Here is a 57,671-nt window from a genome sequence, read left to right as displayed (position 1 = left end):
CATGGGAATCTGCTGATCCAGCAACATTCCGACGAGCAACGCGAAAGGATTGTCAGCAAGCAGCCGGTCGGCGTCTTCGTCACCGGCGAGATGAAGTATATGTGGCATGTGTCTTATCGTCTCAGAACCGCACGGATGGGTCGATATCTGGATACGATCACACTATGGGCTTCAGCCGCACTGAACTTGAGTCGTTCCGAGACCAGGAGGTGCCGGATCTCCTGCCCGAAGACCTGCGCCTGCTGTTCATCGGTATTAATCCAGGATTGTGGACAGCAGCAACGGGAGCGCACTTCGCCCGGCCAGGCAACCGGTTCTACTCCGCCTTGTACCGGGCGGGCATCACTGACTTCCAAATCAATCCCTCTGCCGGCTACACCCGCGCGGACATCGCACAGCTGGTGGACCAGGGGATTGGCATCAGCAATATCTGCCCCCGTGCCACAGCCCGCGCCGATGAATTGACCAAAGACGAGCTCCGCAATGGCGCCGCCCGGCTTCATGCGCTGGTCGAGAATCGCCGGCCTCCGGTGGTGGCAGTATTGGGTATCACCGCCTTCCGGGTTGCCTTCGAACAGCCGAGGGCATCACAGGGGCGACAGAAGAGTCCCTGGAAGGGCGTGGAACTCCATGTGGCGCCTAACCCGAGCGGACTGAACGCCCATTCAAGCCTCGATGACCTGGCTTGCGCTTACCGCTCTATAGCCGAGGCAGCGGCGATACTGACAGCCGATTCCTGAGCAATTTCGAGCGGAATCCGATAACGGACACGGTGCCTGACAGGCATCTTAGGTTGCATCTCGATAACAACCACGCGGGGAGTGAGCATTACAAACCTGCGGACGACGATTTTGGTTTAGGCTCGTTGAATGTGAGACAGGCCACTTGCCGTACGGTAGGGGCTGTCGGTCCAGCGCGGAATAGCGTTGGGCTACATCCACACCAATAAATAGGAGGCGGAATGCGTTTCGGACGTACTTCCAAAGCAGTGGGGGCAGCGGCTATCGCGGCACTCGCACTGAGCGCCTGCGCCAGCACCGACGGTGGCGGCGAAGGTGACGGCACTGGTGGCTCGACCCAGGCATCAGGGGGCGGCGCAGTAACTGTCGCCGAGGTTAACGGCTTTTCATCGTTCAATGCCAACAGCGCCACAGGTAACGTCGATATCAACGGCAAAATCTGGTATATGACGCACGGTAGCTTCAACTACATCACTAATGACCTGAAAGTGGTGCCGCGAGAAGGATTTGGCAGCTACGAAAAGGTTTCTGACGATCCTTTGACCGTCAAGTACACGATTAATGAAGGGGTCAAATGGTCCGATGGGAATGCCATTGACGCCGGCGACCTAATGCTCGCCTGGGCTGTCCAGTCCGGACATTTTGATGATGCCACCACGGACGACGCTGGTGAAGTTACGTCGGGCAACACTTACTTCGCCTATGCCGGCACGACTACCGGACTAGGGCTGACGGATGTGCCGGAAATCAGCGACGATGGTCGTTCCATCACCATGACTTACTCCGAGCCATACGCTGACTGGGAGATTGCTTACGACGTCGGACTCCCGGCCCATGTTGTAGCCGAAGGCGCTGGTCTCGCTGATGAGCAGGCGCTGACGGACCTCATCATGAGTTCACCCGAAGGCGATCCTGAAAATCCACAGGAGCGGCCGGAGCTAAAAAAGGTCGCCGATTACTGGAATACAGCTTTCGACACCACGTCACTACCTTCTAATCCCGGCCTGTATCTCTCCAGCGGCCCCTTTGTCACTGACAGTATGGTGGCCGATCAGTCGATGACGCTGGTCCGAAATGAGGAATACAACTGGGGCCCTGAGCCGAAGTTGGACGAAATCACGGTCCGTTACATTCCGGAGGCGCCTGCACAGGTGCAGGCCTTGCAAAACGGAGAAGTCGACATCATTGCACCGCAACCCGCTGCGGATACGCTGGAGTCGCTTGAGGGAATAAACGGCATCCAGCTATTGACTGGTAACCAGCTCTCCTTCGACCACCTCGATCTGAACTACTCAGGGGTATTCAAGGATGTCGACGTACGCAAGGCATTCATGAACACGATCCCGCGTGATGCGATCGTTAATTCAACCGTGAAGCAGATCAATCCCGACGCTGTACCGCGTGACTCGCACATCTTTGACATAGGAACCGATGGCTATGAAGCTGCCGTCCCTGTCAATGGTTCAGAGGACTGGCAGAAGGTCGACATTGAGAAGGCCAAGGAACTGCTGGACGGTGCAACCCCCGAGGTGCGCATCATGTACAACGCTGACAACCCTAACCGTGTTGATGCCTACACCTTGATCGCTGAAAGTGCCGAACAGGCCGGATTCAAGGTAGTCGACGGAGGTCTCCCGAACGCAGAGTGGGGCGCTGCCCTTGGTAACGGAACCTATGACGCCACCATCTTCGGCTGGATCAGCGAAGGGGTAGGCGTCAGCGGAGTTCCGCAGCTTTATGGTTGTGACTCAGCTTCCAACTTCAGCGGCTTCTGCAATGAGGAAGCACAGAAGGCCATGGACGAGCTCATATTGACACTGGATCCTCAGCGCCAGCAGGAGCTGCAGATCATCGTTGATACGAAACTCTTCGAAACCGGCTATGGCCTTCCGCTCTTCCAAGGCCCTGGAATCCAGGCGGCCGACGAGCGGGTCGAAGGCTTCAAGTACATGTCGAACCAGACCGGTGTGTTCTGGAATTTCTGGGAGTGGTCCATCGCGGAGTAATCCGCAGTAAGGCAAATCCTGTGACGTTCTAGTCCTGGTCAGTTGGAGGCGCTGGGACCGCGGTACGTGGTCCCAGCGCTTTCTAGTGTCCGGATACTAATTCTATTTCTTTGCATGAATTCAGTGATTGGGAGATCCCAAATTTCCACTGAACGTTAGGTGCATTACACTTTTTGCGACAACGCCGGGTGATATCCCGGAACCTTAACATTGAGGTTTTTAACACTATGGTGACCTACATTGTCCGGCGCTTAGTAACCGCCGTACTCATCCTGTTGGCAGCATCGTTCATTGTGTATCTTCTGACAGCGGCGTCAGGCGATCCTTTGGCGCAATTCCGACAGAGCAACCTTCCTAACAAGGAACAACTCATACAGCAGCGCATCCAGCTGCTGAACCTTAACGTCCCGGCCCCCCTTCGCTACTTTGAGTGGCTCGGTGGAGCGGCGGGGTGCCTCGTGCCGTTCGCCGCCACCTGTGACCTGGGCCAGAGCGTCGAGGGTATTGAAGTTACAACCCTCCTGGTGCGGGCAATGGGCCAAACCATCCTGCTGGTAACCGCAGCAACGGTTCTTGCGGTCCTCATCGGTATTGCTCTTGGCATTATCACCGCACTTCGGCAGTACAGCGGTCTTGACTACGGCGTTACCTTTATGGCGTTTCTGTTTTTCTCCTTGCCGATTTTCTGGGTCGCCGTGTTGCTGAAGGAATACGGCGCAATCGGCTTTAATAACTTCCTGAATGAACCGAATATCACCCTTTCATCGGTCATAATTATTGGTCTAATCGGCGCTTTCGCGTGCTATCTCATCGCCAATGGAAATGTGAAGCGGAAGTTTATTGGAGCTGGCATCGGATTTGTTATCGCCGCCGGTCTAATCTGGTTCTTGGATGCGACAGGTTGGTTCCTGATACCCGGATTCGGTGCCGTGGGTATCGCTCTTATCGGTGTAGCCATTGCTTATGGCGTCACGATGTTGACGTCGGGCCTGAGGAACCGCAAGGCGCTGTACGCAGCTTTGATCACAGTCGGACTCGGACTGGTGGCGTATTTCGCCATTCAACCGCTGCTGGATCTGGCAACGCCGTTGATGATATTCCTGCTGGCCATTGCTGCCGTGCTCGTTGGCGCCGTCGTCGGGTTCCTCATGGGGGGCTACGACCGCCGGCAGAGCATGAATGCCGCCGGTCTGACAGCCTTCCTGATGGGTTTTGTCATACTTCTCGACCGGTTCATGCAGGCTTGGCCGGAGTATTTCAACAACAGCCGCATCAGGGGGCGTCCGATTGCCACCATCGGCTCCTCCACGCCTAATCTGGAAGGCAACTTCTGGATCTCGGGGTTGGATACCTACACCCACCTGCTGTTGCCAACAATTGCCCTCATGCTGATTTCGCTGGCGAGCTATAGCCGGTATTCCAGGGCTTCCATGCTGGAAATCATGAATCAGGATTACATCCGGACAGCCAGGGCAAAGGGTCTGACCGAACGCACCGTCGTCATGCGCCACGCCTTCCGAAACGCATTGATTCCATTGGCGACTCTGGTTGCCTTTGACATTGGGGCACTCATTGGTGGAGCAATTATCACCGAGGCCGTCTTCGCCTTCAGCGGTATGGGCCAGCTGTTTATCCAGGCCTTGCTGGCGAGCGACCCCAACCCCGTAATGGGTGTCTTCCTGATCACCGGAATCTTGGCACTGGTCTTCAACCTGGTGGCTGACCTCGTCTATTCCGTGTTGGATCCACGAGTAAGGGTGAAAGCATGAGCACGTCAACAGAGAATACAAATCCCGGAACATCGGATCCCGGAGCCCAAGGCCTAAGCCAGGGCCAGCTGGTCCGAAAGCGCTTCTTCGGACATACCGCCGCCGTCATCAGCATGATCGCTTTCGCGGGCATCGTCATTCTGGCATTCACATCCATTGGCTATGCCGGAATACCCGGCTGGTGGCACTACAGCTACGTTGAGACGCCACCCCTGCAAGGACGAGGGGAGCCTACCTGGGAACTTCCATTCAATTTCGGCGACCATCCCTTTGGCCAGGACCGGATTGGCCGCGACATGTTCGCCATGACGATGCGTGGTGCGCAGCTGTCGTTGATCATCATGTTCATCATCGGCGCTTTGGGTGGAATCCTCGGCGTCATCGTCGGCGGAGTTTCCGGCTACTTCCGTGGCTGGATCGAGGCTGTCCTCATGCGCCTCACCGACACTATTATCGTTATTCCGCTGGTTATCCTCGCGGCCGTGTTGGGAAGCGTCGGCAATGAGCTAATAGTTCAGGGAGGCATCCTGCGGGCATTCCTCGGTGGAAGCGCCGGCGTGATCCTCCTTGGCGTGTTCGTTGGGCTGATTATCTGGACAGGTCTCGCCCGACTTGTCAGAGGTGAATTCCTGACCTTGCGGGAGCGGGAGTTCGTGGACGCAGCCCGCATCGCCGGTGCGTCCGACAACCGGATCATCTTCAAGCACATTCTGCCCAACGCAGTTGGTGTCATCATCGTCAATACGACCCTCGTCATGGCTTCGGCCATCCTGCTCGAGACCGCACTGTCCTATCTCGGGCTGGGAGTTCAGGCTCCGGATATCTCACTCGGAAGCCTTATCAGTGACAACCAGCAGGCGTTTACAACGCGCCCGTGGTTGTTCTGGTGGCCCGGGCTTTTTATCGTCGCGATCTGCTTGACCATCAACTTCATCGGGGATGGGCTGCGGGATGCGTTCGATCCCCGCCAGAAGAAATTCAATGCCAAGAAGGCCAAGGATACGACCGATACGTTGGCCGCGCACCGTGGCGGTGGAGCCTAAAGTGCAGCCTTTAGACGGATGCGAATGCCAGGAAGCAGCTGGCGATGAGCAGGGACGCGCAGCCGATATGGACCCAATGAATCGACTTGACCACCGGGATCGTTTCCGTGGCATCGACGTCGAGTCGCCCGGCTTCGGCGAGCATTGCCCACCTGCTGCGAACATAAAACGCGGCGGTGCCCGAGTCGGTGTTCCTCAAATCTCCCGGTCGTATCGACTCTGCGGCGCCATAAGTGGTCAGCGGCAGTCCGCGGACATGTTCAGGTTTGCCTCTGTGGGTTCCCCAGACGCCCGGTGCTGGGGCAGCCCAGGCGGTGTAGCTTCCGCGGGTCGTCACGAGGGTCAAGGCAAATTTTGTGTCCACGTTGATCAAGGCGCTCCACGGCACAGTGATACTGCGCATCAGGTTATGGACAGTGACGGCGTCGTCGTCGATCTCCACGGAGGGGTACCAGAAGACCCACCAACCGAAGTACGCCAGGGCGAGCAAGGGCCAGGCAGTCAGGAGTCCGGCCATGCCGTGGACCACAATGGCGGCGACGATGCCTATGGCCAGCAGTGCCCAGGTGATGCCCGCGAACCACTTCGCGGTGCGTGGTTTGAACACGATAGCGTCACTTGCACTTTTCGAAGACTCCATACACAGATAGTTTCAGGATTCCGGACCAGTTCACTAATCAACAAGGTCCGGATGTCCGGTCGGAAGGAAAAAAAATCATGACCGATGGCATCATCGAAATTTCGGATTCAGAAGAACCAGGCCGGGACGACGACAGAACTCCGGTTCTGGAAGTAACGAACCTGAGTGTCGACTATGGCGTTGACAAAGAGTGGGTGCCTGCGGCCATTGACCTGAATTACAACGTCAGGGCCGGTGAGGTACTGGCAATTGTCGGCGAATCCGGCTCGGGCAAGAGTGCCAGCTCCATGGCACTGTTGGGTCTCCTGCCGGACAACAGCCGGACAACGGGCAGCGTTAAGCTGAACGGCAGGGAGATCCTGGGGCTCAGCGGAAGTAAACTCCGGCAGATCCGCGGCAGCGATGTTGCCGTGATTTTCCAGGAACCGATGACCGCGATGAATCCGGTTTACACGGTCGGCTTCCAGATTGTGGAAACACTCCGACTGCATAACGCCATTTCACCGGACCAGGCCAAAGAACGCGCGTTGAAGATGTTGGAGCTGGTGGAACTTCCTGATCCGGAAAAGGCCTTCAAGTCCTATCCGCACCAGCTCTCCGGCGGTCAGCGCCAACGTGCCATGATCGCCCAATCATTGTCATGTGATCCGAAACTGCTGATCGCGGACGAGCCGACTACGGCATTGGATGTCACCGTTCAGGCGGAAATTCTGGACCTGATGCGAAACCTGCGGAACAAGCTGGACAGCGCCATCGTGCTGATTACGCACGACATGGGAGTGGTGGCTGACCTCTCGGACAAGATTGCCGTCATGCGCAAGGGCAGGATTGTTGAGGCCGGGCCGGCTGAAAGGATCTTCCATAATCCCCAGCACGAATACACGCAGCAGCTCCTGGCCGCGGTTCCGCACCTGGGTCAAACGGCCGAAGGCGGGGAAATCGACGTTACGGCGGCACTGGCCGCGGCTACCCATGCGGAGCTGAAAGGCGTCGACCATGAGGAGCTGGAACGCCGCGAACGCGAGAACCAGAAGCAACTGGAGGAATGGCAGGCCCATACCACTCAGGGGCAGGGCGATCCGGTACTGGAACTGAAAGATGTTGCCATCGAGTATCCGAAGCAGGGCCGGGTTCCCGCCTTCCGTGCTGTGGAGGGCGCCAACCTGTCCATTTATCCGGGCGAAGTGCTCGGACTGGTCGGTGAGTCCGGGTCGGGCAAGACGACTATCGGCCGCGCCGCCGTCGGGCTCCTGCCGGTTGCGGAAGGCTCGCTCAAGGTAACCGGGCAGGAAATTTCCCACGCCAAGCGTAAGCAGCTGTTCGCATTGCGCCGGAACGTGGGCATGGTCTTCCAGGACCCGTCATCGTCTCTGAACCCGCGGCTTCCATTGGGGGAGAGTATTGGTGAACCGATGTACCTGGCCAAGGTGGCCAAGGGCGCTGAGCTGCAGAAGAAGATCGAGACGCTGCTGGACCAAGTGGAGCTTCCGCGGTCCTACCGGAACCGGTACCCACATGAGCTCTCGGGCGGGCAGAAGCAGCGCGTTGGTATCGCGAGGGCGCTGTCACTGGAGCCGAAGCTGCTGGTGGCGGATGAGCCGACGTCGGCCCTGGATGTTTCGGTGCAGGCGACCGTTCTCGACTTGTTGAAGGGCCTGCAGCAGGAACTCGGCTTCGCCTGCCTGTTCGTCACCCACGACCTTGCCGTCGTCGACCTGATGTCCGACCGCATCTGCGTCATGCGCCGTGGCCGGATCGTTGAACAGGGAACACGCGACCAGATCCTGCGCAACCCGCAGGATCCCTACACGCAGCGCCTGTTGGCGGCGGTTCCGCTGCCGAACCCGGAGAAACAGCGTGAGCGGCGCGAACTGCGTGCCCAGCTGCTCGCGGCGGGAGACTAACGCTGATAGACGAACCGCGGGGGCTTTAACGAATGCCGGCTTGTTGCCAGAACGCCTTGTCCGGACCAAACAGTCCGGACAAGGCGTTCTGATTTAATGGGTGTACTGACGACGAAGGAGCCCGAACATGGTCCGAACGATGAATGTTGAAGCGTTGGAGAACGGCACCGGCCGGAATTGGACCGAAATCGAGGACTACCTCGCCACGATTGGAGCGGACCAGCTTTCGCACAAGGAAATTGCGCGGAAACTGAACGACGACGGCATTGTGACGGGCTGGTGGGCGCAGTCCGTAACAGTGGCGTATGAGCAGATGACTGGCCGGCGGGTTCCAGGTCAGGACTGCAACGGTGAATTCAGCGTCTCCGTCAGCAAGACCTTAAACGGCACCATGGATGAGGCCCTGCAGAAGTGGCAGGAACGGGTGGGCGGCGCGGAGTCGTTTTCGGCCATAGATATCAGCCGCGGACCGGAAGTGAACTCCACGGAGAAATGGCGTTACTGGCGGTGCGGACTGACCGATGGATCGCGCGTGAACGTGAATATTTACCAAAAATCCGAGAGCAAAGCGGCGCTCGGCATCCAACATGAGCGGCTTGAATCGACAGAACAGATCGAACACTGGCGGACGTTTTGGAAGGCATACATCAAGGATATTCAGTCACCTTAGTTAGGTGATAGACCTGCTGGCGGCTAAAATGGAATGTCTGCCCGGAAACTGGGCACGCCCCACCACATTGAATTGAGTCTTTTACGCATGTCTGAAACTTCAGTCGACAACTCCGCAATGACGGCGCTGCGCAGCGATCTTCGCAACGTTGCCATCGTTGCACACGTTGACCACGGTAAGACCACTCTGGTCGATGCCATGTTAAAGCAAACGCACTCCTTCGCTGAACATGGGGAAGTTGCGGACCGCGTGATGGACTCCGGGGACCTTGAACGTGAAAAAGGCATCACCATTCTGGCGAAGAACACTACCGTCAGTTACAAGGGACCTGCCTCCGATGAAGAGACGGTCACGATAAACGTGATCGACACTCCCGGCCACGCCGATTTTGGTGGCGAGGTCGAGCGTGGATTGTCCATGGTCGACGGCGTTGTACTGCTGGTCGACGCGTCCGAGGGCCCGTTGCCGCAGACCCGCTTCGTGCTGCGCAAGGCGCTCGCCGCCAAGCTCCCTGTCATTCTCGTGGTCAACAAGACCGACCGCCCGGACTCCCGCATTGAGGAAGTCGTCAGCGAGTCCATGGACCTGCTGTTGGGTCTGGCCAGTGACCTCTCCGAGGACTACCCGGAACTGGACCTGGACTCCGTCCTCGATGTACCCGTCGTTTACGCCGCCGCCAAGGTCGGCGCAGCATCCCTGGAGCAGCCCGCCGATGGAACTGCTCCTGAGAACAAAGACCTCGAGCCGCTGTTCAAGACGATCATTGACCACATTCCGGCACCCCGCTACGACCCCAACGGCGTGTTGCAGGCCCATGTGACGAACCTCGACGCTTCACCGTTCCTCGGCCGGCTGGCTCTGTTGCGCGTCCGCAATGGCACATTGAAGAAGGGCCAGACCGTCGCCTGGGCACGTCAGGACGGCCAGCTCAAGAACGTCCGTATCACCGAGCTGCTGGCCACCAAGGCGCTGGACCGCGTTCCCGCCGAATCGGCCGGACCGGGCGACATCGTCGCAGTCGCCGGAATCCCCGACATCACCATCGGTGAGACCCTGACCGACGTCGACAACCCGCAGCCACTGCCGCTGATCACCGTGGACGACCCGGCCATCTCGATGACGATCGGTATCAACACTTCGCCGTTGGCCGGCAAGGTCAAGGGTGCAAAGGTCACTGCCCGCCAGGTGAAGGACCGTCTGGATAAGGAACTGGTCGGCAACGTCTCATTGAAAGTTCTGCCGACCGAACGTCCCGACGCCTGGGAGGTGCAGGGCCGCGGCGAGCTGGCGTTGGCCATCTTGGTCGAGCAGATGCGGCGCGAAGGCTTCGAACTGACCGTCGGCAAGCCGCAGGTGGTCACCCGCACCATCGACGGCAAGGTTCACGAGCCGATGGAGCACATGACCATCGACACGCCCGAAGAGTACCTCGGCGCGATCACTCAGCTGCTGGCCGCCCGCAAGGGCCGGATGACCAGCATGGCCAATCACGGCACCGGCTGGGTCCGGATGGAGTTCATCGTTCCCGCTCGTGGCCTGATTGGGTTCCGTACTCAGTTCATGACTGACACCCGCGGCGCTGGTATCGCCTTCTCGTACTCCGAAGGATTCGAGCCGTGGGCCGGTCCGATCGAGTTCCGCACCAATGGTTCGCTCGTAGCCGACCGGGTAGGTGTGGTCACGCCATTTGCGATGATCAACCTGCAGGAACGCGGCAGCTTCTTCGTCGAACCGACCTCCGAGGTCTACGAAGGCCAGATCGTCGGCGAGAACTCGCGTGCGGATGATATGGACATCAACATCACCAAGGAAAAGAAGCTCACCAATATGCGTGCCGCTTCCTCGGATTCCTTCGAGAATCTGACCCCGCCGCGCAAACTCACGCTGGAGGAATCGCTCGAATTCGCCCGCGAGGACGAGTGCGTCGAGGTCACACCGGAGTCGATCCGTATCCGCAAGGTCACGCTCAACGCCAACGAGCGCCTGCGCGTGGCACGCGGCCGCGCCAAGGCATAATGACCGTATGAGCAGACACCCGGGAGCCGGCCAGACCGACGCACAAACCGGGTTGCTGCCTTCGTTCGCCCGGCATTTCCCGGGCGAACGGCCGCGGATGCTGTTCGTCCACGCCCATCCCGACGACGAATCGATCGCCACCGGGGCGACGATGGCGGGCTACGCGGCTGCCGGGGCCGACGTCGTCCTCTTGACCTGCACGCGCGGGGAAGTGGGCGAGGTCATTCCGGAAGAGCTCCGGCATCTCGAGGCGGGTAATCCCGCCTGCAGCGATAACGGTGAGGCTCTCGCAGAACTCCGCACCGCGGAACTGGCCGAGGCGGTGGCGGCCCTCGGTATATCGCGCCAAGTGTTCCTCGGCGACGGCGATGCGTTGGCACCTGGCCGGTCTCCGGTGCGGTACCGCGACTCGGGCATGGTCTGGGGCGAATCCGGCCGGGCTGAAGCAGGAGAAAGCATCGATCCGGGCGCCTTCGTTGCGGCCGACCTGGATTCCGCCGCGCCCAACGCAGCTCAGTTGATCAGCACTTTCCAACCGCACGCAGTTATTGCCTACGACAATGACGGCGGCTACGGCCATCCCGACCACATCCGCGCCCACGAACTAACGCATACTGCGTTGACGGCCGCAGCGGACCGCTGGAGCGTCCCGTGGGTTTATTCAATCCACAGCGATTGGGAAGGCGCGACACCGGCCGGCCGGCGCCCACAGGTGACAATCAGCGGGGATCTTGAGCGCAAGCGGGCCGCCATGCGTGCGCATCAGACGCAGATCACCATTGATGATGGTCAGTTCGCGCTCTCCAACGGGATCTGGCAACCGCTGCTGGCCGCAGAAGTTTTCCTGCTCGAAGACAGGTCATTGATCCGGCGCGGAACCGGACCGGCGGATGGGCAGTCCGTGGTACCAACGAACGTGCCGTCGTCGAAATCACAGACTGCGGACGGGAAACCGGCGAAACGGGGCCTGAACGATAAACCGTCGACTCTTGCCGGCATCGGCGGTTCGCTGTTTGCGGCCCTGATCGCCACTGTTTTCGGAACCGCTCTGCACGGACAGATCCTGTATCTTCCCTGGTTCGCGGTACCGTGGGGCGCCTTGGCGGCTCTGGTTTTGGTCGGCTGCGTTGCTACCGTCGCCGGACTCTGGGCCAGGAACGTCTGGATGAGCGTTTTGACTGGCGTCGTCACCTACGTCCTTGTAGGCCTTGTCGCCACCGGCTCCAGGGTCATCATTGCCGACTTCGCCGAAGGAATGGTGCTGCCTGTCGCGGTGGCTGGAATCGTCTGGATTGTTGGCATTGCAGTGGCGACCATCGTGGCCGCGGTTGTCTGCCTCCGCTCATTGAAGGCCTCAGGCTTCCGGACGCCATCCTGACTCATCCTGGATCCAGGTTTCCACCCACGTACTTCCGGCAGAGTCGGTGAAACGGATCTGACCCCTTGCCGCCGTGATCGAAACTATTGAAACACCGCAGTCCTGCCTGCGTGCCCGGGCGGCGTTCCTCAAGCCGGCGGCGAGGTGTGCCTGAAGTTCCAGGCGGTAGCGGACGCCGCTGGTGTCGCCCTCGGTACCCGGAATAACCCTGGGGGAGGGGTCGGGCGGAACATCTGTCCAGCCGTCGTCGCCGCCCTTAGGGACGTCGTTCATGGACCGGGCCCCTTATTCGGTGGACCGGTCGCGGTGGTGCGCGAGCATGATCGAAGTGGGAATACCGTCTGCGTCGGCGGGCATTTGCGCGTATTCCTGAAGCAGCGCCTGGATCCGGTCCATCATTTCCCGGCGGTGCCCGTCGTTCAGTTTCAGGCCGAGCCGCGCGACCTCGATTTCCGAGGGGGCCAGTCCGTCAATCTCCTGCAGGAATGTTTCGACCAGCACTGGAGCAACGTTCTCGACCGGTGTTCCCCAGGAAAGACCGGTGGCCCGGTACGGCACTTCCTTGGCGCCTCGGTTGCCTTTGCGTTGTTCCTCGGCCTCGAGGAAGCCGGTACCGAGCAGGGTCCGTACATGGTGCAGGGCAGTTGCGGGATTCAGTTCCAGCTTCTCGGCGATTTCCTTGTTCGTGCGCGATTGGTGCAGGCAGAGCCTCAGGATTCTCAACCGGACGGGGGAACTGAGCGCGCGGCCCTTGGCCAGAAGATCCTCATCGGTAGGCATACCGAAATTGTACGTCACCAGCGCGTTGTGATTGACAGAAGCCAATCGGTCGGTGAGACTAACCCGCATGACTACCGATGCGGCGAAGGTGCCGCCCTCGCTGCTGCGGGACCGGAACTTCCTCAACTTCTGGTCGGCACAGACAATCAGCCAGCTCGGCACGCAACTGGGCCAGCTGGCGTTCCCGGTGCTGGCCGTGAGCCTGCTCGGGGCATCCGCGTTCCAGGTCGGTGCCTTGAATGCGAGTGCGACGGCGGCGTTCTTGTTGGTGGGGTTGCCTGCTGGGGCTTGGGTGGACCGCTGGATCAAGCGCCGGGTGATGATCACAGCCGACCTGTTGCGGGTGGTGGCGATGAGCGTCGTTCCGCTGCTGTGGTGGGCCGACGTGCTGGCGATCTGGCACCTCTACATTGTGGCCGGCGTCGTCGGTATCGCCACGGTGTTCTTCGACGTCTCCTACCAAAGCATCGTTCCTATCCTGGTCCGGCGCGAGCAGGTACCGGACGCAAACTCCAAGCTGGAATCGACCGCCCAGCTTGCCCGGATGGGCGGACCGGCGCTTGGCGGCGGCCTGTTGCAGATCATCAGCGTGCCGTTGCTGTTCGTGTTTGAGTCCTTCGGCTACCTCTGGTCGGCCATCTTCCTGTGGCGGACGCGGGACCATGAAGAGCCGCACCGCGTCGAAGACCGGAAGCCGCTAACGAAGGAGATCGCTGAAGGGCTGAGCTTCGTCTGGAAGCATCCGTTGATCAACAGGAACGTCGCCTGCACGGCAGCCACCAATTTCTTCTCGATCCTGACCTTCACGCTCCTGCCCATTCTGGTGCTTCGGGAACTGGACCTTGGAGCTGCCGGGTTGGGAATTGCCATGTCGGTCGGCTCCGCCGGCGGGCTGCTCGGGGCAGTGGCGACGCCGTGGATCGCGCGGCGAATCGGAGAGGGGACGGTGATCCCGCTTGCCGCCCTGGTTGGTGCGTCCTTCGGCGTTCTGATCCCATTGAGCGCGCTTGCGGGCAGCGACTGGCTGGCGCTGACCATCTTGATCGCCGCCGAGTTCGGGTTCTCCTTCAGCGTCCTGGCATACAACATCATGCAGGTGAGCATGCGTCAGCGCGTCTGTCCGCCACGCTTGCTGGGGCGGATGAACGCGTCCATCCGGTTCCTGGTCTGGGGCATTATGCCGATTGGAGCGCTGCTGGCTGGCTACCTCGGCGGGGCGATTGGCATTGTTCCCACCATGTGGATCAGCGTCGCCGGCGGTTTCCTGGCCGCGGCGCCCGTGTTCTTCTCGCCCCTGCTGGGTATGAAGACCCTGCCGGACACTTACGAAGGGGAAGCAGGACCGCCGTCGTCCGGGCCGTCGTCGTCAGATCCGGGGGACTGCGAACCGCCGTCGTCAGATCCGGCAGAGTCCGAACTGGAACAGGCTTCCTCCGAATCGGCATCGGACACTACGGGACGATGATCGCGTCGATGGCCTGTTTCCGCGGCCGGGCTATTGCGCCTGGAAACAGCAGCTCGCAGAATGGGGCCATGACCTTCACTCCACGCACCGCAATTGTCACCGGATCCGACTCAGGCATAGGCCGCGCCACCGCCGTCGCACTGGCCAAAGCCGGAATGGACGTCGGCATTACCTGGCATGAGGACGAGGCCGGCGCTGAACAGACGGCGGAGGAGGTCCGTTCGCATGGCCACCGGGCCGTCGTCGAACACCTCGATGCGACCGACGTGCCGGGCTGCGGCGACGTCGTCGACAAGCTCATCGGCCAGCTGGACGGGCTGGACGTGTTCGTCAACAACGCCGGTACGGGGATCAACAGCCTCGTGCTCGAGACATCCTATGAGGACTGGCGTCGGACCGTGTTGACCGACCTCGACGGCGCGTTCGTCTGCCTGCAACGGGCGGCACGGCACATGGTCGACGTCGGTAATGGCGGGCGGATTATCGCCGTCACCAGCGTGCACGAGCACCAGCCGCGCGTGGGGGCCGGCGCGTATGACGCGGCAAAGCATGGGCTGGGTGGACTGATCAAGACGATGGCGATCGAGCTGGGCCAGTATGGCATCACTGCCAATGCCGTGGCTCCCGGGGAGATTGCGACGCCGATGACCGGCCAGACGGATGAGGACCCGCGCGAAAAGCACCGCCCGGGCGTACCGCTGGGCCGTCCCGGCGACGCCCACGAGATCGCCTCCGTCATCGCTTTTCTGGCCTCGGAAGCATCCAGCTATGTGACCGGAGCGTCATGGGCAGTCGACGGCGGAATGTTGCAGATGGGCCCGCAAGGCGGCTCACACATTACCGGTGACGACTGGCGCCAAGGCTGAGCGCTGAAGGCGCCGCCGACAGCACGCACAGCCCTCCAGTGTAACGATCGGAAAACGATCGTTCCCGCCAAATGTTTCAAACCGCCCGCTCCCTGGAACCAGGTCGCGCCTTCTCCACAGCTCTGATTCAGCCCGGAAAGACGGTCCACACGATGCTCTCAGCGAGTTCCCTGTGGTGAGAAAATGTGACTTCGACTGATCGAAAATGTTGTTATTCGCGTTTTGGCCCTTCAGTTGTGACTCGGCTAACGTCGGGGGCCGATGCAACAAATGTTTCAAGTCATACAAAAGAGACTTGTAAACCACCGTGCCCGCCAAGACATGTTCGCCCGGCGGAATCCGCTCAATTGAGATGGGCCGGTACTGCATCACAAAGTGCCACCATTCACGACACACACCATAGACCGATGCACTGGCTGGAGCCTGACAAGGCACCATCACGGTCTATACGATCAGGAGGACTTATGAAGAGCATCCGTCAAAGGGCGTTGCTCAAAGGCGTGGGCCTGGCTGTCGTTGCCGGTCTTGCATTAACCGGCTGCGGCGGCGACGCTGAATCCCAAGCCGACGGCGACGGCGCCGTCATTATTACGGCCAATACGACTGAGCCGCAGAATCCGCTTGTGCCCACGTCGACGAATGAAGTCGGTGGCGGCCGCGTCATCACTCAGCTGTTTGCCGGGCTCGTCAGTTACGACGTCGACGGCACCATGCAGAATGAAGTAGCCAAGTCCATTGAGACTGAAGATTCTCAAACATACGACATCACCTTGGAAAAGGGCTGGACCTTCACCAATGGCGAAAAGGTCACGGCACATTCGTTTGTTGACGCCTGGAACTACGGTGCACTGGCCACCAATGCCCAGCTTTCGGCGAATTTTTTCGCACCAATCGAGGGTTACGAAGACGTTAACCCGAGCAAGGAGGGTGCCGAGCCGACGGCCAAAACTATGTCCGGGCTCAAAGTCGTTGACGACTATCACTTCACTGTGACCCTTAATCAGCCGGAGTCGGATTTCCCGCTTCGACTGGGATACTCCGCCTATTCCCCACTTCCGCAGGTGGCATTCGAGGACATGGATGCCTTTGGCGAGAATCCAATCGGCAACGGTCCGTACATGATGGATGGGGAAGGCGCCTGGGAGCACAATCGGCAAATCCGGCTTGTCAAAAATCCCGATTACGAGGGAAACCGCACGGTCAAGAACGACGGTCTAACGCTGCGGGTCTATACAGACAATGAGGCCGCTTACGCTGACGTGCAGGACGGTGCGCTTGATCTTATCGACGCCGTGCCCGCCTCGGCGCTGAAGACTTACACAGAAAACGAAAGCATCAAATCGTACAGCCAACCTGGTTCCGTATTCCAGAGCTTCACGATTCCGGAGCGGTTGAAGCATTTCGGGGGCGAGGAGGGCCAACTACGCCGCCACGCCCTGTCTATGTCGATAAACCGGCCTCAGATTGCTGAAGCAATCTTCCAAGGCTCTGTTACGCCGGCCACCGACTTCACCGCTCCCACGCTTGATGGCTACAGCGACAGCCTCGAAGGCTCTGATGTGCTGGAGTACAACCCGGAACAAGCCAAAAAGCTGTGGGCAGAGGCCAACAAGATCAATGAATGGACCGGCACGTTCAAGCTCGGTTACAACGGTGACGACTCACATAAGCAGTGGGTCGACGCTGTCACCAACCAGATTTCGAACACTCTCGAAATCGAAGCCATCGGTGCTCCCACTGCCACCTTCGGACAGTTCCGGAGCCTGATCACCGAGCGTGAAATCCAGTATCCATTCCGTTCGGGTTGGCAGGGCGACTATCCATCCATCGGTAATTATCTGGTGGCGCTGTATTCCTCGGATGCGGCGGATGGCAATGGATCCAACGATGGTGACTATAAGAACGAAGAGTTCGACAAGAAGGTCGCTCAGGCCGCGGCCGCCGATTCACCGGAGAAGGGTATTGAGTTGTACCAGGAGGCTGAGGAAATCCTGCTGGAAGACCTGCCTGCCATCCCGCTATGGTACGAGAATGTTGCTGCTGCCAGCGTTCCTGAACTGAAGAACGTGGAGTTCGACTGGAAGAACGTTCCCGCGTACTACCAGATCACCAAGAAGTAATTTCCTTTTCAATTGGTCCGGGATGGGGTCTGGCCCCATCCCGGACCAAATTTTGAGTGCACACCTAAAGGAGGTCGCGTAGTGCTTCGCTACACGTCCCGCAGGGTCTTACAAATGATTCCTGTATTGCTGGGCACCACCCTTCTGATCTACGCCATGGTCTTTGCAATGCCCGGTGATCCCGTGGCAGCACTGTTTGGCGAGAAGCCCATCAACGAGAACGTCGCCGATCAGATTCGTGCCGAGTACAACCTTGATGAACCTTTCATCATCCAATATCTACTGTTCGTAAAGGGTCTGTTCGTCGGCGACTTTGGAATCACCTTTACCGGCCAGCCCGTTATTGACGTCATTACCCGCGTATTCCCGACGACGATCAAGCTTGCTTCCATGGCGCTGGTCTTTGAGATGGTCTTTGGCATCATCATTGGCGTCATCGCCGGTATCAGACAGGGCAAGCTCTTCGACTCGACGGTATTGATGCTGTCGCTGGTCATCATCGCAATTCCCACCTTCGTCCTCGGATTTGTTGGACAGTTCGTGTTCGGCATCGAGCTTGGATGGTTCCCGGCCACTGCGCGCGACGCCTCGTTCATATCGCTTCTGATGCCCGCGCTTGTGCTCGCCGGAGTCTCGTTGGCCTATGTCATCCGTCTGACGAGGACTTCAATTGTCGAGAACTTGACTGCCGATCACGTCCGGACTGCCCGCGCGAAGGGGCTCTCGGAAGGACGGGTGACCACCGTACACGTCCTGCGCAATTCCCTAATTCCGGTAGTCACGTTCCTCGGTGCAGACCTTGGAACGTTAATGGGCGGAGCCATCGTGACCGAGAACATTTTCGCTGTCGACGGCGTCGGAAGTGCGCTGTATGACGCGATTCTGCGGAGTGAAGGCACCACGGTCGTCTCGATCGTGACGCTGCTGGTGATCGTCTACATTCTTGCGAACCTGCTCGTGGACCTGTTGTATGCGGTCCTGGACCCGAGGATCCGATATGCCTGAAGCCACTACTAATTCCCGCACCACGCGTGCCGGGCAGCACCGCTACGTCGCCCCGCTGGAGGAAACTCCATTGCAGAGCGTGGATGCGGTGTCCAAAGAATCTGATGGATCAAGCCTATGGAAAGATGCGTTCCGCTCACTGATCCGGGAACCGCTGTTTATCATTTCGGCGTTGCTGATATTGCTGATCGCTGTTGTCGTAGCACTGCCGGCCTTGTTCACCTCGGCGGATCCAACATTCTGCACTCTTGATAACAGCTTGGCTGATCCGCGGGCCGGCCATCCGCTGGGCTTTAACCAGCAGGGCTGTGATATCTATGCCCGGGTCATTTATGGCGCTCGTGCCTCGGTGATGGTGGGAGCTTTTACAACCATCGCCGTGGTGATCCTGGGGGGCATAGTCGGAGCAATTGCCGGATTCTACGGAGGTTGGCTGGACGCGCTGCTTTCCCGGATCATCGACATCTTTTTCGCGATCCCGTTCATCCTCGCAGCAATTGTTCTGCTCCAGCTCTTCCGCGGCAGCATATCTGCCTGGCACATCGTGGCGGTGCTGGCCGCGTTTGGTTGGACACAGATAGCGAGAATTACCCGCGGCGCAGTGATTTCAACCAAAAACTCGGACTTTGTGACGGCGTCAACAGCAGTTGGAGCCACACCGCTGAAAAACCTGATTCGCCATGTACTGCCCAATTCCATAGCTCCCGTGATTGTCACGGCTACCGTCTCATTGGGCATTTATATTGTGGCCGAGGCCACGCTCTCATATCTGGGGCTTGGCCTTCCCACCTCGATAGTTTCCTGGGGTGCAGATATCGCCTCGGCACAGACACTGTTGCGCACGAACCCGGAGGCCCTATTCTTCCCAGCGGCGGCCTTGGCGGTAACTGTGCTGAGTTTCATCATGATGGGTGATGCTGTCCGGGACGCGCTCGATCCGAAAGCGAGGACCCGATGAGCGGGTATGCCAATCAAGCCACCTTTGAACCGGTGGCCGCCGAAACAGCTCCCTTGTTGCAGATTTCCGACCTGGAAGTTGGCTTCAAAACACAGAACGGTATGGTCCCGGCCGTACGCGGGGCCAACCTCACCGTTTACCCCGGTCAGACTGTGGCAATTGTCGGCGAATCCGGTTCCGGGAAGTCAACGCTTGCACATAGCATCATCAATCTGCTCCCTGCCAACGGCAGAGTGTTGGGTGGTTCCATTCTCTTCCGCGGAGAGGAAGTGACGGAATTTTCCAAGCGGCGGATGGCTGCGGTCCGCGGGTCCTCCATTGGGCTCGTTCCGCAGGATCCGATGTCCAACCTCAATCCGTTGTGGCGTGTGGGATACCAGATTAAAGAGACACTCCAGGCGAACAACATAGCCAAGGGCAAGGCAGCCGACATACGGGTGCGGGAGTTGCTTGCCGAGGCGGGCCTTCCCGACGCCGACGAGAGGGCACGTCAGTTTCCGCACGAATTCTCCGGCGGCATGCTCCAGCGGTCACTGATTGCCATGGGTCTGGCTGCCCGGCCGGAGCTCCTGGTGGCCGATGAGCCGACGTCGGCGCTGGATGTCACTGTCCAACATCAGATCCTCAACCATCTCGACTCACTGACGTCCGAGTTGGGCGTTGCCGTGCTGCTCATTACCCACGATCTCGGCCTTGCCGCGGAACGGGCTGAACACCTTGCGGTGATGTACAAGGGCCGGATCGTCGAATCCGGAGCGGCCTTGGAAATTTTGCAGGATCCACAACATCCGTACACCAAACGGCTTGTTCACTCTGCTCCATCGCTGGCATCCCGCCGACTCGAATCCGCGCACGAGCGCAGCCAAATCGCAGAAAGGGAGGCGGCATCAAGGGAAGTCCTTGCCGAGACCGAAAGCCGGGACAACGTCCTTGTCGCGGAGAATCTGACTAAGGCCTTCCCGATCCGTGGCGGCTTTGGCCAAAAATCGACTGATTTCAAGGCGGTCGACGATGTTTCTTTCGCACTTCAACGTGGCACCACGATGGCGCTGGTCGGGGAATCCGGTTCAGGTAAATCGACTGTGGCACAAATGGCGTTGCGCCTGCTGCGCCCGACGAGTGGAAGGGTCCTGTTCGACGGCGAAGACATTGCGCCGCTGGCCGGCCGCGACTTGCTTGGGCTGCGCCGGAAGGTGCAGCCTATTTTCCAAAATCCATACGGGACACTGGATCCGATGTACTCCATCTACCGCACTATTGAGGAGCCGCTTCGTACACACGGGATCGGTAATGGAAAGCAGCGCCGGCAGAAAATTAAAGACCTATTGGAAAAGGTCGCGATGCCGGCCTCTACGGTCAATCGATACCCAAATGAACTCTCGGGTGGACAGCGGCAACGCATCGCCATTGCCCGTGCACTGGCGCTGGATCCGGAAGTCGTCGTTTGCGACGAAGCCGTTTCTGCCCTCGATGTTCTTGTGCAGGACCAGATCCTTAACCTCCTCAACGATCTGCAGGGCGAATTTGGTTTGAGCTACCTGTTCATCAGCCATGATCTTGCGGTGGTCCGACAGATAGCGGACGAAGTATTGGTAATGCGCAACGGGAAACTGGTGGAGGCGGCGACGACTGACGAGGTCTTTGATAACCCCAAGCAGGATTACACCCGCGATCTGCTTGAATCCATCCCCGGTGGAAATATTCCGCTGGCCTCCACCGGCTGACAGGCCGGCGAGGCCAGGATCCCCGTCGCTGACCTTGCTGCCGGAGACAGTAGCCGACACATGTCCGGCTACTGTCTCATGGCGGCCGTCGGGGCGGCGGAGGCGGAACCATTTTGGCAGCCTGGACCAGCTCAAGCGCAATCACCACGTCGCCGGTCCGTGTCTGTACCGTGCATTCAGTGTCCGTGACGCCGCTCAGATAGCCCAACGCGTCGGTCAAGCCTTCAGCTATCCGGTAGCGGACCACAACCCGACTGCCGACAGGTATGTTTTGGAGCTTGTTCGCGGCAGGTGGCAGAGTCACAGTTACATGGTAGGCGCAGGCAGGGTTGTGAAACCCAGTCCATGCCGTACATCACCCCTTGCCGGTAGGTGGAGACCGTGGTCGTGGGGGATAATGGATAGTGGCCAATCACGGATTCTAGAGAAAGGTCGGGACGTGACTTACGTAATCGCGCAGCCCTGCGTGGATGTTAAGGACAAGGCATGCATCGAAGAATGCCCGGTGGACTGCATCTATGAAGGCGAACGCTCGCTGTACATCCATCCCGACGAGTGTGTCGATTGCGGCGCCTGCGAACCGGTCTGTCCCGTCGAGGCGATCTACTACGAGGACGACACTCCCGAGCAGTGGGCCGAATACTACAAGGCCAATGTTGAGTTCTTTGACGACATCGGTTCCCCCGGCGGCGCGGCCAAGCTGGGCAACACGCATACGGACCACCCGATCATTTCCGTCCTTCCTCCGCAGAACCAAGACGTCCAGCTGTGACGGAAACCCGCCGGGCAGGTTTTGGCCTCAGCCTGCCGGACTATCCGTGGAATGCCATGGCGCCATACGTCCAGCAGGCGTCCAACCATGCGGACGGCGCGGTCAACCTTTCCATTGGAACCCCGGTCGATCCGACGCCGGAGGTAGTCCAGCAGGCGCTCGCCGCCGCAGCCAATGCGCCCGGTTATCCCACCACCCAAGGCACTGACGCCCTGCGGGAAGCAGTAGCCAATTGGTTCGCCCGCCGCCGCGGCGTCCCGGACCTCGATCCTGCCGCCGTGATGCCCACCATCGGGTCCAAGGAGTTGGTGGCGTGGTTGCCGACGCTGCTCGGGCTTGGCGCCGGGGACGTCGTCGTCCGTCCCACCGTTGCCTACCCAACGTACGACGTCGGCGCGCTCCTTGCTTCCGCAACTCCGGTCGCTGCCGACAACCTGGATGAACTCGACGACGATACCCGGTCCCGGGTGCGGCTCGTCTGGATCAATTCACCGGCCAACCCAACAGGTATCGTCCGAAGCAAAGCTGAACTGGCCGCCGTCGTCGAACAGGCCCGTGCCGTTGGAGCGGTTGTCGCCTCCGATGAATGCTACGCCGAACTTGGCTGGGGGACTTGGGACAGCAGCCGGGGCGGGGAACCCGTTCCGAGCATCCTTGATCCGGCCGTCGCGGACGGTTCACACCAGGAACTGCTCTCGGTCTACTCGCTCAGCAAACAGTCCAACGTCGCAGGTTACCGGGCCGCATTCACCGCCGGGGACCCGCAACTGATCGCCAATCTGATCAACAGCCGTAAACACGCCGGCATGATTGTGCCGTTCCCGGTCCAGGAAGCCATGCGCGCCGGACTCGACGACGACGCGCATGTCGAGGCTCAGAAGGGCCTGTACCGTTCACGGCGCGAGCGCCTGCTGCCTGCACTGCGCGGCGCCGGAATCCAGGTGGAACACTCCGAGGCCGGGCTCTACCTTTGGGGAACCGCCGGTGAGGACACCTGGACCACAGTGGGACGATTCGCCAAGGCCGGAATCGTCGTCGGCCCCGGGACTTTTTACGGGGAGGCAGGCGCCGGATACATCCGCGTGGCCCTGACGGGTACGGATGAACGGATCGATGCGGCGGTTCAGCGTTTGCAGTCCGTCCCTGTTACATCTGATTAGTGATCGGGGCAACCACGCGGTAGCGTTTTAGCTGAGTATGCGCATATTCGTTCCCAGTCGAGGGATGGATGCAAAGTTCAACGAAACCTCACGAGGGGACCTAAATGACTGAGCAAAGTGGCGCCAGCCTTAAGTACGACGGCGGTCAGCTTGACCTCCCGCGAGTGAAGGCGGCCGAAGGGAACGACGGATACGACGTATCCAAGTTGCTCAAGGAAACCGGGTCTGTCACCTTCGACCCCGGCTTCATGAATACCGCCGCAACCAGTTCCGCCATTACCTACATCGATGGCGAGGCCGGTATCCTGCGGTACCGCGGCTATCCGATCGACCAGCTGGCCGAGCACTCCAGCTTCCTCGAGGTCTCGTACCTGCTGATTTACGGAAACCTTCCCAGCGACACCGAGTTAGCCGCGTTCGACGAGCGGATCCGCCGGCACACTCTGCTGCACGAGGACCTGAAGGGTTTTTTCGGCGGCTTCCCGCGCGATGCGCACCCGATGCCAGTGCTGTCCTCCGCGGTGTCGGCACTGTCGACGTTCTACCAGGATTCGCTCGACCCGTTCGACGACGAGCAGGTTGAATTATCCACCTTCCGGCTGCTGGCGAAGCTGCCGGTGATCGCGGCCTACGCGCACAAGAAGTCGATGGGCCAGCCGATGCTGTACCCGGACAACTCCATGAACCTGGTGGAAAACTTCATGCGGCTCTCCTTCGGCCTGCCGGCCGAGCCGTACGAGATGGATCCAACCATGGTCAAGGCCCTCGATCTGTTGCTGATCCTGCACGCGGACCACGAACAGAACTGCTCGACGTCGACCGTCCGGCTGGTCGGAAGCTCGAATGCGAACATGTTCGCATCGATTTCCGCCGGCATCAACGCGCTCTTCGGGCCGCTGCACGGCGGAGCGAACGAAGCCGTCCTGAACATGCTCCGCGACATCAAGGCCGACGGCACCGAGCCGGAGGACTTCATGGAGAAGGTCAAAAACAAGGAAGCGGGTGTGAAGCTGATGGGCTTCGGGCACCGCGTCTACAAGAACTACGACCCGCGCGCAAAGATCGTCAAGGACACCGCCCACGACATTCTGTCGAAACTGGGCGGCAATGACGAATTGCTGGACATCGCCGTGCGGCTTGAGGACAAGGCCCTGGCGGACGACTACTTCATCGAGCGCAAGCTATACCCGAACGTGGACTTCTATACCGGCCTGATCTACAAGGCCATGGGATTCCCGGAGAAGATGTTCACGGTGTTGTTCGCTATCGGACGCCTGCCCGGCTGGATCGCCCAGTGGCGCGAGATGATGCAGGATCCGCAGACGAAGATCGGCCGTCCCCGCCAGCTCTACACCGGCGAGACCCAGCGGAACTATCCCGCCCGGTAGTTGCTGGCGAGTCTGGTACTTCGTCAGGCGCCATGTAGGTGCTCGCTCCCCGTTGTGACTTTTAACCCTGCGCGCGCAGGTCAATAAGTCACAACGGGGAGCGCGGGCGTTAATGGCATCGCGGGCGCCAACGCGGAGCGCGGCATTAAGCGGGCCTGGCTGTTACGCGCCGTCGCACCCGCGACTCCAGGTGACTACGCGCCGTCGTACCCGTTGGGGTTGTTCTTCTGCCAGCGCCAATGGTCCTCGCACATCTGATCGAGGGTCCGGTCGGCTGACCAGCTCAGGTCCGCCAGCGCGGCGGACGGGTCGGCATAGCTGACGGCAGCGTCGCCCGGCCGGCGTCCGGCAATTTCATTCGGCAGTGGATGACCGACCGCCCGTTCAAACGCGGAGAGGACCTCCAGCACCGAGGAACCCTTGCCTGTTCCCAGATTCCAGCGGTGGACGCCGGGATGCTCCGGAAGGTAGTTCAGCGCCAGCAAGTGGCCCACGGCAAGGTCGACGACGTGAATGTAGTCGCGGATGCAGGTTCCATCCGGCGTCGGATAGTCATTTCCGAAGATCATCAGTTTCTCCCGGCGCCCGACGGCGACCTGCGCGATGAACGGCAGCAGGTTGTTCGGGATACCCTGCGGGTCCTCACCGATCCGGCCTGATTCATGCGCACCGACCGGATTGAAATACCGCAGCAGGGCAACGGACCAGCGCGGATCGGCGGCCGCGACGTCGGTGAGGATGTCCTCGATCTGTTCCTTGGTCCGCCCGTAGGGGTTCGTGGCGTTCAGCTGCATCTTCTCCACCAGGGGAACTTCCTCGGACGCGCCGTACACGGTGGCGGAGGAGCTGAACACTATGGAACGGACGTCATGTGATTCCATCACCCGCAGCAGCGACAGCGTCCCTGCCACGTTGTTGTGGTAATAGTGCAGCGGCTCGGAAACGGATTCCCCCACGGCTTTGAGACCGGCAAAGTGGATGACGGCGTCGATCCTGGATTGGCCGAACACAGCACTCAGAGCGGGTTCGTCCAGGAGGTCCAGCTGATGGAAGGACAGTTGCTTTCCGGCGAGCTCCTCCACACGGCGCAGGGAATCACGGCTGGAGTTGGACAGGTTGTCCACCACGACGACATCGTGGCCTGCCTCGAGCAGTTCCAAAGTTGTATGTGAGCCAATGTATCCGCTGCCGCCGGTAACCAGAATTCTCATACCGCCAGCATATTTCACCGCGACAGCTGAACTGAAAACGGCCTGCTCCCCGTCGGGCTTCAGCTTAGGGGTGGAGTACTGCCGGTGTGAGCGTTACCCTGAGGAACAGTCCTGTTTGCGCAGTCAGTTGGGAACGAATCATGCATCACACCGGCGGTCCTGGCTGGCGCATCACGCTCGACACCTCCGGGACCATGCTGCTTGCCCTGTATCTGCGGGATGCTGCCGGGCTTCATGATGCCGGCGATCCGGCGGTTTCGCCAGCAGAGCCGAAGGTCCGCCCCGTCGACCCACGGCAGGCGGTAGCCCGGGCCGGGGGCGTGGAAGCACTCCGGATTGAATGGTCCACCTGGTGGCATGCCCTCGCCGCTGAAAGACCAGGAGCCGTCACGGCACTGGATCCGCCGCTCTTTCGGGCGTTCACCGGATCTCCGGCATTGCAGCGGTTTTGTCAGGCGCACTTCGGCGCCGCGCTGAGTTGGGGCCGTGAGCGCAAGAGCGAATACACCAGACTGGAAGCGACCCGCCAGATCACCGGAGAACCACGGCTTCTGGCGCAGCTGGTGGAGGAACGGGAAATGGAGCTCGGGCGGAACGCGCGCAGCTTCACGCTGAACATCATCGAACTTCCCCTGCTGGAGAGGCGCGCCTGGTATATCGAACCGGACAGACTGATCATGAGCCGGCATCTGCTCGAGGACGAGGATGCCTTGCGCAGCTTCGTTCAGCCGATCATCGAACTTCTGGTCTAGCTGTCCCCGCCGACGTCGTCCGGTCCCGCGAGGGTGATACGGACCTGGCCGGTTTCGGTTTCAGCCACTGACCACTCGGCTTCCGCCCGCGACCATTGCAGGCCGGCAAAGCTCACTCCGGTGATATTGAGTTCCTTTGCGCTGGCCACCGCCCAATGTGCAATGGCCCAACCCTTGGTTCCACTTGCTTCAACCACGACGGCGCGGTCTCCCGCCGTCGTCGGATAGTCGCCGAAAGCGGTGGTTAGTCCTGAGATGACGGCTTGCGGATCTCCCGGCGCTTCCGGCCTGCGGAGGGTGCAGTTAAACGAACCCGGGGAGTGGCCGGTCAAGGCTGACGCGAAGGCACGCGCCTCGTCTTCGTGGTCGGCATATGCATCGGGAAAAGCCGACCGCTGTACACGTTGCGCCGCATCGGTGACCGCGAGGTCTTCGTAACCCTCGATCTGGACCAGCACGTCGTAGAACGCGTTCGTGGCGTAGACCGGATTGAGCAACTGCTCCGGGGTGCCCCAGTCCTGCGACGGCCGCTGCTGGAAGAGCCCGACGGAATCCTTGTCGCCGTAATCAATGTTGCGCAGTTTTGATTCCTGGATAGCCGTCGCCAGCGCGATGGAGGCAGCCCTCGGGGGCAGCCCGCGCTGCACCGAAAGCCCGGTGATCAGAGCGGCATTGGCGGCCTGATCGGGGTCAAGCTCGTAGGAATCAGGACCGACGACGGCGGTGCACCGCTCGCGGACCAGCGTCTGGTTCTCCTGCAGGTAGCCCACGGCGATGAGGACCCCGGTGGCAACGAGGGCCAGCAGCGCCACCAGGACGACCGAGTGCCGGAGCCTGCGCTTGAGTTTGCGGTTCACCACTAGTTGGCGTGCAGGGCCGCGTTCAGCGCCACGGTTTGCCCCTGGCGTGGGAGGGCCTCGACTTCACCGGACGTTGAGTTGCGGCGGAACAGCAGATTCGGCAGCCCGGACAGCTCAGCAGCCTTGACGACGGTACCGCGCGGTGGCTGGGACGTCTGCTCGTCGGCGGACTGCACACCGCCGGCGGAATCCACCGAGGCGCCCGGATCCTTGCTGGACTTGCGGCTTCCGGCCACCAGAACACGTACCCGGGTACCCGAGGTGACATACAGGCCGGCTTCAACCACGCAATCATCGCCAATGCTGATGCCGACGCCGGAGTTCGCGCCGAGGAGGACGCGCTCACCGAGCTTAATCCTCTCCTTGCCCCCGCCGGAGAGGGTGCCCATGATGGATGCGCCACCGCCGACGTCGGTCCCGTTTCCGACGACCACGCCGGCAGAGATGCGGCCTTCGACCATGGAAGCGCCTAGAGTTCCGGCATTGAAGTTGACGAAGCCCTCGTGCATCACCGTGGAACCTTCGGCCAGATGTGCGCCGAGGCGGACCCGGTCGGCATCGGCGATCCGCACGCCTGCGGGCACAACGTAATCGCTCATCCGCGGAAACTTGTCGACGCCGTGAACCTGCACATGGCCGCGGCGGCGAAGCTTCAGCCGGGTCAGCTCAAAGCCCTCGGGCAGGCAGGGACCGAAGTTGGTCCAGACGACGTTGGCAAGTTTGCCGAAGACGCCGTCCATATTAATGCTGTTGGGCGTCACGAGACGGGTCGACAGCAGGTGCAACCGCAGGTAGGCATCGGCAGTGTCTGCCGGAGCCGTATCCAAGTCAATGTCCGCGAATACAACCCGCTGGGTGGTTCCGCGATCGGCGTCGTCGCCTTCCCCGGCCAACGCTTCCAGCTGCTGTTCCACACTCCGGTCCGCATCGTTGGCGGAGCCGAGGGCGGGAGCCGGGTACCAGACGTCGAGTACGGTCGAATCGTGGGCAACGGTGGCCAGGCCAAATCCGTAGGCGTGGCGGAGCGTGTCGGGAGCGTTGTCGTTTGCGGAGGGGGAAGTCATTGATCCAGTTTATCGGCGGTCAGGCGTTCAGCCATACCGCACTCCTCGCCGTGGCGTAACGTGGAGGATCACTGGCGTGGCGGGGGTGCCGCCGTCGTAGGCTTAGCAGGTGACTACTTCGAGCAACCCACTTGACCTGCACCAGGATGTCGCGGCGCTGACGGCGGCATTGATGGACATCAACAGCGTCTCCGGCAATGAACAACAAATTGCCGCCGACGTCGAAGCGGCCCTGCGCGATCTTGGCCACCTGGAGGTGCTCCGGGACGGCGATGCGGTGATGGCACGGACGAATCTCGGACGGAAGGAGCGGGTCATCCTGGCCGGCCACCTCGACACGGTGCCATTGCCGACGGCGGAGGGCTCGCGGGGAACTGTTCCGTCTCAACGGGACGGCGACATCCTGTTCGGGCGCGGTGCGACGGACATGAAGGGTGGCGTCGCAGTGCAGCTGGCACTGGCGGCCGGTCTGCATACCCCGAACCGGGACGTCACCTTTATCTTTTACGACCACGAAGAGGTCGAAGCCTCATTGAGCGGCCTTGGCCGGCTTGCGGATCACCACCGTGGGTGGCTCGACGCCGATTTTGCGATCCTGCTCGAACCGACCAACGGAACGGTTGAGGGCGGCTGCAATGGCACTGCGCGGTTCGAGGTGACGACGACCGGCAAGGCGGCGCACTCGGCCCGCGCCTGGATGGGGGAAAACGCCATTCATGCGGTGGCGGAAGTCCTGGCCCGGTTGAAGGCCTATAAGCCGGCCACCGTCGACGTCGACGGCCTTGCCTTCCGTGAGAGCCTGAACGCCGTGAAGATCCATGGCGGCACTGCGGGGAACGTCATTCCGGATAAAGCCGTCGTGGAGGTCAATTACCGGTTTGCTCCGGATAAGACGCAGGAACAGGCCCAGTCGCATGTCCGCCGGCTGCTGGAGGACTTCGACGTCGTTGTCACGGACTCGTCTCCGGGAGCGCGCCCCGGGCTCAACCATCCCGCCGCCGCAACGTTCGTGGAGGCAGTTGGTGCCGAGCCGAAACCGAAGTACGGCTGGACCGACGTGGCACGCTTCAGCGAACTCGGCATTCCCGCCGTGAACTTCGGACCCGGAGATTCGCTGCTGGCTCATACCGACAACGAGCACGTCTACGCCGGTGCCATCCGCGACTGCCTGGCGGCATTGCGGACCTGGCTGGCGTAAACCCGCATCGACGGTTCAAGTTCAGAAGCAAACGACCGGTACACGCATTTGATAGGTCGGCAAGCCTGCTACTTAGGTTCGGCCGCAGGTTCGATTTCCGTCATTTCCGCACCCTTAACCTTGCGGCCGGCGCGGTGGCTGAGGAAAACCGACGATCGTTGGGCGATCCAGCTCAGTGCGAAGTTGACCACGATAAAGATGGCGGCTGTGACCAGCAATGCAGGCAGGATGTTCCCTTCACCGGATCCGAGACGCCGGGCGTTAACCAACAGCTCAGGATAGGTGATGATGTAGCCCAGCGCGGAGTCTTTCAGAATGACCACGAATTGGCTGATGATTGAGGGGAGCATCGCCACTAATGCCTGCGGCAGTTCAACATTGCGCAGGGATTGCGATCGGGTCATCCCGATCGCCGACGCGGCTTCGCGTTGCCCCTTCGGCAGCCCGTAAACACCGGAGCGGACCAGCTCAGCAATCACGGAGCCGTTGTACAGCGTCAGGGCGATGACGACGCCGTAGAAAGGGGCCTCCCCAGGATCGAATATTCCGCTGGTGGCAAGCAACATGAAGAAAAAGATCATCATCAACAGCACAGGCACGGCACGGAAGAATTCCACAATGAGCCCGCAGAACCAGCGGACTGGGCCGTTATGTGACAATCTGCCGAGCCCGAAGATGATGCCGAAAAGCATCGAGCTCAGGATGGCTACGCCTGCCGCCTGGAAGGTTCCGAGTAGTCCGGGGATGAGGTAGAACTGCCACGTCCCCGGGTCGAGGAAAGGTGACCATTTGGCTGCCGTGAGTTGGCCCTGTGCGGCCAGGCCGCTTATGACCCAGGCGACGACGCCGAGAACCGCGAGAGCACCAATGGCATTGCCGATTGCCATATTGCGCTTGGCTTTGGGCCCCGGCGCGTCAAATAGAACGGACTTTTGTGCACTCATCTCGCTACCGCCAATTTCTTCGACAGGTACGTGGTCAGCAGTCCAATGGGGATTACCAGTATCACGTATCCCACGGCAAAAGTCAGGAAGATCATGAGGATGACGTCGGATCTGAACTCGATCATCGCCAGCATGAGGCCAGCCGTTTCCGCAACGCTGCCTGCCGCGGCCACGGTGGTGTTCTTCGTCAACGCGATCATGGTGTTGCCGAGAGGTGCGATCGCGCCGCGGAAGGCCTGCGGCATAATGACGAGGCGCGCCGCGGGCAGAAAGCTCAAGCCGATCGCGCGGGCCGCTTCGGCCTGGCCGAGCGGAACTGTATTGACGCCGCTCCTGATGGACTCACAGACGAAAGCCGCGTGGTACACGGATAAGCCCAGGACGGCTATCCGGAAGAAGTTGAGATCGAAGTCGTCGGCCAGGATCAGATTCAACTGGGCGTACAGGCCCAAAACGCCAAAGGCGATGATAATGGTCAAGGGGGTGTTGCGGAAGATATTGACGTACGCGGCGCCGGCCCACCGCAGGCTGGCAACCGGGGAGATCCGCATCAGCGCGAGCACGGTCCCAAGAATCAAAGATCCAATTGCTGCCCAAAAGGCCAGTTGGATGTTAACCCAGAAGGCACCCAGCACGTCGAATTCTTCGAAAAGAGATAAATACGCGTCAAAGTACTCGGTCAGACCATCCATGGTTCACCTCGTTTCGGGCAGGTCGTTGTTGAAAAGTGCAGAGGCGACGTTGTGGGAGCCGGATAGAGGCCGGCCCCCACAACATCGCCAGGGTTTTATGCGCAGGCGTCGGGCTCCGGCGGATTCTTCTCCGCATTCGGCTCGAAATTGATGCCCTCGAGGTTGCTGTCGAGGAACTTCTGCCACGAGCCATCCTCAATCATCTTGGTGATGGCGGCGTTGACGTCTTCGCAGATGTCATTGTCCTGAGGAAGACCAACTCCGTAGCGCTCTTCAGAGAAGGTATTACCGACAACTTTGAAATCACCTTCGTAGGCTGGATCAGCAGCGAGACCGGCCAGGATGATGTCATCCGTCGTTACAGCATCGATATTGCCGCCCTGCATGGCGGAAACGCACTCCGCGTAGCCGGGTTGTTCGAGCAGATTTACATCTTCGGCGAACTCGTCTTTTACCGTCTGGGCTGAGGTTGAACCGGTGACAGAGCACAGGTTCAAACCATCCAGGTCCTCCGGACCCTGCACATCGGACTCGACCGGAACCAGCAGGTCCTGGCCGGCGACGAAGTACGGACCGGCAAAAGCGACCTGTTGTTTCCGCTCATCCGTGATCGAGTAGGTCGCGAAGATCATGTCCACCTGGCCATTGGAAAGCTGGGTTTCACGGGTGGCTGAGGGGGTGCTGACCCACTCGATCTGATCCTCGGAATAGCCGAGCTCGTTGGCCACATACTTGGCGACATCGACGTCGAAGCCTGTGAACTCGTTACCTTCCTTCAGGCCCAGGCCTGGCTGGTCGAATTTAATGCCGATGCGGATGGACTCGCTGCTGCCTTCGCCGCCACCTCCTCCGCCGCCGGCTTCATCGCCGCCGCCGCCTCCGCCGCAAGCTGTCAGGGTCAAGGCCGCAGCCGCGGCCATTGCGGCGAATGCCTTTCGGGTATTGCGCATGTTTTTCTCCTTGCTAGATGGCTCCCCCCACATGGAAAAGCCGGTGGATATGGAATCGCTATTGAGTGAGAATCTTGCCCAGAAAGTCCTTGGCCCGGGCACTCTTTGGATTCGTGAAGAACTCCTCCGGTGTAGCTTCTTCCACAATTTGTCCGTCAGCCATGAACAAAACCCGATCCGCAGCCTTACGGGCAAAGCCCATTTCGTGCGTAACAACAATCATCGTCATTCCCTCTTTGGCCAGTGCGACCATGGCGTCGAGGACCTCATTAATCATCTCCGGGTCCAGCGCCGACGTGGGTTCATCGAAGAGCATGACCTTGGGCTTCATCGCCAATGCCCGTGCGATCGCCACACGCTGCTGCTGCCCTCCGGACAGCTGCGCCGGTAACTTATCCGACTGATTGGCCACGCCCACTCGTTCCAGCAGGCTCATGGCCAGGTCCTTCGCCTCGGTCGCCTTCATCTTGCGGACCTTGACTGGACCCAGGGTCACGTTATGCAGAACGGATTTGTGCGCAAAAAGGTTGAAGGCCTGGAAGACCATGCCGACATCGGACCGGAGCTTGGCCAGCGCCTTGCCCTCGGAGGGCATGTGATTGCCGTCGATGGCAATATCGCCGTCGTCGATTGTTTCAAGTCTGTTGATGGCGCGGCACAACGTTGATTTGCCCGAGCCGGAGGGACCAATGACCACGACGACTTCGCCGCGTTTTACTTCCAGGTTGATGTCCTTGAGAACATGCAGCTCGCCAAAGTGTTTGTTGACGTTCTTCAGGGACACGAGCGGTTCGGTGCCGTCTGCAGAGTTGGAAGCAGGCACGGTGCTCGCCGATGAATCACTAGTCATGGAACGAATCTAGCGAATAGTGACCGGCTAGTAACCCTCATTCGCCGGAAAGTTGGAAATCGTGATTGAAGAGAGACCCGTCGGCTAGCCTTGACGCATGATTGAGCGTGGAAAACTGAACCACCACGAGGAAGTTCCGTCGCGGCGCAAGGGCCCGGTGGAGCTGAAGCGTGGGCTGTCGAAAACGCCGACGTCGGACCAGTCGCTGCTGGACACGACGACTCCGGGCGGTTTTACCCATACAGACCCGTGGCGTGTGCTGCGGATCCAAAGTGAATTCGTCGAAGGATTCGGCAGCCTCGCCGAGCTTGGCCCAGCTGTTTCCGTCTTCGGCTCGGCGCGCACCAACGGGAACAGCGACTACTACCGCATTGCCGAGGATGTGGGACGCCGGCTCGTCGAGGCTGGTTTCGCCGTCATTACCGGGGGAGGCCCGGGCTCGATGGAGGCGGCGAACAAAGGGGCGTGGGAAGCCGGCGGCGTGTCCGTCGGTCTTGGTATCGAGCTCCCGTTTGAGCAGGGGATGAACGAGTGGGTGGACCTTGGGGTTAATTTCCGCTACTTTTTCGCCCGCAAAACCATGTTCGTCAAGTACGCCCAAGGGTTCATCGTGCTTCCCGGCGGGCTCGGAACCTTGGATGAACTCTTCGAAGCGATGGTCCTGGTCCAAACCGGAAAAGTGACATCATTCCCCATCGTGCTGATCGGAAGGGCCTACTGGGGCCCGCTGCTGGGATGGCTGGAGGAGACCCTTGTCAGCGAAGGTATGGTCTCGCCGTCGGACATGGAACTGGTGCATCTGGTCGACTCCGCCGAAGAAGCCGTACGCGCCGTGGTCCAGGATGTCCGTCACCAATAGGCGGGAGCTCAAAGGCCGGCCCGCCGATCTGGCACGATAGTGCTGTGACTTTCTTCCTGGTGTTCCTGGCTATCCTGGCGGCGGGATTCGTCGTCGTTATGGCCCTGGGCAGGTTTAATCGGCCCGGATCCGGGGACGGGAAGGAAGCTGCGGCCGCCTGGCGTTGGGAACGTGGTGAAGTGCCGTCCGTCCAGGGACTGGCCGAACCTGTCGCGAATCTTCCGCCGGTGCTGTTGCCGCACCACCCCACGGCGGACGACGTCGACAGGTTGCGTTTTTCGCCGGCGTTCCGTGGGTACCGGATGGACCAGGTTGACGAGGTGCTCGACTGCCTCCGCGACGAGCTGGCAGGCAGGGACGAACGAATCGCCGAGCTGGAAAAGCGTACAGGCACGGTGGAGCATCGCTGTGTGGAAGATGCTTCCGGAGACACGACCGAGACACCCACCGACGACGATGCGTGAGGCGCTGAGGGCCGGCCCGGATGTTTGACGAGCGCAGCAACGGAACGTTGGGTCGGGCACTGGCATATCCGCTGCGCAGGGCCGCCTGCGCCGCACGGTTCTGGCCCTGGTACGTCCAAGTTGGGCTCATTTATGCTCTCTCCCGGCTCGTATCGTTCTGCATTTTCGTAGCAGTGGCCCGGCACCAGGGACCCAGCCCTTGGGGCCCAGGCCAGCCGGGTTACCTGGATTTCATCAACATCTGGGACGCCGAATGGTACGAGCGGATCTACAGCGGAGGCTACCCGGAGGAGATTCCCCGCAGTGATTCCGGGGACACGTTGACGAATGCCTGGGCCTTCTACGCGCTGTTTCCCTTCACAGTCCGCATCGTCCACGCGCTCACCGGGCTTGAGTGGAAGGTGGCAGCTCCACTGCTGGCAACGCTGGCAGGACTGGCCGCCATGTTGGTGATCTACAAACTGTTCCTGCTGGTCGGTTCGAGGGCAGCGGGGCGGTCGCACGGCTTCGGCACGTCCAGCAGCCGCAATCGCAGCGGACATGAGAATTCGTTGTGGGGCGCTGCACTGGTGGCGGTGTTTCCGGTGTCGCCGATCCTGCAGGTTGGCTACGCGGAATCGCTCCACCTGCTGCTGTTGGCGGCGTCCTTGTACCTGTTGCTGTGCCGGGCCTATCTAACCGCCGTGCCAATAGTGCTGTTGATGTGCCTGGCCCGGCCCGCCGGTGTTCCCTTTGCCGCGATGATCGCTGTCCATTTCCTCATCCGGTTCATCAACCGAAGGCAGGATCCGTTCCCGCTCCCTGAAGTGCTGCGCGCGGCTGGTTTGGGCATTGCCAGTGCCGTCTGGGCTGTTGCCTGGCCCTTGATTGCCTGGTGGGTGACCGGCCAGTTCGACGCCTACACCGAAACGGAAACTGCCTGGCGTGGAGAGGATTTGGTGCTGTTTCTGCCGTGGTTCGAGAGCGGGCAGAGACTCTTCGGAGACGTGTTTGGGCTCTTGGCCCCCCTGCTGCTGGTGCTGGCCGCCGTCGTCTATCTCGATTCTGCGGCGGTGCGCCGGATCGGCACCGACCTGCGGGTTTGGTGTGCGGCCTACATGCTGTATCTGCTGGCCTTCCTGCACCCGCAAACCAGCACGTTCCGGCTGCTGCTTCCGTTGTTTCCGCTGGCCCTGGCGGCCGTCTACTTTTCGAAGTCGCGCGCCTACCGTACCGCCGTCGTCGTCCTCTTCCTGCTGCTGCAGATTGTCTGGGTGGCATGGCTGTGGTTGTGGAATCAGCTTCCCGGTGGCGGCGACTATCCACCGTAATTAACCGTTCCGGCGGTTGGGACAGGATAATGTGAGATAGACAATGCATGGCGCCCAGCGGCCTGGAAAGGTCCGCGTGGGCGGTCGGCGAGGATGATGCCGGTGTCCGGTGCCATGAGATTAGTGTTGACGCGAATTGCGCTGCGACCGCGGCGCCTCCACTGTGGAAGGGAAATTCCTTATGGCGGCCATGAAACCCAGGACCGGCGATGGTCCGATGGAAGTCACTAAAGAGGGGCGCAGTCTGATCATGCGCGTGCCGCTCGAAGGTGGCGGCCGGTTGGTCGTTGAACTGAATGCGCAGGAGGCGGGCAGTCTCAAAGACTGCCTGCTCGGTGTCACAGATAACTGACTCGGGAGAGATGCAGGCTATGCCGGAAACCACCCGCAGGACATTGGAAAAAGCGTTGTTGGAGCCTGCCATGACAGCGGTGACCGCGCTGCCATCGGCCAACGACGGCGGGTCGCTGGCGGAGGATGCCGCTGCAGCAGACGTGGACGTCCTGGTGGTTCCCATTGCCGTGCCACGGAACGGCGGTTTCTCCAGTGACGGCACCGCGTTATCCGCGGGCACGGCGGCGGGGAAGGGCGGCGAGGAACGGGGGACTCCGCAGCCGCGGCCCACGGCTGTGCAGGTGGCCATTGCATACGACGTCGATGTCGCCTGTGTTGCCGAACTCAACAATGTCAGTGGCCAGGCAGCCGAAATTCTCATCGTTCCCGCGCCACGGAATCGTGACGACCTCCCGGCGAAACTGATCCTGCTCGGTGTCGGCGATGAAAGCGCCAAGAGCCTGCGACGTGCGGGGGCCGCCCTGGCGAAGGCCACGACCGGAGGGTCGAGGGTGCGGGCAAGCGTCGTCGAGGGCCTGGACACGGAAGCCCAGCGCGCGTTTACCGAAGGATTCCTGCTGGGCGGATACCGGGCGCCACGGGCGGGCGTCACCAACACGCCCAAGCCGATGGCCGGGCAGCTCGAGCTGACCGGGGCTGACGAAGAAACCGTTCGCCGCTCCGTGGTCACAGCCCAGGCAACATGGCTGACGCGGAATCTGACGAATATGCCATCCAACGTGAAGAATCCCGAGTGGATGGCTGCCCAGAGCAGACGGCTGGCCGAATCCGCCGGCCTCAACATCCGGGTCTGGGATGAGAAGCAACTTGCGGCAGAAGGCTTCGGCGGGCTGACCGCCGTCGGTGGCGCGGCCGCTGCTCCGCCCCGTCTGGTCCAGCTTGATTACGCGCCGGACCGCGAAGGGACCTCAGACACCAAACACATCGTCCTGGTGGGCAAGGGCATCACCTTTGACACCGGAGGGATCTCCCTCAAGCCGCGTGAGGCGATGATGCCGATGAAGACGGACATGGCTGGTGCCGCCGTCGTGCTCTCTGCAATTCAGGCCGCCGCTGAACTCGGCGTCGAATACCGGGTGACGGCACTGCTGGCGCTCGCCGAGAATGCAATTGGAGCAGAATCATACCGGCCGGGCGACGTCGTAACGGCCTTTGGGGGCACAACGATCGAGGTGGGCAACACTGATGCCGAAGGCCGGATGGTGTTGGCAGACGCCCTCGCCTATGCCGTGCAGGAGCTGGCTCCCGATGTGTTGATCGACGTGGCGACCTTGACCGGCGCCGCTGCCGTTGGACTGGGCAAGCACGACGCCGCGCTCTTCAGCAATACCGACGGGCTTGCCTCCGCTTTCCAACGGGCCGGCGATGCGACCGGAGAACGCGTCTGGCCGATGCCGCTTGTGGAGGACTACACATTTGCCCTGGAATCTCCGATTGCGGACCTCACCCACATCGCCGCTCCGTCAGCCAAGATCCAGGGCGGATCGATCTTCGCGGCGCTGTTCCTGCGCGAGTTTGTAGGAACGACTCCTTGGGTTCACCTGGACATCGCCGGTCCGGCCAGGGCGGATTCCGATCAACACGAAATCACCAAGGGAGCCACGGGCTACGGAACGAGACTGCTGCTCAGCTTTCTGCGCGGCGGTTTTTAGTCGGTTTGGCCGGGATGTTCCGCCAGCGCGCCTGCGGACACTATGAGTGAACTCACACTTATTCGTCATTAGTGGTATGCGGGCCAGCTTAGAATAGATATGGGCGAGGCGCCCACACCCCTGAACGACTCTGCCAGTCACCAAGGGTGACGTATGTGCGCAGCAGCGGCGCAGCGCCGGCGATGGCCGGAGAAGCCGTCCTGCTGGAACATTCAGCACAGGGGCAAAACATTGCAATCCGGCCGGCGACGATGATGTGCCCGGTCGGGACGGAAGGTAATTTTCTTGAGCCAGCAGTCAGAGAAGTGTCTCGATCAGTGGACCAACCGCGAAGCACTCGCAGAGGCGATGATTCCCCTCATTGGGCGGCTGTACCGCGAAAACAACGTCGTCATTTCGGTCTACGGCCGCAGCCTGATTAACCAGTCGGTCGTCGGCCTGCTGAAAGCACACCGTTTCGCCCGGCAGATCGACAACGTGGAACTGCCGTTGGAGGAGACCCTGCCGGTGCTGCAGGTCTTGAGCACCTTGGATCTTGGACCGGCCTCGATCGACTTGGCGCGGTTGGGTGTCCGCTTCCGTCAAGAAGGTTCTGGCAGGTCGCTGGAGGAATTCCTGCGCGCCGAACTTGCCGGCGTCGTCGGTGGACATGGCACGGACGAACGCACCAGCACCGACGTCGTTCTTTACGGCTTTGGCCGGATCGGGCGCCTGCTGGCCCGCATTATGATTGAGCACTCCGGTGGCGGAACCGGGCTCCGGCTTCGGGCGATTGTTGTCCGCCGTGGCTCCGATTCGGACCTCATCAAGCGCGCCAGCCTGCTGCGCCGGGATTCGGTGCACGGACCCTTCGAAGGCACGATCACCGTCGACGAGGCCAACAACACGATTCTCGCCAACGGCACCTTGATTAAGGTCATTTACTCCAACGACCCGTCAACCGTCGACTACACCGCATACGGGATCAACGATGCCGTCGTCGTCGACAATACCGGCCGCTGGCGCGATGCCGAGGGACTTTCCAAGCACCTGGCCTGCCCGGGCGTTGCCAGGGTCCTTCTGACCGCACCCGGCAAGGGCGACATCAAAAACATCGTGCATGGCATCAACCACGACACCATTGGGGACGACAACATCGTGTCCGCGGCGTCGTGCACCACGAACGCCATCGTGCCCGTGCTGAAAGCTGTCAACGATAAGTTCGGTATTGTCCATGGCCATGTGGAGACCGTGCACTCGTTCACCAACGACCAGAACCTGATCGACAACTTCCACGCCGGCGACCGGCGCGGACGTTCCGCGGCGCTGAACATGGTGATCACCGAAACCGGTGCTGCCAAGGCTGCGGCCAAGGCGCTGCCGGAATTGACCGGGAAACTGACCGGTAACGCCATCCGCGTCCCCACCCCGGATGTCTCGATGGCGATCCTGAACCTCAATCTCGAACACGCCACATCGAAGGATGAGGTAAACGCCTACCTTCGCGACATGTCGCTGAATTCCGATCTGCACAAACAGATCGACTACATCGACTCACCGGAAGTCGTCTCCAACGATTTTGTCGGTTCCCGCCGTTCCGGAATTGTCGACGGATTGGCAACAATCACGGCCGGCAACAACGTCATCCTCTACGTTTGGTACGACAACGAGTTTGGTTACAGCTGCCAGGTCATTCGGGTCCTGGAGGAAATGGCAAACGTGCATCCGCCGGCTTTTCCGCTGGAGCGGGAACTGGCGTTCAGCAACGTCTGATCGGGCTTGGTCAGCCTTGCTTGACGGCGAGGAGCAGGCCATCGCCGGTGGGGAGGAGGGTCGAGACCATCCGCTCGTCCTCCCGGACCATGCGGCCGACTTGGCGAAGCACGTTGGTTGTCGCCTCGCGGTTGGCAGGGTTTGATACCCGGTCGTGGTCCAGGGCGTCGTTGATGATCAGCATTCCACCGGCTTTGAGCAGCCGGATCCCCTGCTCGACGTAGATTGGGTATGAAGACTTGTCGGCGTCGATGAAGACCATGTCGTAGGCGCCGTCGGTCAAGCGCGGCAGGACATCGGCAGCCTTGCCGGAGATGGTTCGGGTGCGGTTGCCGGGGATGCCAGCCTCGGCGAAGGCCTCGCGGGCGGCACGCAGATGATCGACGTCCGCATCGATGGTGGTCAATACGGCCTGGCGGCCGAGTCCGCGCAACAGGCAGACACCGGAGACGCCGGCACCGGATCCCACTTCGACTACTGTATTGGCCTTCGAACCGGCAGCGAATACTGTCAGGGCGGCGGCGACACCCGTGGTGACCGGCTTAACCCCGAGTTCATGGGAGCGTTCCCTGGCGCGCAGGAGGACATCGTCCTCTTCGGGCAGGCCCTCCGCATAGGACCAGCTGCTCGACTTATCCGCGCTCATGCCTTCACTTTCCTGCTGCCGCCAATGCTCGTACCCGCCAAGCCTACTGTTAACGCGGCGGGAATACGTTCAAACGCGCTGCTGTTATGGGAGGTGCCGCAAAATTGCCTGCCCTTTCCGCTTCTGACGGCGGAATCCACACAGAAAACGTTCAGCTTGATCAGGAATCATAAATACCTAGGACATCCGCAGATGAGGCAGTCTCGAACTATATACATAAGATCTCCGCGCTGACCGGCAGTTGGCCGGCCGAGGTACCGCGCAGTGTTCGGGACAAGATGGGAGCAACGATGTCTGGACCAAACAGCCCGCTTGCAACGACGGGCGGCGAAGCCGTGCAGAACGAGCACGCCGCATGGGTCCCGCCGACGTGGGAACAGGTCGTCAACGATCATTCAGCCAAGGTTTTTCGGCTCGCCTACCGCCTGACCGGCAATCGCTTCGATGCAGAGGACCTGACGCAGGAGGTCTTCGTCCGGGTATTCCGCTCCCTGGCCAACTTCAAACCCGGAACTCTTGACGGTTGGCTGCACCGCATCACCACCAACCTCTTCCTCGACCAGGCGCGCCGTAAGCAGCGTATTCGGTTTGACGGCCTCGCTGACGACGCCGAGAGCCGGCTTCCGGGGCGTGACCCCGGCCCTGAGCGCAGTTTTGAATTCAACAACCTGGATCTCGATATCCAGGCAGCGTTGGAGGAGTTGCCGCCGGACTTCCGTGCCGCCGTCGTTCTCTGTGATATCGAAGGACTGTCCTACGAGGAAGTTGCGCACGCACTCGACATCAAACTTGGAACCGTCCGTTCGCGCATTCACCGCGGACGCACCATGCTTCGTGAAAAACTGGCACACCGTGACCCGCGGGTCCAGTCGGGTGCGCCGCGCCTGAAGATGCCGCGCGTGGCGGGTGCACTCTGATTAGTTGACAATGTACTTGCGTCATCCAGTTACCAGATATCTGGAGGGCGGTCTAAAAGGCCGCACGCTCCAGCGCTTTGAGCGGCATTTGGACAATTGCTCCCAATGTTGCGCCCAGGTCGAAGTGGATCGTCGGATCCAACAGCGGTTGCGTGAAATTCCCGAGCCTGAACCACGCAGCGATTTGGCCGAACGTATCCTGGCGCGCAGCGCCCGTACAGATCCGTCGTCCGTTCCTGACGAGGGGCCGGCGCTGGGCGGCGGTCCAAGGACAGCATGGGTGGAGTCGGAGAGTCCAAGGACGAAAAAGCTCCTCGCGGCCGCTGGCTCGGCCACCTTGGTGGTCGTCGTGACGCTGAGCGGAGCATACATAGCCGGTGGTGGTGCAGGCACTGAAGCAGACGTAGCAGATTCGGTATTCGCCGAGGCGAAGTCCATCAGCGGCCCAAATCAACCTGTGGTTCAAGAGGCGGCCATGGCGCCGGAGGATCTCAATAGACTTCGTGCCGCAGGATGGAACTGCCCCGAATTGGCCGGACTCGGTTATCACCTTGAGTACGCACGCGGCTATCAGGTTGCAGGCCAACCGACCGTCGAGCTTGTACTCGCCAGAGGCGATTCGACAATTACGGTCTATGAGCGGCGGAAGATGGAGGTCCCCGACCTCGAAACGCACCCCGCAGGTTCCGCCCCGGTCATCAACGCCGCCACCGGACAGTCGCCGGCGTCGGACGGGTTCTCACCGGTGCCGCTGGATATGAGCAACGACAGCGTCACTCAGATGTGGTTCCGGCACGGGGAGCGTTGGCAGATAGCTTTCCAATCCCAGGAGGCCTGGTACACAGTCGAGTCTGACCTCCCGGTGACCGAGGTAGCTGCAGCGGTAGCCCAGGTCGCGACGACGGACCGTGCACAGCTTGCCCGGCCGGACAATACGGAACCGGCCGGAGTGTTCGACAGGATCTGGCAGGGGTTCAGCGAAATTGGCCGGTAGCGAGGTTCCGCCGGAATCGCTGCCTGCGCGGCCAAGGGGGTAATCTTTCCTCGTGTTTGGAATTAATGGGCTCGAGTTCGTCGTTTTGGCGGTCATCGCTGTACTGGTGATCGGCCCCGAACGCCTGCCTGAATACGCGGCCCAGCTCGGGCGGCTGGTGAAGGAACTACGCCGGATGGCGACCGGCGCCCGGCAACAGCTGAAGGACGAGGTCGGTTCCGAATTCACAGACGTTGATTGGAAGAAGCTGGATCCGCGCCAGTATGACCCCCGGCGCATCATCCGCGAAGCTTTGCTCGAGGACGACGATCCAGATCCGGTGAAGCCGCAGAGCCCCAACGGGCCGAAACCAGGCGGGTCAAGCCCGTCGGGAGCGTCCCCGGGTACGGGTAACAGCACCGGGACCGGCGCGGGAGCGGCTGCGGCAGCGGGAGCTGCTGCGACCGGAGCAGCGGCGGCGGCGGCCGCGGCTAATAAAAATGAGTCAGTCCCGAAAACCTCCGCTGCCTCAAGCGCCGCAGCAGGAGCGGGTGTACCAAGCGACACGGGCGCTGGTGCTTCATCCAGCTCCGCCGCGGGCAAAAGCAGATTGGAGCGGCTCTCAACCGGACAGCCGGCCCCGTACGACCTCGAGGCCACCTAGCAGGACGGTCATAGCCCCAGCGGCAGCGGCGTCGAGGCGGAGCGGTTTACTTCGGAGTGACGCCCAGTTTCATACCTGACAGTCCCCGGGGCCGGTGGCCTATTTGGCCGGCAATCCTGCTCAGCTCACGGGCAGCAGGACTGCTGTCCGGATCGAGGACAATCGGAGATCCTTCGTCCCCACCTTCGCGCAACGCCACATCGAGAGGGATGCTGCCGAGCAGTGGTACCTCCGTCTGCATGGTGGAGCTCAGCCGGGAGGCAAGGTTCCTGCCACCGCCCGACCCGAAGACTTCCATGGATGTTCCATCGGGAAGGACCAGATGGGACATGTTTTCAATAACGCCGGCGACCTTCTGTCCAGTTTGCAGGGCGATTGCACCGGCCCGTTCAGCAACATCCGCGGCGGCCGATTGCGGCGTTGTCACCACCAGAATTTCCGAGCCCGGCAAAAGCTGGGCGACTGAGATCGCCACATCACCGGTCCCCGGAGGCAAGTCCAGCAGGAGAACATCCAGATCGCCAAAGTAGACATCCGTCAGGAACTGCTCGAGGGCACGGTGAAGCATTGGTCCACGCCAGGCCACGGGTTGGTTTCCGGTGACGAACATCCCGATTGAGATGACCTTGACGCCGTAAGCGACGGGTGGGAGGATCATCTCGTCCACCCTGGTTGGGGTTTGATTGATTCCCATTAGTTGCGGCACGGAAAATCCGTAGACGTCGGCGTCGATGATGCCGACGCGCAAACCTGATGCGGCCATCGAACAGGCGAGGTTGACCGTGACGCTGGACTTGCCGACTCCGCCTTTGCCACTCGCGACGGCATAAACCTTGGTCAGCGATCCTTCGTCGTTAAAGGGAATGCCCCGCCCGCCAGTGGAGCTGCGCAGCTGGTCTTTCAAGGCCTGGCGCTGTTCGGGCGTCATTACCTCCAGCTTGACTTGCACGGAGCTCACACCGTCCAGGCGCTCCACTGCCTTGGTGACATCACCGGTAATGGTCTCCCGCAGCGGGCAACCGGAAATGGTGAGAAGCACGACCACGGTGAGGGCGCCGTCGTCGTCCACGTCCACACTGTGTACCATCCCCAGCTCGGTTATGGGCCGGCGCAGTTCAGGGTCCAGCACACCGTTCAGGGCACGGTGGACTGCATCAACTACGGGGGAGGGCATGCCCCGATTCTAGCTGTCCCGCTGCCTGTTCCGGTGTGCCTGTTCGCTCCGGGCTGTGCGTTCGGGAGAGCCTACGTTTTCCTGCTCCGGATTGTCCCTGGCCTCGATAACCTCCTCGAGCACCGACCGCAGCTCGGAACGCACAAAGTCGCGGGTGGCCACATCGCGCAGTGCGATCCGCAGCGATGCCAGTTCACGGGTCAGATATTCAGTATCGGAGAGGTTCCGTTCGGCCCGCTGCCGGTCCTGCTGCAGAGAGACGCGGTCGCGGTCGTCCTGCCGGTTCTGCGCCAACAGCAGCAGCGGGGCCGCATAGGAGGCCTGCAGTGAGAGCATCAGGGTCAGCAGAGTAAAGCCCAGGGCGGCACTGTCGAAACGCCAGCTTTCCGGAGCGAGACTGTTCCAGATGAGCCAGAAAATACAAAACACCGTCATGTACAGCAGGAATTGCGGTGTACCCATGAACCGGGCAAAGTTTTCCGTCATGCTGCCGAAGGCGTCCGGGTTGGGTGAGAGCCGTGGCAGCAGCCGGGCCCGGGCCTCGCGTGGCGTATCGAGGCCCTCGCCTGGGCTCTTCACCGGGCCTTTGGCCTTGGACTTTGGATCAGCCAATGCGTCCTCCAATCTTCCGCAGCGGTGCATCATCATCGTGCAGGCGCCAGTCGTCGGGCAGCAGGTGGTCAAGCACGTCGTCGACAGTGACGGCTCCAACCAGGCGGCCGGCGTCGTTGACCACTGGCAGTGAATTCAGGTTATAGGTCGCGAGCATGCGCGCGATCTCGCTGACCTCGGCCAGATCGGAAACGGCTTCGAGGTTACGGTCCAACAGGTTGCCCAGCGATTCCGGCGGGGGATTGCGCAGGAGCTCCTGCAGGTGGACACCGCCCAAATACCGGCCGGTGGGTGTCTCCAGCGGCGGACGGCTCACGAAAACCATGGAGGCCAAGGCCGGGGAGATGTCATCCTGCCGCGCGTGGGCCAGGGCTTCGGCAACCGTCGCTTCGGGCGGCAAAATCAGCGGGACGGGCGTCATGAGCGACCCGGCAGTTCCTTCTTCGTATTCCAGCAGACGGCGGACGTCCTTGGCGTCGGAGGGCTCCATCAATTGCAACAGATCCTCGGCCTGGGCCTCGGGCAGTTCGGAAAGCAGGTCGGCCGCGTCGTCGGGATCCATCTCACCGAGCACATCGGCAGCACGTTCCCGTTTCAGCGCGGACAGGATCTGCACCTGGTCCACGTACGCCATCTCCTGCAGGATGTCGGCCAGCCGCTCATCCTGAAGTTCACCGGCGACTTCGACCCGGCGCTTGAAGTTCATTTCATGCAGGGCATCTGCGAAGTCTGCGGCCTTCATATCCTCGTGGGTGGCGACGAACTGCGTGGCTGGCTGCGGCTCGTTGGCGTCGCCATGGACGGCGTCGGCCCAATCGATGATCATGGTTTCTTTGCTGCGGCGCCGGCCGCGGAGCTTCGACGTCGCATGTCCCCGGCGTACATAAAGCTTGGAAACGAGCCAGTCACCGGATTTCTGCCGGTCAATGGCGATGTCTTCCACGGTCGCATCGCCACTGTCGTCGGCAAGGGCGACCCGGCGGTCGAACAGCTCCGCCGCGACCAGGGTTTCGCGGCCGCGCTGCTCAAAACGGCGCATATTGACCAGTCCGGTGCAGATGATTTCGCTCTGATCAATGGAGGTCAGACGGGTCATCGGCACAAACACCCGTTTCTTGCCCAGCACCTCGACGACGATGCCCACCACGTGCGGGGCAGCGTTGGTTCCCCGGGCCAGGACGACGACGTCGCGCAGGCGGCCGATCCGGTCGCCCAGCGGGTCGAAGACGTCCAGTCCGAGCAGACGTGAAACGTAGACGCGGGTTGGATTAGTACTCACAGGTCAAGGCTACGACGGGCCGTTGCTTTTTGCGGCATGAATGCCTGCTGGTGACCCGATTTGCTTGGACGCAGGGCCGGTATTCGTTCACCCCAAGCGATAAGGGCTTACGCGTCCGTAATTATGACGGAGAATGGAGATATGTCGAATATGCTGGGCCAAACAAATTCCCGTGACCAGACGCGCACGTTGCCTAGGGGCGAGACGGTAGGCACCTACGCTGCCTACCTGGATGCGCAGAAGGCCGTGGATTACCTCGCGGACCAGCAATTCCCGGTACAGAACGTCTCCATTCTGGGCAATGATCTCAAAACTGTCGAGCGGGTGACCGGCCGTCTCAGCTACCCCCGCGTCGCCCTGGCGGGCGCGGCCACGGGTGCATGGTTCGGCCTGTTCGTGGGCGTGGCTCTGATGCTCTTCGGTGGAACCGAAGCCTATACGACGTTGCTGTCGTCGATGGCCCTGGGTGCCGGGTTCTGGATGCTGTTTGGCGTCATCACCTATGCACTTCAGCGCGGCAAGCGTGACTTCACGTCCACCAGCCAAGTTGTTGCCTCCAACTACCAGGTCATTGTGGTGCCCGAAGCAGCCGGCGAGGCCCGGCGCCTTCTCCAGCAGCTGCCCATGAACGGTCAGCAGGCGGAAAATGCCTCCGGCGGCTATGGCCCACGTGGCAATGCCGGTCAGGGACAGGGTTATGGTCAGGGCGGTCAGTATGGCGGCGGCCAGGGTGGCCAGTACGGCGGCGGTCAGCAGGGCCACGGTCAAGGCGGTACGGGCGTGGCGGGCCAGCCGCCTGAACGCCCGGCCGGATGGGAAGACCCATACCAAAACCCGCAGCAAGGTCAGCAGGGGAACCAGCCTCCGCAGTACGGGCAGGGGAACCAGGGGAACCAGCCTCCGCAGTACGGGCAGGGGAACCAGCCTTACCAGCCAGGTCCGCAGGGGAGCCAAGATGCACCGGCTGGCCAGCAACCACGGCCCGAGCAGCAGAGCGAGGCGGGAGCAAGGGAACAGGCGGCCCCTCGGGGCAGGTTCCGGGATCTTCCGGACGGGCGTCCGCAGTACGGGGAACGGCTTCCGATGCAGAATGAACCAGCCGGCAGCGGCCAACCGGCCGCCGCCCCGGCGCAGCCGCAGGCCACTCCGCCATCCACGCCTTCGCAGCCGGCACCGGGGTCCGACAACCGGAGCAATGGTCCCGCATATCCGGAGAGCCAGCCGACGCGCCCGCAGTTTCCTGCTGATGAGAAGCGGCCGGACGCATCGGGCGAGGAGCGGACACCCGGTACAGGCAACGATGAGGATGCGGACAACGAACGGGAAGACGGACGTGGGAACACCGATCCCCGCGAGCGTCCTTAAACCCACCGGGCTCCTTAACTCAAACTGCTCCGGTCCGCGCGGGAGTCTTAAACGAAACTGCTCCGGTCCCCATCCGGGAACCGGAGCAGCGAAGCCGGTATCTACTCGCCGGTGGAGCTGTAGATTCCTGCCATCCATGATTCGACATCCTCGGGGGTGCGCGGGAGCGCCGAGCTGAGGTTTTCATTGCCGTCGGCGGTGATCAGGACGTCGTCTTCGATCCGCACTCCGATGCCGCGGTATTCCGCTGGAACGGCGAGGTCCTCGTCCTTGAAATAGAGGCCCGGCTCGATGGTGAAGACCATGCCTTCCTTGATCACTCCATCCAGGTAGAGCTCCCGCTTGGCCTGCGCGCAGTCGTGCACATCAAGGCCGAGATGGTGGCTGGTGCCGTGCGGCATCCAGCGGCGGTGGTGCTGGCCTTCCGGGCTGAGGGCTTCCTCGACGGAAACCGGCAGCAGGCCCCACTCGTGCAAGCGTGCAGCAAGGACCTCCATCGCAGCAGTGTGCACCTCACGGAACCGGCGTCCCGGTACAGCCACCTCAAAGGCGGCATCGGCGGCGTCAAGCACTGCCTGGTAGACCTTGCGCTGGACGTCGCTGTAGGTACCCTTGACCGGCATCGTCCGGGTGATGTCCGCGGTGTACAGCGAATCGATCTCGACGCCGGCGTCCAGCAGCACCATATCGCCGGAGTGGACCCGGCCGTGGTTGCGGTTCCAGTGCAGGGTGGTGGCGTTATTGCCCGCCGCTGCGATGGTTTCATAGCCGAGGTCATTGCCCTCTTCGCGTGCCCTGGCGGAGAAGACACCTTCGATGACACGTTCGCCGCGGTGGTGCGTCATGGCCCTCGGCAGGGAGCGGACAACGTCTTCGAAACCCTCGACGGAGGCGGCCACGGCGTGGCGCATCTGCTCAATTTCCCAGTCGTCCTTGATCAGGCGGAGTTCGGAGAGCGCTTCTGCCAAGTCGGCGTCGAGCATATCCGACTGTTCGAGATCGACACTGGTGTTGATGCGGGACGTATCCACGAGAGCGTCGACGTTGATGTCGACTTCACGGACGAGTCGGATGCGGATGCCGCCTACAGTGGTGACACCGGCGTCCTTGGTAATGGCTACTTCCAGCTCGGCGGCGTCGGCGGTCTCCAATCCGAGCGTGGCCTTGAACTCGGGCAGGGTGGGCCGCTTGCCAATCCAGAATTCCCCGGAACGGGCGTTCGCGTAGAAGTCTTCGGAATCGCGGCCGGCCATGGGATGGAAGTACAGCGTGGCAGCATGGTGGCCGCCGTCGTCGCCGGTTCCTTCGGTGAACGGTTCCATCACGAGCACGGCATCCGGCTCATGATCGACGCCGAGACCCGTCATGTGCGCAAAGGCTGAATGCGGGCGGAACTTGTAGTCGACGTCGTTGGAGCGGACCTTCAAGGGGCCGGCAGGGATAACAAGCCGTTCCCCCTTGAACTTTTCGGAGATGGCACGACGGCGGTTGGCGGCGTGGGCGGCAACTTCGGCGCGCGCCGGCAGATCGTCGTTGGATGAGGCCCACTGGCTGGCCATGAATTCCTTGAAGGCCGCGGAATCCGGGCGCTGCGACCGGTTGTTCACACGGTCCTCGAGCGGCTGCTCTTCCGGGGTCATCGGGGTGGCGTTCCCGCCAGTGGACTGGGACTGATTTACGTTCACTTCGGTACTCACGTTTCCATGTTCTCACTTGAACAGATCTGGCGACAGTTGGAGCGCTGAGCATTACCGCACGCCAGATACTAGGCTGAAAGCGTGAAGATAGACCTGCATACGCACTCGAACGTGTCGGACGGAACGGAACCTCCGGCAGGAGTCGCTGCTGCTGCCGCGGCAGCCGGATTGGATGCCTTCGCGCTGACGGACCATGATTCCACTGCCGGGTGGACCGAAGCCGCCTCGGCCGCGGCGGATCTGGGGCTGACGTTCGTGCCCGGGATGGAGATTTCCTGCCGGTCTGCCGAGGGGATCAGCGTTCACGTGCTCTCCTATCTTCATGACCCGGACGACGCCGGTTTGCTGGAGGAGGTGGAGAGGTCGCGGGATGCCAGGATGACACGGGCCGAGCGGATGGTGGACCGGCTGGCCGAGGACTTTCCGATCAGCTGGCAGCGGGTGGCCGAGCACGTTTCCCCGGGAGCCACCGTGGGGCGGCCGCATATTGCGGATGCCCTCGTCGCCGCCGGGGTCGTGGAAGACCGGTCGGAAGCGTTCAAACAGATCCTGACAGCACATTCGCCGTACTTCATCAGCCACTACGCGCCGGAAGCGACTGCGGCCGTGGCACTCGTGCGCGCCGCCGGGGGAGTGCCGGTTTTCGCCCACCCGGTCGCGTCCTCGCGGGGCCGGGTCGTCAGTGAACATACTTTTACTGAAATGATCGACGCCGGCCTCTTGGGTTTAGAGGTGGATCACCGGGACAATCCGGAAGAAGGCAGGGCCTGGCTGCGGCGCCTCGCCGCCCGGCATGACCTGTTGATGACCGGTTCGAGCGACTACCACGGGGCGGGGAAATTGAACCGTCTGGGGGAGTGCCTGACCAGTGAAGAGACGCTGGACAGGATAGAGGAACTGGGCACTGGGAGCCGCGTAATCCGTCCGTGAACCCCGGCATGTCAGCGCAACCATGCTAGCCTGAAGGCACTGAGGGACGCTTGACCTGAGTAACTGTTCCAGCCCTTTGCACGGGCCGGTGAACGGCGAAGACTGCAGCGTCCCGGATCCCGCACCGGGTGGATATCACCCTTTCGATAGGCGGTCGGCAGGCCACAGCCTCCCCGCCGATATACCGCTGGATGCGGCATGACCACGTGCGTATCGCATGGTCTGCGGGATCGACGTGTTTTGAGCCCGGCAACGGGCCCATCCTCCGCGCCCGGAAACGGTTGGGGGACAGCCCGGTGGAGGCTGGGCGCGACTACGTCGAGTTGCAGGCGCCGCTCGGCATGACGGAGAGGAAGAAAGTGTCTGACGACGCTGGACTTTATCAACTGAGCGGATGGGCGGTTGTCCTTCTGCTGATCGCCATTTACGGCGGCAGTTTCCTGATGTCGACCTTGATTGGCCGGAAAAAAGAAAACGCGGACGGCTACATGACGGCGGGAAACAAGATTGGATTCGGTATTTCCGCCGCCAGCATGACCGCGACCTGGATTTGGGCTTCATCCATGTATGCCTCTGCGACGGCCGGCTACACCTATGGCATCTCCGGGCCGATCCACTACGGGCTATGGGGAGCCCTGATGATCCTGTTTATCTACCCGTTCGGAAAGCGGATCCGCGCGGTCGCACCCAAAGCGCACACGCTGGCAGAGGTCATGCACGCCCGCCACGGCCGGTCAAGCCAGTTGATGCTGGCCGGTTCCAACATCGTCGGCAGCGTCATCAGCCTGACATCGAATTTCATCGCCGGCGGCGCTTTGGTCTCGTTGCTTTCGCCCTACAGCTTTACCCAGGGCGTAATTGTCGTTGCCGCCGGTGTGCTGCTCTACACCTTGTGGTCCGGCTTCCGCGCCTCGGTGCTCACCGACTTTGCCCAGGTCGTCGCGATGCTGGGTGCCGTCGTCGTCATCATTCCCGTGGTGTTCTTCTTTGCCGGCGGACCGGCCATGTTCAGTGATGGAGCCTCGAATCTGACTCCCGAGCAGTCGAACTTCTTCTCGAGCGACGCATTCCTCAATCAGGGCGCCCCGTACATTGCTGCGGTGCTGGCCTACGCCATCGGTAACCAGACGATCGCACAGCGGTTGTTCGCAGTGCGCGAGGACTTGATCAAGAAGACCTTCGTGACGGCCACCATTGGCTACGGCGCCACGGTCATTGGTATCGGCATGCTTGGCGTGATGGCGCTGTATCTGGGGATGGAGCCAGTCGGCGGCAACGTCAACAACCTGATCCCGCAGATGGCTTCGACATTCCTCGGCCCGGTCCTGCTCTGCCTGTTCTTCGTGATGATACTGGGCGCACTGTCCTCCACCGCCGACTCGGACCTTGCGGCGCTGTCGTCGATCATGATGGCGGATATTTACGGCAAGAACCTTGCCAAGAAGGCCAGCCCGAAGACCATGTTGATGGTCGGCCGGATCACGATGGTCCTCGCTACAGCCGCGGCCTTGGTATTCGCCAGCGGGCATATGGATATTCTGGACCTGCTGGTCTTTGTCGGCGCTCTCTGGGGTGCACTGGTGTTCCCCGTGATTGCCAGCTTCTACTGGGAGAAGGTCACCAATAAGGCGTTTACGACGTCGGTCATTGTCGCCTTGGCCGTCTTTATCCCGGTCCGTTTCTCGTGGTTCCCGATGACCGGGGCCACTGGAATCATCTTCGACATTATCTCCGTGGTCGGGATCGGCGTCGTGCTCGGGCTAATGTCCTTCGGGTTCTTCGGACTCAAGCCGGCCAAGATCATCGGGGCCATAGCGGCTCTGGCATCGGCACCGTTCGTGATCGGATTCCTGCACGACTACACGGTGCTGACCGGATCACTGGTCGCGTATGCGGTAAGCACCGTGGTCTGCTACGCCATGTCGGTACGGAGCGGGCAGACCTTCGACTTCGCCCTGATCAAGCAGCGGGTTGGCGATTACGATCCGCAGGACGAGGATGCCCAGTCCCCGGATGACCTCGACAGTTCAGCTGTAACCGCCGGAAAGTAGGAGAAACATTATGGAAACGTTCTTTCTCACCCTGTACGTATTGGTGTGGCCGGTGATTGTTGCCGGAGTCCTGTGGACGCTCTGCAAGGGCTTCATGAAGGACTGGTGGCAATCCCGGAAGGAAGGCCGGAGCATCATTTAGCGTTAGTCGTCCTCAGCGGCGACGACGTCGGCCACCCCGCCGAGCCGCTTCCGCATGACATCGATCGCCTGCGGGTTCTGGTCGACGCAAACAAACCGGCGTCCCAGAGCCGCCGCGACGGCACCGAGGGTGCCGGAGCCGGCGAAGAAGTCCAGCACCCAATCGTCCTCCCGGGAACTGGCGGCAACAATCCGGCGCAGCAAACCTTCCGGCTTCTGCGTCGCGTAGCCGGTTTTTTCCTTGCCGGTGGGGGAGACGATGGTGTGCCACCAGACGTCCGTGGGAAGCTTTCCGCGCGCGGCCTTCTCCGCCGTCACCAAACCGGGTGCCATATACGGCTCCCGGTCGACGGCGGCATTGTCGAAGTGGTACGACGACGGGTTCTTCACGTACACGAGAATGTTGTCGTGCTTGGCCGGCCAGCGGCTTTTCGCCCGGGCGCCGTAGTCGTAGGCCCAGATGATTTCGTTCAGGAAGCATTCCCGGCCGAAGAGCATGTCCAGCAGGACCTTGGCGTAATGCACCTCGCGGTAATCCAGGTGCAGATACAAGGTGCCATCGTCCGCGAGCAACCGCCAGGCCTCCGCCAACCGCGGTTCCAGGAAAGCCCAGTAATCGGCGAACGTGTCGTCATAGTGCGACAACGTGCCTTTCACCGTGGCATAGGACCTGCCCTGGAACCCGATCCGGTCACCGTTCTCGCTGCGCACCATGGTGGTTTGCTGACGGCGCTGGGATCGGCCGGTATTGAAGGGCGGATCGATGTAGATGAGCGTAAAGGCACCGTCCGGAAGGGTCGGAAGGTACTCGGCATTGTCCGCGTGGACGACAAGGTTGCCGCCGTCCGGACGCCACGACGCACTGCCGGAAGATCCGCCGTTGAACCGTGGCCCGGCGTCGTCGGTGCGGCCGGGCTCTACATCCTGGCTGGTTTCGCTCATCGCCCGGCGGCGCTAGCTGCCGTTGTTCTCGTTGCGCACTACCGTCTCACCATTACGGGTGCGGCGGCGGCTGCGGTTGCGGCGAGTTCCGGCGGGCTTGGCCTCGCCGTCGTTCTTGTTCTGGGTGCCTTCGGCGGAACTGCCGGAACCGCCGGATGAACGCCGACGGCGGCTGCCGCCGTTGTGTCCCTCGCCTGAGCTGCGTCCTTCGCCTGAACCGCGACCCTCACGGGAGCCACGGCCTCCGCCCGAGCTGCGTCCTCCACCGGAGCGTCCGCGGTCTTCGCCGCGGGAACCGGATCCGGAGGCATTACGCTTGCCGGTTTCGCCCAGATCCTCTACCTCTTCGGCGCCAAGACCGGCATGCGTGCGCTTGCTCCTCGGCAGCCGGCCCTTGGTTCCTTCGGGAATGTCCAGGTCGGTGTACAGGTGCGGCGAGGACGAGTAGGTCTCCACGGGCTCCGGAACATCCAGTCCAAGAGCCTTATTGATCAGGCCCCAGCGGGGAATGTCGTCCCAGTCCACGAAGGTGACGGCGATACCCTTGTTGCCGGCGCGGCCGGTGCGGCCGACGCGGTGCAGGTAGGTCTTTTCGTCCTCGGGGCACTGCAGGTTGATCACGTGCGTGACGTCGGTGACGTCGATTCCGCGGGCGGCGACGTCGGTGGCGACGAGCACGTCAACTTTGTTGCCGCGGAAGGCGCGGAGCGCCTGCTCGCGTGCGCCCTGGCCGAGGTCGCCGTGGATGGCGCCGGCGGCGAAACCGCGGGACACCAGTTCATCGCTCAGTTTGGCTGCGGAGCGCTTGGTCTTGGTGAAGATGATGGTCCGGCCGCGGCCTTCGGACTGCAGGATGCGGGCAACGACCTCATCCTTGTCGAGCGAGTGCGCGCGGTAGATCACCTGGCGGGTGTTCTTGACCGTCAGGCCTTCATCGTCCGCGGAGGCGGCGCGGATGTGGGTCGGCTGGCTCATGTAGCGGCGGGCCATAGAGACGACGGCGCCGGGCATGGTGGCCGAGAACAGCATCGTCTGGCGGACCTCGGGAAGGCCCGAGAGGAGCGTTTCGACGTCGGGCAGGAAGCCCAGGTCCAGCATCTCGTCGGCCTCGTCCAGGACGACAGTCTTGACGTTCTTCAGCGAGAGGTGCTTTTGCTTGAACAGGTCGATCAGGCGGCCGGGAGTTCCGACGACGACCTCGACGCCCTTGGTCAGCGATTCGATCTGTGGCTCGTAGGCACGTCCGCCGTAGATGGTGGCGATCCGGGCATCGCGCTTGCGCGAAGCGGTCTGCAGGTCGTTGGCAACCTGCACGGCGAGCTCGCGGGTGGGTACGACGACGAGCGCCTGCGGTGCTCCCGGCGCCGGCAGCTTGTCGAAGCCCTCGTCCTTGCGTCCGATCACGCGCTGCAGCACGGGAATGCCGAAGCCGAGTGTCTTGCCGGTTCCGGTCTTGGCTTGGCCGATGATGTCGTGGCCGCCAAGGGCGACGGGCAGCGTCATTGCCTGGATGGGGAACGGGTGGGTGATTCCGGCGTCGGACAGGGACTCGACGATGTCGGCGCGGACGTTGAAGTCGGCGAAGGACTGTTCCGGGATTTCGTGTGGTGCTTCGTCGGTGCTCAGCGATTCCTCGGTTTCGAGGATTTCCGAACCGCTGTCATCGGTTAGAGCGTGTTCTGTTTTCATTTCACTCACGTAAAAGTTTTCCTTAGTTCGTGTCAGGCGCCGGGCGCGGCATCAGCTCTACGTTTCCTGCGGCATTGTCGCCGGCGGGCGGAACGGAGCGTCAGTCACGGGCGCGTCCAGTGGAAGCCGATCGCGGGCTTACAACTGCTTGCTGGTCTCGATGGAACCAGCGAAAGAGATTCAAGATCGCGTACGCGGTTCAATGCGGGAGCCGGTTCTGATACCGCTCCGCACTGGGTATGGCAGGTCGGGTTCACTTCAATTCAAAACGACCGGGCATCCATATACCCATCCAGTCTACCTTGTTCCGGCAACTATCGTTTGCAGGCCGGTCTCAGCCGACGTCGACCGTCTTGAACAGGACTTCCCGTTTCGCGATGTCTGCGCTGACGAGTTCGGCCCTTATCGTCGTGCCGGTCGTCAGTTTTCCCTCGCAGCGGGCAGTCACCGGCGGTTCCTTGATCTGGATGGTTCCGGAGGTGCCGTTGCGGGTGGAAATGACGACGGCGTCGAACACGTCCCCGACGAAGCTGCTCATGACCGCTGCCTCAACCGCGTTCAGCGACTCCCGCTCGACCCGCGACGTCAGCTGGTCCGAGGACGCCATCAGCGACGGCAACTCCGGTAAGGCCTGCCGTGCCCATTCCGGAATTTTCTTGTTGTTCGCGATGGCCTCGCAGATCGGCAACACGAACCGGTCCACCAGCCGGCGCAACGGGGCCGTGGCGTGTGCATAGGGGGCGGCGACGGCGGCCTGGACACTCTCCGGGGGTGCGGCGCCGTCGAAGGGGGTGTAACCGGCGCCGCGGAACAGCGAGGCGGCGGCAAACATCAGCGCCAGCTGCTTCGGATCCGAGGTGTCGAGCGAACGCAGATACTCCCCATAAGGGATGTCTTCCGGCCAAGGATTTCCCAGGGCTTTGGTCTGCTGGCGGTATTCAGATACGGCATCAGCTTGTGGGGGAGGCATGGTGCGCAGGATGCCGACGTTGCCGTGAAGCATCAGTTCGGCCGCGGCCATCCCGGTCAGCAGCGAAATCTGCGCATTCCAGTTCTCCACCTCGAACGGCGGACGGGCATTGATCAGGTACCGGCGTCCGTCGTGTTCGACTTCCTGCTCGGGCAACGCCAGGCTGGCGCCGCCGCGTGCACGCTCGAGGGCGATGCGCGCCTTGCCTACTTCCTTGAGCAGGTTGAACGATTCCGGCGCTGTGCCGGCGTCGATATCCTTCTGGACTTCCTCGTACGTCAGCTGGGCCGTGCTCTGGATCCTGGCACGCTGCAGCGCCGACGCAGTCAGCCGGCCCTCGCCGTCGAGGTCAAATTCCCAGACGTAGGCCGGGCGGATCTGGTTGGGCAGCAGCGACGCGGCATCTTCGCCGATTACCTCGGGATGCAGGGGAATCCGGCTGTCCGGAGCGTAGATGGTCTGGCCGCGGCGGCGGGTTTCGACGTCGAGCGCACTGCCTGGCCGGACGAAGGCGGGAACGTCGGCGATGGCGTAGTAGACCCTGTAACCGGACCCGGCGCGCTCGATGAGTACCGCCTGGTCCAGGTCGGTGGATCCGGGCGGGTCGATCGTCACGAAGGGCAACTCCGTGTAGTCCGGCTCCGGCATAGTGTGCGCGTTGACGGCTTCCTTCGCCTGTTTTAGCACCTCGTCGCTGAAGTCTGCAGGCAGCTCAAGTTCGACCCGTAGATCTGCAAGCGACCAGGCCAGCTCGTCCTGGGCCGCGCCCCTGGTCTTGTCGGCGGCCGAGGTCAAATCAATATGTGAATAAGGCACGGAATCAACGTTAGTCGTTGCCTTCGATAACGCCCATCGAATTTGCCGAAAACTTACGTGTCCTGCTCCCCGGTAGGCTTAAGCCATGCAACCAACCCCCTCCGTTCCGGAACAGTTCCCGACGGCCGATCCGGGCCGCTACCGTAGTTTCCTGCTGGAGCTGCTTGGAGTGATGGCCTATGGGGAACTGTCCGCGTTTGAGCGGCTTTCCTCGGACGCCCGGTTCTCGCCGACGTTGACCGACCGGGCGACGCTCGGGCAGCGGGCTGTTTCAGAGTTTCTGCACTATGAACTGATTGCCGCCCGCCTGGAAGCTATGGAAGCCGATGTGGAGGACACCATGCGGCCATTTGTGGTCTCCATCGATGCGTTTCATGACCGCACCCGGCCTGCCGACTGGTACGAGTCGATCATGAAGGCGTACGTCATTGATGCGATATCGGCTGATTTTTACCGGGCGCTGTCCCGGCACCTGGACCCGGCGACGCAGAAGGTCATTGCCGACGTCCAGGTTTCCGAGGCCCAGTCGACAGTCCTGATGAACCGGCTGAAGCAGGCCCTGGTCGAGCACCCCAAACTTCCGTCCCGGTTGGCTCTTTGGGGTCGGCGGCTGGTGGGCGAAGCGCTGACCCAGGCTCAGCGGATCGGAATTGAACGGGCCTTTCTGGAAGGGCTGATTGGCGATCCGAACGACGCCGACGCGGCCGGCGCGGACCGGGTGTCCAAATTGTTTTCGGATCTGACCCGGGCGCATTCGCGGCGAATGAACCTGCTCGGCCTGACCGCCTGATCTTCCGTCCGGCTGGCCGGGCGGGTTGGACTCAAACCCGCCCGGCCAGGGCGCTGTAGTGCTGCCCGAGCTGTGCACAATGTTCGGGCGAAGCGAGCACATCGGTGCTGTCGACCCATTGATCCACAGCTCCTATCGCGGGCAGGCCTGCCAGCAGTGGGTTGTTCACCATTGCCATCGCCGCGTCCGCAAACCTGTCGGCACCGAGCACCTGGGCTGGCCGGTCGTGGAAGGGACGCAACCCGGTACCGAGGTGGAGGCCGGGGTCGAGGTCGTTGAACCGCCGCGCCAGGCACTGGTACGCCCTGCCGAGATTCCGCTCCCGGGACGTGGCGTCGTCCTCGTTCACGACGGCGGCGATGTGGACATCGAGCCCGTCAGGATGTGCCAACCGGGAGAAAGCAGTTCCCAGCCATTTGCTGTAAGGCGCGTACTCGCGCGCGATCAGCAGCGCCAGCCGCATGCAATCGCGGGCCAGGCGCGCGGCAATCAGGGCGGCCCCGACGTCGTCGCCCGCTTCCACCGCGCGTTGTACGAAAGGTTCCTCCTGCGCCAGCCGGCGCCACTGGCAGGCCAGGATCCACCACCAGACGTCGTCGGGATACCAGTCCAAAGTCCGGCGCAGCGGCGCTAAGGTTTTCAATCCGTCGGAAAAGACACTTCCCTTGACGACGCCGAGCAGCCGCTGTTGCGGCAGGC

Annotated in this window: 54 protein-coding genes and 1 pseudogene (1 of these 55 only partly in view); 34 read left to right on the top strand and 21 right to left on the bottom strand. The window is 61.5% G+C overall.

Annotated features, from left to right (window positions below; genetic code table 11):
* On the bottom strand, positions 1–108 hold the 5' portion of the coding sequence (locus Y707_RS0106165; protein WP_026534423.1) for an HhH-GPD-type base excision DNA repair protein. The gene continues 477 nt to the left of window position 1, outside the view; the window shows 108 of its 585 coding nt (coding positions 1–108); it begins with the start codon at positions 106–108; the stop codon falls past the left edge of the window.
* 56 nt (positions 109–164) lie between these two features.
* Here Y707_RS0106165 and Y707_RS0106160 point away from each other — a divergent pair, with 56 nt between their 5' ends.
* The 4 genes from Y707_RS0106160 (at position 165) to Y707_RS0106145 (ending at position 5,558) form a co-directional block, all read left to right on the top strand.
* Positions 165–740 carry a mismatch-specific DNA-glycosylase gene (locus Y707_RS0106160; RefSeq protein WP_026534422.1) on the top strand — a complete coding sequence of 192 codons (576 nt, stop codon included), beginning with the start codon at positions 165–167 and terminating at the stop codon, positions 738–740.
* Between the two features lie 221 nt (positions 741–961).
* A complete protein-coding gene (locus Y707_RS0106155) occupies positions 962–2,746 on the top strand; it encodes an ABC transporter family substrate-binding protein (protein ID WP_026534421.1) in 1,785 nt (594 codons plus the stop codon).
* A 227-nt stretch (positions 2,747–2,973) separates the two neighbouring features.
* Positions 2,974–4,515 carry an ABC transporter permease gene (locus Y707_RS0106150; RefSeq protein WP_026534420.1) on the top strand — a complete coding sequence of 514 codons (1,542 nt, stop codon included), beginning with the start codon at positions 2,974–2,976 and terminating at the stop codon, positions 4,513–4,515.
* A complete protein-coding gene (locus Y707_RS0106145; RefSeq protein WP_026534419.1) occupies positions 4,512–5,558 on the top strand; it encodes an ABC transporter permease in 1,047 nt (348 codons plus the stop codon). Before Y707_RS0106150 ends, Y707_RS0106145 begins: the two co-directional genes overlap by 4 nt.
* Positions 5,559–5,568: 10 nt before the next feature.
* On the opposite strand, the gene Y707_RS0106140 is transcribed toward Y707_RS0106145, so the two are convergent.
* Positions 5,569–6,198: a PH domain-containing protein gene (locus tag Y707_RS0106140; protein ID WP_026534418.1), complete on the bottom strand. Its 630-nt coding sequence runs from the start codon at positions 6,196–6,198 to the stop codon at positions 5,569–5,571.
* 77 nt (positions 6,199–6,275) lie between these two features.
* On the opposite strand from Y707_RS0106140, the gene Y707_RS0106135 reads away from it, so the two are divergent.
* From Y707_RS0106135 to Y707_RS28830, 4 genes are all read left to right on the top strand, one after another.
* Positions 6,276–8,102 carry an ABC transporter ATP-binding protein gene (locus tag Y707_RS0106135; RefSeq protein ID WP_026534417.1) on the top strand — a complete coding sequence of 609 codons (1,827 nt, stop codon included), beginning with the start codon at positions 6,276–6,278 and terminating at the stop codon, positions 8,100–8,102.
* Between the two features lie 127 nt (positions 8,103–8,229).
* Positions 8,230–8,772, top strand: coding sequence for a hypothetical protein (locus Y707_RS0106130; protein ID WP_026534416.1), 543 nt, complete (start codon positions 8,230–8,232; stop codon positions 8,770–8,772).
* An 87-nt stretch (positions 8,773–8,859) separates the two neighbouring features.
* Complete coding sequence (gene typA, locus Y707_RS0106125) at positions 8,860–10,788, top strand: translational GTPase TypA (protein ID WP_026534415.1); 1,929 nt, start codon at positions 8,860–8,862, stop codon at positions 10,786–10,788.
* 7 nt (positions 10,789–10,795) lie between these two features.
* Entirely contained in the window at positions 10,796–12,166 is a 1,371-nt protein-coding gene (locus tag Y707_RS28830) for a PIG-L family deacetylase (RefSeq protein WP_051441704.1), read from the top strand.
* Here the strand turns inward: Y707_RS28830 and Y707_RS0106115 are convergent.
* Together Y707_RS0106115 and Y707_RS0106110 are read right to left on the bottom strand one after the other, a co-directional pair.
* Positions 12,143–12,439 (bottom strand): hypothetical protein, encoded by a 297-nt coding sequence (locus Y707_RS0106115; protein ID WP_026534414.1) that lies wholly within the window; start codon positions 12,437–12,439, stop codon positions 12,143–12,145. The genes Y707_RS28830 and Y707_RS0106115 overlap by 24 nt on opposite strands.
* A gap of 12 nt (positions 12,440–12,451) precedes the next feature.
* Positions 12,452–12,946, bottom strand: coding sequence for an ArsR/SmtB family transcription factor (locus Y707_RS0106110; RefSeq protein ID WP_026534413.1), 495 nt, complete (start codon positions 12,944–12,946; stop codon positions 12,452–12,454).
* A 67-nt stretch (positions 12,947–13,013) separates the two neighbouring features.
* Between Y707_RS0106110 and Y707_RS23940 the strand changes: the two genes are divergently transcribed.
* From Y707_RS23940 to Y707_RS0106075, 6 genes are all read left to right on the top strand, one after another.
* Positions 13,014–14,411, top strand: a complete 1,398-nt coding sequence (locus Y707_RS23940; protein ID WP_081744662.1) for an MFS transporter — start codon at positions 13,014–13,016, stop codon at positions 14,409–14,411.
* A 68-nt stretch (positions 14,412–14,479) separates the two neighbouring features.
* Complete coding sequence (locus tag Y707_RS0106095) at positions 14,480–15,277, top strand: SDR family oxidoreductase (protein ID WP_026534412.1); 798 nt, start codon at positions 14,480–14,482, stop codon at positions 15,275–15,277.
* A 464-nt stretch (positions 15,278–15,741) separates the two neighbouring features.
* Complete coding sequence (locus Y707_RS0106090) at positions 15,742–17,397, top strand: peptide ABC transporter substrate-binding protein (RefSeq protein WP_026534411.1); 1,656 nt, start codon at positions 15,742–15,744, stop codon at positions 17,395–17,397.
* 81 nt (positions 17,398–17,478) lie between these two features.
* Complete coding sequence (locus Y707_RS0106085; RefSeq protein WP_026534410.1) at positions 17,479–18,402, top strand: ABC transporter permease; 924 nt, start codon at positions 17,479–17,481, stop codon at positions 18,400–18,402.
* Positions 18,395–19,360 carry an ABC transporter permease gene (locus Y707_RS0106080; protein ID WP_026534409.1) on the top strand — a complete coding sequence of 322 codons (966 nt, stop codon included), beginning with the start codon at positions 18,395–18,397 and terminating at the stop codon, positions 19,358–19,360. The genes Y707_RS0106085 and Y707_RS0106080 overlap by 8 nt, the downstream gene beginning before the upstream one ends.
* Entirely contained in the window at positions 19,357–21,084 is a 1,728-nt protein-coding gene (locus Y707_RS0106075) for a dipeptide ABC transporter ATP-binding protein (RefSeq protein WP_026534408.1), read from the top strand. Before Y707_RS0106080 ends, Y707_RS0106075 begins: the two co-directional genes overlap by 4 nt.
* A gap of 76 nt (positions 21,085–21,160) precedes the next feature.
* Here Y707_RS0106075 and Y707_RS28825 read toward each other — a convergent pair whose 3' ends face one another.
* On the bottom strand, positions 21,161–21,388 hold the full coding sequence (locus tag Y707_RS28825; RefSeq protein ID WP_051441703.1) for a putative acetyltransferase: 228 nt from the start codon (positions 21,386–21,388) through the stop codon (positions 21,161–21,163).
* Positions 21,389–21,523: 135 nt separating this feature from the next.
* On the opposite strand from Y707_RS28825, the gene fdxA reads away from it, so the two are divergent.
* From fdxA to Y707_RS0106055, 3 genes are all read left to right on the top strand, one after another.
* Positions 21,524–21,856, top strand: coding sequence for a ferredoxin (gene fdxA, locus Y707_RS0106065; protein ID WP_026534406.1), 333 nt, complete (start codon positions 21,524–21,526; stop codon positions 21,854–21,856).
* Positions 21,853–23,016, top strand: a complete 1,164-nt coding sequence (gene dapC / locus Y707_RS0106060) for a succinyldiaminopimelate transaminase (protein ID WP_026534405.1) — start codon at positions 21,853–21,855, stop codon at positions 23,014–23,016. The genes fdxA and dapC overlap by 4 nt, the downstream gene beginning before the upstream one ends.
* A gap of 104 nt (positions 23,017–23,120) precedes the next feature.
* Complete coding sequence (locus tag Y707_RS0106055; protein WP_026534404.1) at positions 23,121–24,404, top strand: citrate synthase; 1,284 nt, start codon at positions 23,121–23,123, stop codon at positions 24,402–24,404.
* A 194-nt stretch (positions 24,405–24,598) separates the two neighbouring features.
* On the opposite strand, the gene galE is transcribed toward Y707_RS0106055, so the two are convergent.
* Positions 24,599–25,615 (bottom strand): UDP-glucose 4-epimerase GalE, encoded by a 1,017-nt coding sequence (gene galE, locus Y707_RS0106050; protein WP_026534403.1) that lies wholly within the window; start codon positions 25,613–25,615, stop codon positions 24,599–24,601.
* Between the two features lie 140 nt (positions 25,616–25,755).
* Here galE and Y707_RS0106045 point away from each other — a divergent pair, with 140 nt between their 5' ends.
* On the top strand, positions 25,756–26,367 hold the full coding sequence (locus Y707_RS0106045) for a hypothetical protein (protein WP_026534402.1): 612 nt from the start codon (positions 25,756–25,758) through the stop codon (positions 26,365–26,367).
* Here the strand turns inward: Y707_RS0106045 and Y707_RS0106040 are convergent.
* Both Y707_RS0106040 and dapD read right to left on the bottom strand, forming a co-directional pair.
* The gene (locus Y707_RS0106040) at positions 26,364–27,224 is read right to left on the bottom strand and encodes a hypothetical protein (RefSeq protein WP_026534401.1); all 861 of its coding nucleotides are present in this window, start codon (positions 27,222–27,224) and stop codon (positions 26,364–26,366) included. The two genes, Y707_RS0106045 and Y707_RS0106040, sit on opposite strands and share 4 nt — an antisense overlap.
* Positions 27,225–27,226: 2 nt before the next feature.
* Positions 27,227–28,291 (bottom strand): 2,3,4,5-tetrahydropyridine-2,6-dicarboxylate N-succinyltransferase, encoded by a 1,065-nt coding sequence (dapD, locus tag Y707_RS0106035; protein WP_026534400.1) that lies wholly within the window; start codon positions 28,289–28,291, stop codon positions 27,227–27,229.
* A gap of 109 nt (positions 28,292–28,400) precedes the next feature.
* Here dapD and dapE point away from each other — a divergent pair, with 109 nt between their 5' ends.
* Positions 28,401–29,489 carry a succinyl-diaminopimelate desuccinylase gene (gene dapE / locus Y707_RS0106030; RefSeq protein WP_026534399.1) on the top strand — a complete coding sequence of 363 codons (1,089 nt, stop codon included), beginning with the start codon at positions 28,401–28,403 and terminating at the stop codon, positions 29,487–29,489.
* Positions 29,490–29,557: 68 nt separating this feature from the next.
* Here the strand turns inward: dapE and Y707_RS23935 are convergent, their stop codons facing one another.
* From Y707_RS23935 to Y707_RS0106010, 4 genes are all read right to left on the bottom strand, one after another.
* The gene (locus tag Y707_RS23935; protein ID WP_035780566.1) at positions 29,558–30,433 is read right to left on the bottom strand and encodes an amino acid ABC transporter permease; all 876 of its coding nucleotides are present in this window, start codon (positions 30,431–30,433) and stop codon (positions 29,558–29,560) included.
* Positions 30,430–31,125: an amino acid ABC transporter permease gene (locus Y707_RS0106020; RefSeq protein WP_035780564.1), complete on the bottom strand. Its 696-nt coding sequence runs from the start codon at positions 31,123–31,125 to the stop codon at positions 30,430–30,432. The genes Y707_RS23935 and Y707_RS0106020 overlap by 4 nt, the downstream gene beginning before the upstream one ends.
* A gap of 95 nt (positions 31,126–31,220) precedes the next feature.
* Positions 31,221–32,075: a glutamate ABC transporter substrate-binding protein gene (locus Y707_RS0106015; RefSeq protein WP_026534397.1), complete on the bottom strand. Its 855-nt coding sequence runs from the start codon at positions 32,073–32,075 to the stop codon at positions 31,221–31,223.
* Positions 32,076–32,133: 58 nt separating this feature from the next.
* On the bottom strand, positions 32,134–32,925 hold the full coding sequence (locus Y707_RS0106010) for an amino acid ABC transporter ATP-binding protein (protein ID WP_051441702.1): 792 nt from the start codon (positions 32,923–32,925) through the stop codon (positions 32,134–32,136).
* 97 nt (positions 32,926–33,022) lie between these two features.
* Here Y707_RS0106010 and Y707_RS0106005 point away from each other — a divergent pair, with 97 nt between their 5' ends.
* From Y707_RS0106005 to Y707_RS0105980, 6 genes are all read left to right on the top strand, one after another.
* Positions 33,023–33,784 carry an LOG family protein gene (locus tag Y707_RS0106005; RefSeq protein WP_051441701.1) on the top strand — a complete coding sequence of 254 codons (762 nt, stop codon included), beginning with the start codon at positions 33,023–33,025 and terminating at the stop codon, positions 33,782–33,784.
* Positions 33,785–33,828: 44 nt separating this feature from the next.
* Entirely contained in the window at positions 33,829–34,248 is a 420-nt protein-coding gene (locus Y707_RS23930) for a DivIVA domain-containing protein (RefSeq protein ID WP_253905075.1), read from the top strand.
* Positions 34,249–34,268: 20 nt separating this feature from the next.
* The gene (locus Y707_RS0105995) at positions 34,269–35,558 is read left to right on the top strand and encodes a hypothetical protein (RefSeq protein ID WP_051441700.1); all 1,290 of its coding nucleotides are present in this window, start codon (positions 34,269–34,271) and stop codon (positions 35,556–35,558) included.
* A gap of 181 nt (positions 35,559–35,739) precedes the next feature.
* A complete protein-coding gene (locus tag Y707_RS29590; RefSeq protein WP_081744661.1) occupies positions 35,740–35,910 on the top strand; it encodes a DUF3117 domain-containing protein in 171 nt (56 codons plus the stop codon).
* Positions 35,894–37,564 carry a leucyl aminopeptidase family protein gene (locus Y707_RS0105985; RefSeq protein ID WP_253905074.1) on the top strand — a complete coding sequence of 557 codons (1,671 nt, stop codon included), beginning with the start codon at positions 35,894–35,896 and terminating at the stop codon, positions 37,562–37,564. The genes Y707_RS29590 and Y707_RS0105985 overlap by 17 nt, the downstream gene beginning before the upstream one ends.
* 285 nt (positions 37,565–37,849) lie before the next feature.
* The gene (locus Y707_RS0105980; protein WP_026534392.1) at positions 37,850–39,316 is read left to right on the top strand and encodes a glyceraldehyde-3-phosphate dehydrogenase; all 1,467 of its coding nucleotides are present in this window, start codon (positions 37,850–37,852) and stop codon (positions 39,314–39,316) included.
* Between the two features lie 10 nt (positions 39,317–39,326).
* On the opposite strand, the gene Y707_RS0105975 is transcribed toward Y707_RS0105980, so the two are convergent.
* The gene (locus tag Y707_RS0105975) at positions 39,327–39,962 is read right to left on the bottom strand and encodes an O-methyltransferase (protein ID WP_026534391.1); all 636 of its coding nucleotides are present in this window, start codon (positions 39,960–39,962) and stop codon (positions 39,327–39,329) included.
* A gap of 290 nt (positions 39,963–40,252) precedes the next feature.
* Here Y707_RS0105975 and sigE point away from each other — a divergent pair, with 290 nt between their 5' ends.
* The 4 genes and pseudogenes from sigE (at position 40,253) to Y707_RS33425 (ending at position 42,516) form a co-directional block, all read left to right on the top strand.
* Complete coding sequence (gene sigE / locus Y707_RS0105970) at positions 40,253–40,879, top strand: RNA polymerase sigma factor SigE (protein ID WP_155852766.1); 627 nt, start codon at positions 40,253–40,255, stop codon at positions 40,877–40,879.
* Between the two features lie 10 nt (positions 40,880–40,889).
* Positions 40,890–40,976: pseudogene (locus Y707_RS33430) on the top strand (hypothetical protein); the annotation flags it as partial.
* 183 nt (positions 40,977–41,159) lie between these two features.
* Positions 41,160–41,873, top strand: a complete 714-nt coding sequence (locus Y707_RS0105965; RefSeq protein WP_253905073.1) for a hypothetical protein — start codon at positions 41,160–41,162, stop codon at positions 41,871–41,873.
* 52 nt (positions 41,874–41,925) lie between these two features.
* Entirely contained in the window at positions 41,926–42,516 is a 591-nt protein-coding gene (locus Y707_RS33425; RefSeq protein WP_081744660.1) for a twin-arginine translocase TatA/TatE family subunit, read from the top strand.
* A 46-nt stretch (positions 42,517–42,562) separates the two neighbouring features.
* On the opposite strand, the gene Y707_RS0105955 is transcribed toward Y707_RS33425, so the two are convergent.
* Genes Y707_RS0105955 through Y707_RS0105945 form a run of 3 tightly spaced genes read right to left on the bottom strand, consistent with a single transcriptional unit; the run spans position 42,563 to position 45,581 of the window.
* Complete coding sequence (locus tag Y707_RS0105955) at positions 42,563–43,690, bottom strand: Mrp/NBP35 family ATP-binding protein (protein ID WP_026534388.1); 1,128 nt, start codon at positions 43,688–43,690, stop codon at positions 42,563–42,565.
* 9 nt (positions 43,691–43,699) lie between these two features.
* Positions 43,700–44,314, bottom strand: a complete 615-nt coding sequence (locus tag Y707_RS23920; RefSeq protein WP_081744659.1) for a DUF1003 domain-containing protein — start codon at positions 44,312–44,314, stop codon at positions 43,700–43,702.
* On the bottom strand, positions 44,295–45,581 hold the full coding sequence (locus Y707_RS0105945) for a magnesium transporter MgtE N-terminal domain-containing protein (RefSeq protein ID WP_026534387.1): 1,287 nt from the start codon (positions 45,579–45,581) through the stop codon (positions 44,295–44,297). The genes Y707_RS23920 and Y707_RS0105945 overlap by 20 nt, the downstream gene beginning before the upstream one ends.
* A gap of 141 nt (positions 45,582–45,722) precedes the next feature.
* Between Y707_RS0105945 and Y707_RS23915 the strand changes: the two genes are divergently transcribed.
* On the top strand, positions 45,723–46,946 hold the full coding sequence (locus tag Y707_RS23915) for a general stress protein (protein ID WP_216699212.1): 1,224 nt from the start codon (positions 45,723–45,725) through the stop codon (positions 46,944–46,946).
* A gap of 101 nt (positions 46,947–47,047) precedes the next feature.
* Here the strand turns inward: Y707_RS23915 and Y707_RS0105935 are convergent, their stop codons facing one another.
* Positions 47,048–48,586: an aminopeptidase P family protein gene (locus Y707_RS0105935; protein ID WP_051441707.1), complete on the bottom strand. Its 1,539-nt coding sequence runs from the start codon at positions 48,584–48,586 to the stop codon at positions 47,048–47,050.
* A 138-nt stretch (positions 48,587–48,724) separates the two neighbouring features.
* Here Y707_RS0105935 and Y707_RS0105930 point away from each other — a divergent pair, with 138 nt between their 5' ends.
* From Y707_RS0105930 to Y707_RS32105, 3 genes are all read left to right on the top strand, one after another.
* A complete protein-coding gene (locus Y707_RS0105930) occupies positions 48,725–49,573 on the top strand; it encodes a PHP domain-containing protein (protein ID WP_026534385.1) in 849 nt (282 codons plus the stop codon).
* A 443-nt stretch (positions 49,574–50,016) separates the two neighbouring features.
* Positions 50,017–51,624 (top strand): sodium:solute symporter family protein, encoded by a 1,608-nt coding sequence (locus Y707_RS0105925; RefSeq protein ID WP_253905078.1) that lies wholly within the window; start codon positions 50,017–50,019, stop codon positions 51,622–51,624.
* Positions 51,625–51,634: 10 nt separating this feature from the next.
* Positions 51,635–51,766: a putative transporter small subunit gene (locus Y707_RS32105; RefSeq protein WP_026534383.1), complete on the top strand. Its 132-nt coding sequence runs from the start codon at positions 51,635–51,637 to the stop codon at positions 51,764–51,766.
* A gap of 2 nt (positions 51,767–51,768) precedes the next feature.
* Here the strand turns inward: Y707_RS32105 and Y707_RS23910 are convergent, their stop codons facing one another.
* The 3 genes from Y707_RS23910 to Y707_RS0105905 form a co-directional block, all read right to left on the bottom strand.
* Positions 51,769–52,707, bottom strand: coding sequence for a DNA-methyltransferase (locus Y707_RS23910; RefSeq protein ID WP_081744658.1), 939 nt, complete (start codon positions 52,705–52,707; stop codon positions 51,769–51,771).
* Between the two features lie 12 nt (positions 52,708–52,719).
* Positions 52,720–54,405 (bottom strand): DEAD/DEAH box helicase, encoded by a 1,686-nt coding sequence (locus Y707_RS0105910; protein WP_026534382.1) that lies wholly within the window; start codon positions 54,403–54,405, stop codon positions 52,720–52,722.
* A gap of 325 nt (positions 54,406–54,730) precedes the next feature.
* Positions 54,731–56,182 (bottom strand): RNB domain-containing ribonuclease, encoded by a 1,452-nt coding sequence (locus Y707_RS0105905; protein ID WP_081744657.1) that lies wholly within the window; start codon positions 56,180–56,182, stop codon positions 54,731–54,733.
* Positions 56,183–56,267: 85 nt separating this feature from the next.
* Between Y707_RS0105905 and Y707_RS23905 the strand changes: the two genes are divergently transcribed.
* Positions 56,268–56,972, top strand: a complete 705-nt coding sequence (locus Y707_RS23905) for a ferritin-like fold-containing protein (protein ID WP_081744656.1) — start codon at positions 56,268–56,270, stop codon at positions 56,970–56,972.
* A 31-nt stretch (positions 56,973–57,003) separates the two neighbouring features.
* Here Y707_RS23905 and Y707_RS23900 read toward each other — a convergent pair.
* The coding region (locus Y707_RS23900; RefSeq protein ID WP_155852772.1) for a DUF4037 domain-containing protein at positions 57,004–57,671 on the bottom strand (668 nt) is incomplete at its 5' end.

Origin of the sequence: Arthrobacter sp. H14, assembly GCF_000520495.1 — a bacterium.
GTDB lineage: Bacteria > Actinomycetota > Actinomycetes > Actinomycetales > Micrococcaceae > Arthrobacter_C.
This window is presented reverse-complemented; position numbering and strand designations above follow the sequence as displayed.

Excerpts from the sequence above, each read along its gene's own strand:
- Y707_RS0106160 (WP_026534422.1), top strand. The coding sequence starts at position 165 with ATGGGCTTCAGCCGCACTGAACTTGAGTCGTTCCGAGACCAGGAGGTG.
- Y707_RS0106155 (WP_026534421.1), top strand. The coding sequence starts at position 962 with ATGCGTTTCGGACGTACTTCCAAAGCAGTGGGGGCAGCGGCTATCGCG.
- Y707_RS0106150 (WP_026534420.1), top strand. The coding sequence starts at position 2,974 with ATGGTGACCTACATTGTCCGGCGCTTAGTAACCGCCGTACTCATCCTG.
- Y707_RS0106145 (WP_026534419.1), top strand. The coding sequence starts at position 4,512 with ATGAGCACGTCAACAGAGAATACAAATCCCGGAACATCGGATCCCGGA.
- Y707_RS0106140 (WP_026534418.1), bottom strand. The coding sequence starts at position 6,198 with ATGGAGTCTTCGAAAAGTGCAAGTGACGCTATCGTGTTCAAACCACGC.
- Y707_RS0106135 (WP_026534417.1), top strand. The coding sequence starts at position 6,276 with ATGACCGATGGCATCATCGAAATTTCGGATTCAGAAGAACCAGGCCGG.
- Y707_RS0106130 (WP_026534416.1), top strand. The coding sequence starts at position 8,230 with ATGGTCCGAACGATGAATGTTGAAGCGTTGGAGAACGGCACCGGCCGG.
- typA (WP_026534415.1), top strand. The coding sequence starts at position 8,860 with ATGTCTGAAACTTCAGTCGACAACTCCGCAATGACGGCGCTGCGCAGC.
- Y707_RS28830 (WP_051441704.1), top strand. The coding sequence starts at position 10,796 with ATGAGCAGACACCCGGGAGCCGGCCAGACCGACGCACAAACCGGGTTG.
- Y707_RS0106115 (WP_026534414.1), bottom strand. The coding sequence starts at position 12,439 with ATGAACGACGTCCCTAAGGGCGGCGACGACGGCTGGACAGATGTTCCG.
- Y707_RS0106110 (WP_026534413.1), bottom strand. The coding sequence starts at position 12,946 with ATGCCTACCGATGAGGATCTTCTGGCCAAGGGCCGCGCGCTCAGTTCC.
- Y707_RS23940 (WP_081744662.1), top strand. The coding sequence starts at position 13,014 with ATGACTACCGATGCGGCGAAGGTGCCGCCCTCGCTGCTGCGGGACCGG.
- Y707_RS0106095 (WP_026534412.1), top strand. The coding sequence starts at position 14,480 with ATGACCTTCACTCCACGCACCGCAATTGTCACCGGATCCGACTCAGGC.
- Y707_RS0106090 (WP_026534411.1), top strand. The coding sequence starts at position 15,742 with ATGAAGAGCATCCGTCAAAGGGCGTTGCTCAAAGGCGTGGGCCTGGCT.
- Y707_RS0106080 (WP_026534409.1), top strand. The coding sequence starts at position 18,395 with ATGCCTGAAGCCACTACTAATTCCCGCACCACGCGTGCCGGGCAGCAC.
- Y707_RS0106075 (WP_026534408.1), top strand. The coding sequence starts at position 19,357 with ATGAGCGGGTATGCCAATCAAGCCACCTTTGAACCGGTGGCCGCCGAA.
- Y707_RS0106055 (WP_026534404.1), top strand. The coding sequence starts at position 23,121 with ATGACTGAGCAAAGTGGCGCCAGCCTTAAGTACGACGGCGGTCAGCTT.
- galE (WP_026534403.1), bottom strand. The coding sequence starts at position 25,615 with ATGAGAATTCTGGTTACCGGCGGCAGCGGATACATTGGCTCACATACA.
- Y707_RS0106045 (WP_026534402.1), top strand. The coding sequence starts at position 25,756 with ATGCATCACACCGGCGGTCCTGGCTGGCGCATCACGCTCGACACCTCC.
- dapD (WP_026534400.1), bottom strand. The coding sequence starts at position 28,291 with ATGACTTCCCCCTCCGCAAACGACAACGCTCCCGACACGCTCCGCCAC.
- Y707_RS23935 (WP_035780566.1), bottom strand. The coding sequence starts at position 30,433 with ATGAGTGCACAAAAGTCCGTTCTATTTGACGCGCCGGGGCCCAAAGCC.
- Y707_RS0106020 (WP_035780564.1), bottom strand. The coding sequence starts at position 31,125 with ATGGATGGTCTGACCGAGTACTTTGACGCGTATTTATCTCTTTTCGAA.
- Y707_RS0106015 (WP_026534397.1), bottom strand. The coding sequence starts at position 32,075 with ATGCGCAATACCCGAAAGGCATTCGCCGCAATGGCCGCGGCTGCGGCC.
- Y707_RS0106010 (WP_051441702.1), bottom strand. The coding sequence starts at position 32,925 with ATGACTAGTGATTCATCGGCGAGCACCGTGCCTGCTTCCAACTCTGCA.
- Y707_RS0106005 (WP_051441701.1), top strand. The coding sequence starts at position 33,023 with ATGATTGAGCGTGGAAAACTGAACCACCACGAGGAAGTTCCGTCGCGG.
- Y707_RS0105995 (WP_051441700.1), top strand. The coding sequence starts at position 34,269 with ATGTTTGACGAGCGCAGCAACGGAACGTTGGGTCGGGCACTGGCATAT.
- Y707_RS29590 (WP_081744661.1), top strand. The coding sequence starts at position 35,740 with ATGGCGGCCATGAAACCCAGGACCGGCGATGGTCCGATGGAAGTCACT.
- Y707_RS0105975 (WP_026534391.1), bottom strand. The coding sequence starts at position 39,962 with ATGAGCGCGGATAAGTCGAGCAGCTGGTCCTATGCGGAGGGCCTGCCC.
- sigE (WP_155852766.1), top strand. The coding sequence starts at position 40,253 with ATGTCTGGACCAAACAGCCCGCTTGCAACGACGGGCGGCGAAGCCGTG.
- Y707_RS0105955 (WP_026534388.1), bottom strand. The coding sequence starts at position 43,690 with ATGCCCTCCCCCGTAGTTGATGCAGTCCACCGTGCCCTGAACGGTGTG.
- Y707_RS23915 (WP_216699212.1), top strand. The coding sequence starts at position 45,723 with ATGTCGAATATGCTGGGCCAAACAAATTCCCGTGACCAGACGCGCACG.
- Y707_RS0105935 (WP_051441707.1), bottom strand. The coding sequence starts at position 48,586 with ATGACCCCGGAAGAGCAGCCGCTCGAGGACCGTGTGAACAACCGGTCG.
- Y707_RS0105925 (WP_253905078.1), top strand. The coding sequence starts at position 50,017 with ATGTCGACCTTGATTGGCCGGAAAAAAGAAAACGCGGACGGCTACATG.
- Y707_RS32105 (WP_026534383.1), top strand. The coding sequence starts at position 51,635 with ATGGAAACGTTCTTTCTCACCCTGTACGTATTGGTGTGGCCGGTGATT.
- Y707_RS23910 (WP_081744658.1), bottom strand. The coding sequence starts at position 52,707 with ATGAGCGAAACCAGCCAGGATGTAGAGCCCGGCCGCACCGACGACGCC.
- Y707_RS23905 (WP_081744656.1), top strand. The coding sequence starts at position 56,268 with ATGCAACCAACCCCCTCCGTTCCGGAACAGTTCCCGACGGCCGATCCG.